Origin of the sequence: Paenibacillus mellifer (assembly GCF_023195895.1) — a bacterium.
GTDB classification, from domain to species: domain Bacteria; phylum Bacillota; class Bacilli; order Paenibacillales; family Paenibacillaceae; genus Fontibacillus; species Fontibacillus mellifer.
The window spans coordinates 57,672-103,405 of the sequence record NZ_JALPRK010000020.1 but is presented as its reverse complement, the minus strand read 5'-3'; the positions used below and the strand labels follow the sequence as shown (position 1 = coordinate 103,405).

Here is a 45,734-nt window from a genome sequence, read left to right as displayed (position 1 = left end):
CGCTGAATATTCAGCGTCTTTTTTATTCCCCATTTTTCCGCTCTAATAGCCCCATTTCAAGGCAGGTTGTCATCGCTAATGCCTTTTCGCCTGCCTGAAACTGAATATGAATGCGTTCATGGCTCACCTTAACGATAACGCCTGCTCCAAAGGCCCTGTGTTGAACCGTTTCCCCTTCGATGAGTTCGGTAGCTGTCCGGATCGCATTCGGATTGATCGGGGGTTCAACGGTAGCTGGATGCGATGTTTCAGACTCTTTTGGCGGATTCTGAATGCTCCTCACAGCCGTCACAAACCGTGACTCTGTCACCTCCGCCCCATCCCGTTTCTTATAAGTGATCAGTTCCAAATGCTTCTTCGCCCGGGTCATCCCCACATAAAATAATCGGGTGGCCTCCTCCATCATTTCCGCGTTCTCCTTATCGTCCTTGGACGGAAGGACCCCTTCCACTAGGTCGATCATATACACTCTTTCGAATTCCAAGCCCTTCGAGCTGTGCATTGTGGAGAAGGTGACGACATTCTGCCCCCTCTTCGACCTTGAGGTTCTCAACGCCGACTCCAAGTACTTTAACCTGCTTGCAAACTCCTCCATTGTAGTTAACCCCGCCGCAATTTCCTCCAGCGTGTTCAGGATGCCGATCAGGTATTCCTTGCGGAACCCAAGCCGCTCGCACATCTTCTCAAGGGCCTTCTCATAACCCAGCCGATCTCGAATGACATGAATGGCATGCAGGGGCGGCATTCCTTTCATTTGCTGAAACGTTTCCTTGCACATCGTTAGCTGCTTCACTTGATAATCCTGCACCGGTACCCGGTTCAGTAGATTATCAAATACCGACTCGTCATTATGAATCTCGAGCAAGGCTGCCATTTGCTGCTTGCTAATGTATCCATTGAATTTCAGATGAATCTTCTCCAGAATATCGGGACGCTTATCCGTGAACGTCATCCGCATGAAATTGAGGATATCCTCAACCACCCAATGGGAGAAAAAGCGGTTATCCGCATCCTTCATATAAAAAGGAATGCCTGCACGATCAAATGCATTCATTAAAGCGATGGATGAAGAATGATTTCGATAGAAGACGGCTACCTCGGTAAGATTCTCGAGCTGTTGAATCTCCTGAACTAGATATTTGGCCTGGTTGCCGTAATCGTCCAAACTTCGAATCTCAATCGGCTTGTAGGGAGGATTCTGGGTAAACATATTTTTCAAGTAGCGATCTTGGTTTCGCTGAATAAACGTGTTGGCGATCTCCACGATCTCTTTGGATGAACGGTAATTCTGCTCCATAAACAAGATCATCGCATCCGGGTAGACCTGCTTGAAGTTCAGCAAATAGGCAGGATCGGCCCCACGCCAGCTGTAGAGACTTTGATCATCGTCGGCGACGACGCATAGGTTATGATGCCGCTGCACCAGCTTCTCGATAATGGCATGCTGAACCCTGGACGTGTCCTGGCTCTCATCCGTTAGGACGTAATCATAACGCTCCTGATATTTGCGAAGCAAGCTCTCATCCCCCGCCAGGATCTGCTCGCAAACCACCAGCATGTCGTCATAATCCAGAAGCAGCGATCGGGTTCCGGATTGCTTGAAGAGCTCGTAATCCCGCAAAATCCGTTCAGCCTGGGGCACCTCCACCTTTACCGTGGACCACTGCTCGGAGGGGATCATTTTATTTTTGATAAAGCTGATGTAAGTGGTGAGCTCATCTAACTGGTCATCCGTGATGTTCTCTCCGGTAATCGCTTTAAAGAGATTCCGCAAAATGATCTTCTTATGCAAAGGTTGTTGTTCTGAATCTATGGTTTCTAGCTCGGCAGAGTTAGCTTCCCCTTCAATGATTTGAAATGGAGTCTGGATCACGCGGAAATGCTCCCGCACCACCTCGTAAGCCAAGCTATGGATCGTGGAGAAATCGACAGGCGTTAGCTGCGGATAGAGAGTTTTAAAGCGTTCCCTCATATCGTGGGCTGAAGCACGGCTAAAGGTCACGGCCTTGATTCTTCTCGGGGGTATCCCCTTCTCCTCGATCAAATAGCCGATGCGCTTAATGATCGTTGTCGTCTTCCCCGATCCGGGCGAAGCTAACAAAAGCAAGGGTCCTTCGGTTTGAAGGACCGCTTGCTTCTGGATTTCGTTTAATTCCATGCTCATGATGACTGACCCTTTTGAACGTTCATAGATAGGTAGCTTTCAAGCTCCTTCGGTCATTATACCTTTCGATCAGGGATGGAACAACCGTTCCGCGCCTGCCTTTGCATGAATATGGAAATCGCTGTTCATATTAAGATCGTCTGTGAAAAATCTCGATACAGCAGAGGAGCAGGAAAGTGAGAAGAGAACGCAAAAAAAGAGGGGCGTTTTGCCCCTCGCTACTATTCCAGTCTAGTTAGTTTCGGTTGAGGTTAAACCCTCCTTTTGCAGGGCAAATAATAGCCAAACGTAAAGAGGTTCTTTCCGTCCTCTTCGATCTTGGCAAACTTCTCGAAGGAATAATACTCCATTGATATCCCGACCATGGAGTAATCCGGCTCATACCCATGAGCTCGCATGACCTTCTCCGTTTTCCCATGCGCACCTTTCTCTAGATGAGGCGTCATTCCTTGGATCCAGCCGACCCCCATCAAACAATCGGGAATATCTCGGTAAGAGAAACCCTCCGGAACCGCAGCCTCCGGCTTAGCAAAGATCCCGGCAATATAAACAAACTCTTGGGTCTGAGGATTGTATTCCCCCATCCACCCAATCGTGTCTCCCTTGGGAGATACGCGATCGGGTAAACCTTGGAGCAAATCGTTGGTTCCGTCATTCAAGATTCGATTCCATAACTCAGGTACCGGGTTGGTCTTGCCAACGACGACCTCTTGACCAATAAATCGGACGGCTTTAAACTGTTGAACCTCAAGATCCACCTTGACTCCCAAAGGCATAACCTCACCTCCATACGTCTACTTTACATCCAACCGATATCAAGTACAATTATGGCTTACAACAAAGCAGGCAAAAAACAAGATCCACCATAACCTTACGATTGGTGGATCTTGTGTATTAGTTACTCTTTAGGATCTGCCGCCGTAGCTCTTATACTGAGCGTATACTTGATTTGCGTATTGATCCGCCAAGATCGGACGGCCATAGGAATCCGTGGCTCCCGGATACCAGTAATCGCCACCGTTATAGTGCAACAAGCCGTTATAGATGTTGCCGAATCGATTCATCTTCTCGTTCAAAATCAGTGCGCCCATGTATACTTGATCCTGTTCACTGCTATGGTTATAGGCATGACCAAACTTGGCGCTAAATTGAGACAAATACGCATTCCGCGTGTTGGGTTCAACCTGCATCAATCCGTCGCCGGCCGAAGGGCTGCCCGGTAGACCTGCGCCAAAGCTGCTTTCCTTCTTGATCACGGCGCTCAGCAATAAGGCAAAATCCCCGCCTTTACCATAAGCATTGTCCGCGTTCATGACATAGGTCCAGATGTGACTCGGAACTTCCCCAGGCTTTGTTACTGGTGATGGGTTTGGATTGGGATTGGGATTGGGGTTTGGGTTGGGGTTTGGATTCGTTCCGCCACCGCTGCTTAATCCCCATAAAGCCGGAACAACAGCAGGTTCCCAACCTACGAGGGAAGTATGTGCCTGAATGCAAGTATAAGTGCTTCCGTTATAAGTTACGGTATCGTTTACTGCGTATGAAGTATTTGGAGCCCATGCTCCTCTTGCGGCTGCACTTGCTGGAATAACTGCTAGAAAGGTAGACAGGATTACGGCTAAAACGACCAAAAGAGATGTGGCTTTCATAGAGACTTTTCTGCTAGTCATTTTTATACCTCCTCATATTAATAATCTGCGGCTCATCTAAGAGACGAACCACAAAATTGTAATCGCTCTATATTCCATACCTTTCATATGTTGACGAATTAAAACAATATCTTACAGTTCTGATCATACGAAAATATGAAAATTATTCCAATAGTTCCTAGGCCCTGCTTTTCTTGAAGTTTTATTGAACTTATGGACAGAGGAATCCCGCACACAAAAAAACGAGCCGGTCCAATACCGAAACTCGTTTTATGAAGCTGCGAATCCGCTGATTTAACTGTTTGACGTCTCTTCCATCTGATGCGCAAATGCATCCAGAAGCGCGCGAACTTCATCGGTAGACGCGGTGCTCATCAATTGATTTCTCAATTCACTTGCCCCTCGAAACCCTTTGACATAAACTTTAAAAAAGCGCTGTAGCGCCTTAAATGGCCGCGCCTCCAATTGTCCAGCATACTGATCATGGAGATCCAGGTGCAATCGTAACAGATCCAGATATTCGGCAGTGCTATGTTCTCTTGGCTCTTTTTCAAAAGCAAACGGGTTCTTAAAAATCCCTCGTCCAATCATGATCCCATCCACCCCATACTGCTCAGCCAGCTTCAAGCCCGTCTGACGGTCCGGAATATCGCCATTGATCGTAAGGAGGGTCTGCGGGGCCACCCGATCGCGAAGCGCTTTAATCTCAGGAATCAATTCCCAATGCGCATCGACTTGGCTCATTTCGTCTCGTGTCCGCAAATGGATCGACAGATTCGCAATATCTTGCTGCAAAATATGGGTCAACCAATCCCGCCATTCCTCCACCTCCGTGAAACCAAGTCGCGTCTTGACACTTACGGGGAGCCCCCCTGCCTTGGCGGCTTGGATGATGCCAGCGGCAACCTCTGGGCGGAGAATTAAGCCGCTCCCCTTCCCGTTGGAGGCCACATTCGGAACGGGGCATCCCATATTGATATCGATCCCTTTGAAGCCTTGCTGCGCCATCCCGATACTCATCTTTGCAAAAAATTCAGGCTTATCGCCCCATATATGCGCCACCATCGGTTGTTCATCCTCGGTAAAGAGCAAACGCCCTCGTACGCTATGATTCCCCTCCGGGTGACAATAGCTCTCCGTATTGGCAAACTCCGTAAAGTAGACATCCGGTCTCCCAGCTTTACTTACGACGTGACGAAACACAACATGCGTTACATCTTCCATTGGTGCAAGTATAAAAAAAGGTCGCGGTAAATCACGCCAAAAGTTATTCGTCATATGCAAACTCCTATCTTCTCGTTGTACCTAATACTCTATTATAATAGCTCCCCCTCACGATAGCATCCCCAGTTTCCTCCAATGAAAACATGACGGCATGGCCTCACCATGAACTAGAGCGCGAGTTTAAAGTTTTCTTTAAGTTTCACTTGCAGGCCATGCCCACGTGATAAAATGACAGCAGAAAAAATCAATAACATTTATCGCACAATAGGAGGGGCAAAAAAACGATGAAGAAAAAAGTTGTCGGCGTATTGATGACCTTGCTGCTTTGCTTCATTTCCGCCGATTACTTGGCCAATCACGCAACTTCTGCTACGAAGACTTCAGCCAAATTTACGGACTTGAAGGATCTGGACGAGATAACGAAAGCCAAGTTCGACGCGATGATATCCGCGGGTGTATTCGACGGCGTGTCTGAAGGCACATTCGGCCTTAATGAGGAAATGAACCGAGCGCAATTCGCTAAGGTTGCGGCGTTGATTTTCAACTTGGAGGTGGATACGGACTTAGAGACATCTTCATTCAGTGACGTTAAAGCCGATGATCCTGCATATGGATATGCGGTGCCATACATCGAAGCGGTAAAAGCCGCAGGGATCACGGATGGCTATAGAGAAGGTATCTATGATCCTTCAGGTAAGGTAACCAAGGAGCAGTTGGCTACGTTTCTGATTCGCGGGCTGGGAAAGGAAAAGGAGGCCACGGCAACGCTAGGAGTGGATGATCCCACAGTTTCTAATTGGGCTAAGGAGTATGTTGCCTATGCGATCGAAAAAAATTTGATGCCTACCGAAGACGACGGGACGTTCGGTGGGAAGGACGCTGCAACACGAAATCACCGACCCCACCAACAGAATCCCCAGTCTCATTCGCTCCGATTTTGCCTGGAATCTTAAACAGATCCGCCTCGCTGTAACTCATTCCATTGCCCTTATGAAGAACCACTGAACGGGGATAGGCATCTCCATGATCCACAAGCACTTGCGAGCCAATATCGAACAATACATATTGATCAAAAGAGTGGCTGACATGATTTTTCTGGAAGCGCCCCAGATCGTTGGTTACCTTCATATTTGAGGTATTGACGATAATGGTGAGCTGGGATTGATGATTCAGCTTGTCCTCCGTGGTGTATCTGGTACGCGAGGTATCGAACACCAGGGTATCGCCTGACTCGGCCATTCTTCCGGACCCGGCATCAAAAGATTTCTGATAATAAAAAACCGAGCAACGCCCAGGCATCCCTGAACTTTGCTCAGTTCTTTTACCAACGGAGAGGAATTTCTCACTATAGTTATTCTCTCTATATACCAACAACTTGCTAACAACTATAATCAAAGTAACATCTTGAAGGGAGCTGATCATGAGACAAGGGAGGAACTGACTGATGTTCAACGTATTAAGAAATTATTTAATCAAGCCGGAACTTTATGCCCCAAGTACAGGTAGTTTCTGGGATGATGAGCATATTTCGAAAGGAATGCTTGAGGCACATCTCAACCCTGATTGGGAAGCGGCAACCCGAAAACATGATTTCGTTGAAAAATCAGTCCATTGGATTGCTTCAATTGCTCAACCTGCACAATATCCACAATTACTGGATTTAGGGTGCGGACCGGGAATTTATGCAGAACATTTTCGTAAGGCAGGTTATGCGGTAACTGGGGTTGACTTTTCAAAGCGTTCCATCGAATATGCCAAAGAACAAACGATACTTAACCAAAGCAATATCCAGTACGTTTATCAAAACTATTTGACAATAGATTATATAGAACAGTTTGACGTAGCCACTCTGATTTATTGTGATTATGCACCGTTATCCATTACGGATAGACAGATCCTATTGAGAAAAGTTTATCAAGCATTAAAGCCCAACGGGAAATTCATTTTCGATGTGTCTACAAATCTTATAAGAAAGGCAGAAGGTCGCTCATGGTATTACAGCGAAGCGGGGGGATTTTGGAACGAAAAGCCCCATCTTTGCTTGGATTCGGTTTATCAATATGATGATGAAGACCGTACTGAACTAAGACAGTCCATTGTGATCACTGAAGATACGATCAATTGTTATCATATCTGGGATCATTTTTTCACGAAAGAAGCATTGATATCTGAAATCCAGCCTATAGGTTTCAATTCATTTGAAATATATGGCGATATTGCTGGAACAGAATTTTCAGAAGCAGGAGAAACGATTTGTGGTGTTTTTATCAAGTGATAACAGCCGAAACTTCGTCCATACGATCCGCGAAGGATCTAAGCTTATCAGCTATTTTCTTACGCTTTCCTTTATCCTGCAAAGCTTCTAACGTAACATTAAAGCCACCGCCTAAAGCCTCTAAATCTGTGCCGTTGTCATCATTCCAATAGCGGCCTGTTTGGCCGTAAAGCTCGATGATGGTATTAATAAATGTCATGTTAGGATTTAAGGCAAGCGCCTTTTCTAGAAAGCCCTCGCAGCCGCCGCTGTTGGTGGCGAGGCAACAAACATAAACGGTGTGCATCCCCCAGTTATCGAGTTTCTCCAGTGTGATATGCTCAAAAAAGCCAGATTCAATACGATCTGCCCATGCACGGAACGCTTTTACCCCAAAACAGTAATTCTCGCTATCATAAGTAAGAAGTTGAGGCAGCGATAAGATCCGCTCCCGATAGATTTTAGCCAAGGTTTTGCGATCCTGTTGTTCACCGACAAATAACCAACCATGGCAATGGCTATCCTGCTCTGTATATCCCTTTGGCAATAAATCTTCAACTGAAATGGAATCCGGTTCTGTTCCGAAACCGCCCATATAGAGCAGGGTTTTTCCGTAATCAGCATCCCCTACAAGCACACCCCAGCCAAGACGGTGATACGGGTTGTTTCCATAATCATTGAAAATGACGGGTATGCCCTTGTCAATATACGCCATCAGCATTTGCACATACATATCACGATTGGACAGGATTTGCTTCAGTGGAACAAAAGTGCTTGCGTAGCCGCATTTTTCAAAGATTTCTTCAACATAGCTATGGTTCCCAGGCTCGCTCAGGCGATAATCACTGCGCCGTCTCCTCGAAAATGATTCTTGGAAAAAATCTGCGTAAAGTTCTCTCCGGTTAGCCCCGCAAAAAACCAATAATCGAAATCCTTCTCGCCCAGACATTCCATCACATACTCCGCACAGCCGTTGAACCAATAATTCTGACCGTATTCGGGATGAACGATCTGCCTTACATGAGGCAGTGTGTTGTTGCTCTGCTTCACATTCATTTTTAACGCCCTCTTCGTGATATTGGTTTTCGCTGAGGTTTTCAGTTGTGAAATTCGGATCGAGCGGAACCGCTTTTTCCCTAGCCCGTTGGTTCCAATCACAATCGTCTGCGGCGTTTGCAAGTGTAAGTTCATATCCATATAAGGGAAGTGCATGCCGCAAAAGCGGACCTCGCCGTTTAGAATAACCGCAAAGTGTTTCCCCCCACGATCCACGTCAGCTTGTTATATTGATTATGAGGAAAGTACCCGATTTGCGGATAAGAGAATGCATTCTCTAGTACAGGCTGCTGAAAGGAAAGTGCATGTTTTTTTTAAAGCGTTATCGACATAGTTGTCGGCATTCATGGTGTAAGTGCAACCTCCATGGGAAAACCAGAGGCAACCCTCGGTTGTTCCCCAAAGGTACTCTTCACTCTCTTCCTCTGCCCAAAATTCCATGTCAATCCGAAACGGGAGTCTTACGGCCACATTGGTATCCAGCTTCCTTTCGGAAATCCATGCGATAAATTCAGCCTCGCCATTCTCCAAAACTTTAAAATGGGGGCCGTAGATCGGCGAAAATCACCTTATATTCTCGTAGAATCGGATTAGCCTTTTCGATTTCTTCATATGAGATCCACATTGTCATTTCAAAATCAGGATAATCCACAAAATTGGGTTTGCGCTGTCGTACAGGGATATAAATATGGATCCGTTCTCGATGATTTTCAGGGGATAATACAGCTTCGATTAATGCTTCATGGCGCAAGCTACCATTGTGAAGATAATCCACTTCAAAGTTGGGGTTATCGTCAAAGCTTTGCAGCATCCGGTATTGTAAGGAACCTAAATCTTCGTCTGCATACGCGGATGAAGTCGCAAACAAGCCGCCCGGAAACTCTTTGCACTCAAACGGGAGATCCTCTGCCGAATCGCTTAATTGAACCAAGGCAGAGATGTGATCAGGCAGTTTCTGCATCATAACGAGTTCCTCATCGCGTTGGTACTCAAACATCGTACGACTTCCCGGTTTTCCAAAAGGGATTTGATTGGCGGAAAGCCAGTCCCAAAAGCTCTCGGTCTCTGACTTACCGTTGTCTGATCTTACAGATGTAACCACTTCCATTGATGGCAACGTTACAATATCCGTATCCAGCGGTCTTGCCATCTTATCCGTAATGTTGTTCAGTGTTTCCATGGATAGGTCCGGTTTGGGTGAGGATACGAGCTCTGTCTCCGCCATTTCATAGAGCAGGGGTAAGGCGGAAATCTGTGTAATTCCGTGTGCAATCATTGCGTTCAAGAAGTCATGGATATAGGCCTTTAATTGGGAAAGTGTGCTGATTTCAACATCAATTTCCTCCATGCGCTTAACAAAGCTTTGCACTATAGTCTCCATGTCCTAATTTTGATAAATCCGCAAAATGTCCTTAATGGAAATTTGCATTTTCCGCAGCACCAAAATTTGCTGCAACCGGTTGATCGCTTCGCTGTCATAAAAGCGGTATTTCTCAAAGGGCGGACGCTCGCTTTTTAACAAACCCACCTGCTCGTAATATCTGAGCGTTCTTGAGGATCTCCCTAATTTTGTAGGGATACGGGCACTCTACAGGAATTGGCTTAGGGTGCCTTGCTTGTCCTTATCCCAATAAATAGAAAGGCCCACCGTGATACGCATTGTTAAGAGGCGTGGTGGGATGGATGTGATGACGTAGCAGAAAATGAATGACACGCTGACGAGCCCGATGAAGATCTTCTTTTGCATCTTCACGTGCTCTAACAAGATCCCGTAAAGCTTCTGTTTCTCGTGTCGGCACATGGATAGAGGTTAACTCTCAGCACGATGCAGTTGAGCCAGCCGCTCGGCATCCCGGCGGTCTGTCTTAATGGAGTCCCCTGCACGGACGGGAATTCTTGAAGGATCAATGACTTCGCAATTCACTCCCATTCGGGTGATCCAATGATACAAGTCATACCCTGTTGGACCAGCCTCATAACAAACTTCGAGAACAACATCCTACTTGGAAAATAACCCTGTATGTACCCACTCGCAGTCGCATCAACTTTTCCTTACCCTGTAGGGGCCTGATGTCACCTATCGGCACTTCCTTTACTTATTCGAATACTCTTTAGTCGCTGTGTCCAGCATTGCGCTCCAACTTGCAAAGTCTGTCTCCCTAACTACATGACGATTTAAGAGTTCATCATTGATCTTATTGATGTCTTCATGTGTCTCGGCTTGGAAATTGCCCTTTTCTAAAAACGCTTCAAAGCTATTATGGTTTGAATGTTGTCGCATAAACGACTCATGAAACAAACTGCTTAATGAAATATGACTTGGATCTTCCTCCATCGTTCTTTGACCTTGTAAATCCTTCAGCAGTTCGTCCATTGACATTGGTTTTTGCTTTCTCAGAATACCCACCCCTAAATTAAGTTTATTACTGAATCTATGAATCTATTCTTGTCGGTATAGCTTTGCCACCGATTCGACATGCACCGTATGCGGGAACATATCCACCGGCGTGACCTCAACGGTCCGGTACCCGCCGTCCTCCAGGATACGCAGATCACGAGCCAGAGTCGCGGGATTACACGATACGTACACCACGCGCTCAGGTTTCATCTCGAGGATGGTGTCCAACAGGCGTGGGTCACAGCCTTTGCGCGGCGGGTCGACGACGATGACGTCGGCTTCGATGCCCTGCTCTTTCCAGGCCGGGATGACGTCTTCGGAGGCGCCCACCTCAAAGGTAACATGGCTCATCCCATTCAGTTCGGCGTTGACGCGGGCGTCCTCAATTGCCTCTTTGACGATCTCCACGCCGTACACCCGCTTGGCATGCTGCGCCAGGAACAGGGAGATGGTGCCGATGCCGCAGTAGGCGTCGATAACCGTCTCTTGGCCGGTCAACCCGGCGTATTCCACGGTTTTGCCGTAGAGGACTTCCGTCTGGAGCGGGTTCACTTGGTAAAAAGAACGCGCCGAGATCGCAAACTTCACGTCCCCGATATAATCAAAGATCACTTCGCGCCCCCATAGAACGCGGGTCACGTCGCCGAAAATGACGTTCGTCTGCCGTGTATTGACGTTCTGGCAAATGCTGACGACGGACGGCATCTCTTCGCGGATCGCAGCGACCCACTCGTCCTCATGGGGGATCCGGTCGCCGTTCGTAACCAGCACCAGCATCATTTCGCCGGTGCGGAAGCCGACCTTCACCACGACATGACGGAGCAAGCCTTTCCCCGTCTCTTCATCGTAGGCGGTGATGCCGAGGCGTCGGCCGATCGCTTTGACTCGGCTGACGACGTCATCGTTGCTCTCGTGCTGGATGAGGCACGTCTCCATGTCGACGATGCGATGGCTGCCGCGTGCGTAGAAGCCGCCGACAAGCGCGCCATCAGTGACGCCGACGGGCACCTGCGCCTTGTTGCGGTAGCGCCAAGGCTCGGCCATGCCGAGCGTCGGCCGCACGACGACGGCGTGGTCGCCGTCCGCGCGCTCCTCGCCGCTGCCGCCCGCAGGCGCGCCCGCTTCCGGCGCGCCCCCCGCCACGCGCAGCTTGCCGATCCGCTCCAGCGCGTCGACGACGTGCTGCCGCTTCCACGCGAGCTGCGCGTCGTAACTCATGTGCTGCAGCTGGCAGCCGCCGCACTTGTCGTAGATCGGACAGGGCGGAGCCACCCTGTCCGCACTTACCTCAACCACATCCAGCAGTTTGGCGTAGCCATACTGCTTCTTCGTCTTCAGCACCTTGACCCGGGCTTTTTCGCCCGGCAAGGCGCCTGCCACAAACAGCGTGTAGCCCTCGGCCCGGCCGACGCCTTCCCCATCGTGGTTCATCCCGATGATGTCGATCACGACTTCATCGTTCTTCGCGACAGGAAGGCCGGCGATTAAGGCCTCAGCCACAGCTGTACGCCCCCGCGATTTCCCGCCAGCTTCTCCTCGCCCACCACGACCGCTTAAATCGCCGCTAGCCACCTTTGGTCCATTTCCAGGGGCCCCATTCATTCGTCCGCCGCTAGGGCGACCACGGTTACTTCGTTGTTTCTTCATCACGTTCTCCTTCTATGATCAAGTGAACCAGTCACTTCAATAACTTTATCTATCCAATCCGGCTCCACCTATATCCTTTAATCCTCAGCATTATGAGAAGCGCATCCGTTCGTCCTCCCTGAAGCTGATGGAGCTGATCTATAAAATAACTAACTGTATATCCTCCATCTAATTTACCCCGTTTGGCCCGATTTCGCAAAAATAACTGGAAATCCTACACTTCATTCGACGCATTCAGCCTATTCTCGCCTCAACCCCCGAAATGAACTGTACGATTTCCATCTAATTCTCGCAGAGCCTCGGCGACTCATCAAATAACTGTAGAATTTCCACTTCATTCATTTCGAACCCCATGCGATACTCCACACCTCATCCAACAAGTTCCCCCTGAACCTTCAACGTACACCGCCGACCCTCTCCATCGTCCGCACATGCCCCACCAAGCCAAATCCCCCGCCAACCCCGGCGGGGGATCATCTCAACCTACATCTTTAATCTATTACCTCAATCACCCTAAGCAAAAATCTGCAAATGCTGCGGCAAAATCTCGAACACGCCCGGCAATTCGCCGCCCAGCTCGCCGTCGAGATTCAGCAGCACGCGGCCGGGCGAGGTCACTTCCATGCGCCGCGTCTTGAAGTGGACAACATGCGAGTCGCCCAAGTGGTCGCCGCGCAGCGCCATCGTGACCAAGCGGATGAATTCCGCCAGGTTGCACTTCTTGACGGCAATTACGTCCAGCAGCCCGTCGTCGATGCGTGCGCCCGGCGCCAGCTTCTCGAAGCCGCCAACCGAGTTACTGTTGGCGATCAGGAACAGCATGAATTCGCCTTCCATCACCTCGTAGCCTTCTGCATCAATGATCAGCGTGGTTGGCGACAAGCTGGCCATCTTCTCGATGCCCTTCATGTAATAGGCCAACTGCCCGATCATCGTCTTAAGCCGGCTGGGTACCTCGTACGTCAGCTCCGTGAGCGAGCCGCCGCCGGCGATATTGATGAAATGCCGGCCGTTCACCCGGCCGATATCAATCGGTCTCGTTTGATTCTCGATGACCAGGTCGCAATAATCCTCCCAACGCCGGGAAATTCCCATCGCGCGGGCGAAATCGTTAGTCGTGCCCAGCGGGAACACCCCCAGCGGCGGCAAGTCGCTCTTCCCGGCCATGCCGTTGACGACCTCATTCAGCGTCCCGTCACCGCCGGCCGCGATAATGATGTCGTATCCGCGTTCCACCGCCAAGGCGGCTTCACGTGTCGCATCACCTTCCCCGGTCGTCGCATGGCAGGACGTTTCGATACCGCCCTGATCCAGACGCTCCAGCACGTCCGGCAGAAGGCGCCGCATCTCTTCTCTTCCCGAGGTGGGATTATAAATCAACCTAGCTCTTTTCATTCTACAAACGCCACCCGATCTCATAATGTCAACATGTCAATGATCCCATTATATTCAATATTTGCTGTGACATCCAGCGAGCCGCCAAAGGATGGGGCAGCAAGGCTTCTCCTGAATAGCGATGCGGCAGTCCTTCCAGCCGCGACGGGATCGTGACCTTCGTAAAATATCCAGCGCTTAAGAAGAGCGGCGCGATAATTACGTCCAGCCCCCGCTGCTCCGACCAATACTGCACCTTCGAACGGACGCTGTCCGGATTCAGCAGCGCGTAATCGGCCCCGCCAGCCAGTCCGGCGAGTTCCCCGCACTGTGCCGCCAGCGAAGCGATACCGCGCTCCCAACGTTGCAAGAAGCCGGGATGCCTGCTGCCATGCCCAACGAGTAGCAGCACTTCACGCTCCGGCTGCACCGACAACCCCTTCACCTTGTCCCATACCATCTTAGCGATGAGCGGACCGTCATCGATAGGATCGCCAAATAACACCCGAGCGGAAACCCGAAAACGTTCCAGGTCGGTTTCCTTCTCCGGCGTATCCTTCACGCCCAGCGCATAGGCGATCTCATCGATATGCGTGCTCCCCGAGGACACGAACAAGGGAATGACGATCATGTCCGTCACTCCCTGGGATTCCAGCCGATCGATGCCATCCTGGATGAGGCGGCCTTCCACGGTTTCGAGGAAAGCGCAAGCCAAAGGAAGTCCGGCAGGCAAATCACTCGCCGCTTCCGCTACTGCCGCTTCCACGAGGGCCACCCAATGCTCGTCCGGGGAACCATGGCTAATTACCAATACGCCCGGATTCCGCAAGACTTCTGCTTGGACAACCTTCCGCCCCTCCTCCTGCACCATCGACTGTGCTTGTATTTCCTCTGTCATAGGTTTAACGCCCTAAACGATCCAACGCCATTTTGTAGCCGTCGTTACCGTAGTTCAAGCAGCGCTTCACCCGCGAAATCGTCGCCGTGCTGGCGCCGGTTTCAGCTTCGATCTGGTTGTATGTGTTGCCTTTGCCCAACATACGGGCCACTTCCAGACGTTGCGACAAAGACTGAATTTCATTTACGGTACATAAGTCGTCAAAAAAAACGTAACATTCCTCGATGTCTTTTAACGTTAAGATGGCTTCGAATAATTGGTCAATTGTTTTGTCGTTTAACTTCTTCAGCTGCACTGAATTATCATCCCCTACTGTTACTGTAACCACAACCCCATTGTACCCGAGTGGCGCACTCCTTTTCAAGCATTAACGGTTTCACGCATCACAGAAAGAACGCCCAAAATCCGCGAACGCCCACCAGAACCGGGACATTCGTCCATACGCTAGACCCGGCGGGCACATACAGTATAGTATCCAAACGCCTAGCTAGGGAAAATAACGCCGACTCCAACGAGCGGGTCCCATGCGGCGTATCCCGATCCAAACCTAGGTCTTGTCTCGGAAGGGCGGACAAGAGGGAAACGGGCCTTCTGATCTGCCTGCCCGACAAAATATCCGAAAAGGAAAGTGATACCATGCCCCAGAACTATGATTCACGCCAAGGTCCGGTGCCCCCGTTCTATCCGTACACCCATTACTACCCGGGGGTGAATCCGTATGAAATTAAAGCGGAGGCTTCCTCGCTGGTCCCTTACTCCCCGCCGTCCCCTGCACCAACCCAGGCGCCGGTCAAGGCCACGCCGAAATCCGGTGGCGGATTATCGCTGCCGAGCTTAGGCGACCTGAAAGGCATCGTCGACCGGATGGGCGGAATCGACGGCATCTTGGCTACGATGGGCCAGGTGCAGAAGGTGATGCAAACCGTGCAGCAATTCGCCCCGATGGCGAAGCTGTTCACCGCGTTTCTGCCCGGCGGCAAAGGCAAATCCGCCGGCGGCCGTGCCGGCCAGAAGGACGATTACCGCCCCCGCCGCAGCAAATCAACTCGCAAGAAAAGCGGGAGCCGTACCGGAACCAACCGCAGCGGAAAACGCTCGTCGACCGGCAAATCCGGCAAATCGGGCAAGCGCCGCCGTTAACTCGGCGGCGTCTTTGCTCTTCGTTGCACACAGGCGAGGCGACTTACTTACTTAAACCAGCCCCGTTTACTGAACCAGAGAATCATCCAGCCACTGAGTCCAGCCATCAGCCCAAGGACGGCAAAGTACCCGTATTTCCACTTCAGTTCCGGCATATCAACGAAATTCATCCCGTAAATCCCGGCAATCAGCGTCAGCGGCATAAAGACGGTGGTGATGACGGTCAACGTCTTCATAATGCCGTTCATCCGATTGGAATTCAGCGAAATATAGGAGTCGCGCAAATCCGCGGTCATTTCCCGGTCGGCATCGATCATCTCCGACAGCTTGAGCAAATGGTCGTAGATGTCTGAATAATAGGCGCGCGGCTCCTTGTCGCCTTGGACATGCTGCGAGTTCAGGATGCGGTACATCAGATCGCGCATCGGCACGATCGTCCGCCGCAGCTTAAGCAGCCGGCTCCGCAGATCGAACACCTGATTCATCAACTGCTCAACCGATTCGCGGCTGCCCTTACTCTCCAACTCATCGAGTTCATCCTCAATCCCATAAACGCAAGGAAAATAATGATCCACCAGACTGTCGATCACCATGTAGGCCGCCGAATACGGCCCGTGTACCCAGACCTTGCGGTCATGGGCCCGTTTCAGCATACTGTTCCACGCTTCATCCATTTCGTCCAGCCGCTGCTGGTGGAACGAAACCAGACAGTCGTCCCCGATAAACAGATCCACTTCTACGGTATTCAGCGTATTTTCATCGATCGCATGCAGCACCAGAAATTGAAAATCATCATAATAGTCCATTTTGGGCCGTTGCAGCACATGCAGGCAATCTTCAATCGCCAGCGGGTGGAAGTGGAAGAAGCTCGCCAGCACTTCTGCTTCCTCCGACGTTGGGGCGTCCAAATCGACCCAGGTCCATACGAACTGCCCGTCTTTGATCCGTTCCAGCGGAAGGTCCGTCAAGACCTGATGGTCCCGCGTCATCCCCATGACCCTGATCATAATACGCCGCCTCCTCAAAAAAAGCCAATCCTCAGCAGATTGGCTTTCGTCGATATCCCCTAGGATAGGGGTTCAATTTCTTTAAATAAAGGTTCAAAAAGTCGGCTTTTCAGCACCGAGAAGGTTGGATGAAGCTAGGGCCTGAGTAGCGGAGCGTAGACAGATCTACGTGAGCAACGGAAGGCCCGGCTGAATTCAAGATTCGATGCCGAATAAACTTCTTGCTTTTACTTCGTGATCAAAAGACGACTTTTTGAACTTCCTCTAGAAGAGGAGTTTGTAGATGGCTCCGGCCATGATAAACACGATCGGAATCGTAATGACCCAGGCAATGACGATACGTCCGGCCATCGACCAACGAACGGCGGAGAACCGCTTCGCCGAACCTACGCCGAGGATTGCCGAAGTAATGGCATGCGTCGTACTGACCGGAAGATGGATCAGCGTCGCCCCGAAAATAACCGAAGCGGCGGAGATATCTGCGGCGAAGCCGTTGATCGGCTCGATTTTGAAAATTTTCGTCCCCATCGTTTTGATGATCTTCCAGCCGCCGATCGAGGTTCCCAGCGCCATCGCCGTTGCTGCGGCGAGCTTAACCCATAGCGGCACTTCCATATGATCCTGGAAGTCAGCCGTCACCAGGGCAAACGTGATAATCCCCATGGCTTTCTGCGCATCATTCGTGCCGTGCGTGAAGCTTTGCAGCGCCGCGGTCACGACCTGCAACGACCGAAAGCCTTTATTTACAGTATGCGGGCTTCGTCTGGCGAAGATCCACTTTAATACCAACATAACGATATAACCAATTACGAAAGCGATCAGCGGAGAGAATACCAGCCCTTCCACGATCGTCGTGAACCCGCTCCAGTTGAGCTTGTCCGGCCCTGCACCCACGTACACGGCCCCAGCCAAAGAGCCGATCAGTGCATGGGAAGATGACGATGGTATCCCGAACCACCACGTAATGAGGTTCCAAATGATTGCCGCCAGCAGCGTAGCGATCAACACTTCCAGGCCGTTATCCAGCTTCGCCGGATCGGCCACGCTGCCCCCGATCGTCTTGGCGACGCCGGTAAACATAATCGCGCCCAGAAAGTTCATTACAGCCGCCATCAAGATCGCCGTCCGCGGCTTCAGCGCGCGCGTCGATACCGAGGTTGCGATCGCATTAGCGGTATCATGAAACCCGTTAATGAAGTCGAACGCCAACGCCAGTATGATCACGATGAGAATAATCAATAAACTCGTATCCATAGCTCTTTTGCACAGATGATTCTCTCTATGTAAATCCGCGCAATTCCAACCTCCCGAATATCAAATATAGAGTGAAGTTCTTAAGAATTACGCATGATGATGGATTCCAGCATGTTGGCTACCTTTTCGCAGGCATCCGTCGTTGTTTCGAGTCGTTCGTAAATCTCTTTCTTCTTGATCAACACGATCGGATCGGTCACCTTCATGAACAGTTCCTTGATGCAAATGCGAAGCAGCTCGTCGCCTTGATTCTCCAGGTCGTTCAGACGGATCGTGTACTCGCGGATCGCAAGCAACTTCTTCTGGGATAGCAAATGGATTGCCTTTTGGATTTCGTAAGCCGAATTGCGCAGGATTTCTGCGAAACGGGCGATATATTCGTCCGGCTCGGTCAAATGATACATGAAGAATCGGGAAGTCGAAGCTTCCAAACCATCAATCACATCGTCCAACGCCGTGATCAGATGCATGATGTCATCCCGTTCAATGGGGGTAATGAACGTTTTGTTCAATTCCACGATAATCGTATGCGTGTATTCGTCGCATTTGGATTCGTATTCCTTCATCTTCTTGGCGAACGCTTCAACGTCCTTGAATTCCGCCACTTGCTGGGCGAAATAGTCCGCCGAATGCACGATCGTATCCGCCATATCCTCTAACGTCTGGAAAAAGATATCTTTCTTCTTCACTCGCATCAGTATCCCCTTTTCTCTCCATAAGGTATTTCTTGCGGCTGGTTTTACACAACCTTGAATATCTTATCACAACTGCTTCACAGATAGGAAATAATGTCGCAAACATTTCACGAACATAAGCTTATATTTCCCCTTATTCTCCCAGAGTTATCCTTCCATCGCCCTAAAAATACAAGATCTGCCTTCCGCGGCTTTACTCTGCCTTAACATGACTGGCGAAATCTGGAGTATTGGGGACGACGTGGATAAAGGTCTTGCCCGGCACCATCGGCAGCTCCACATTATCTTGGATGAACCGAATGATGTCCCCGTCCTTGCGGATCCATTCAGCCCGAGTCACTTTGCCCTGCTGGAACACCACCGCTTCACCGCCAAGCGACAAACCGACCTCCAGCCGGCCAACGTCATCTAATACTTGATGGTCCGCCCCAATCACAATCACGTTCGCAGCGGTTATTTGTTCCCCGCTCTCCAGATCGGTATGCGGCTCACCGTTGATGGAGCGCTTGTAGAGTCCAGTCGCAGCATCGTATACGTAACTTACCCGGTAATTGTCTAGTTGAAATTTAATCTCCACATTGTTGGCCGATTCCAGGGAATTGGGTTGTTCGTTTTCCTTATAAAAAGAGTACCCCGGCACGGCCGTCTCCTCCGTCGCATACCCTCGTTTGGCGGCACCTTCCAGGAGTTTCTCCACGTTGGAGTACAAATTATGCGGCGCTTTCCGGGACTTGTCCCGCCAGAAGAAAGACCCGGCATTCGTGATCTCGTCCAGATCCTCCTTATGCTGTCTTTGCAGAATCGCGTAAGCGTCGTTGCTTGCCCCGGCATGCACCAGCACCCCATGATAGCTCTCGCCTAAATCGATCATATAGGGGCGAATACTGCGGATCGGACCGATCTTGGCATTGTCCGCCTGACTGTGAAAGATCGAGACCAATCGCGTGACCCCGCCTTCGGCCAGCACCTCGTAAACAACGTCCGCATCGATCAACCCCGATTGCGGGCGGGCCGCCGGGGCATTGTTGATCATGATGGCAAGCGGTCTGCGGGTGATCGGCTCCTCCAGCGGCAGCCCGGTCAGCGGGGCGGTATAAGCGGGAGTCTCCGGTTCAGGCGGAGCCGTCTCCTCCGGAACCGCCGTTTGCGGCGGAGCGATGCCGTCCGCAGGAGGAGCAGCCTCCCCATTCTTTCCGCAGGCAGAGAGCAAAACGACGAGCAGCGATACAAGCAGCAGCCAACTTAACTTCGATGAATTCAAAGGCATATCCTCCGTCATAATTCCTGAGTTTTCTACATTATACGTTGAACCGCGGACCTGGGGGAAGCCAGAACATCACTTAGGTAAAATTATGGTTAAAATTTAAAATAATTAATTGAATGTTTTAAATTTTGTCCCTAATATGAATACTAAGGGACAGGAGAATATTTCCACGAAAAAGAACGAACACTGTCACCGCGTTAGCGGAAAGGAGATGTAGAGATGATCGTAAAATGGTTAAGGGAGAGTACGATTGCATCCGTGCTGCTCTTGCTGGTAAGACTTTACGTAGGTTATGAATGGCTGACCTCGGGGTGGGGTAAGGTGACCGGCGGTTTTGATGCCGCTGGATTTCTGACGGGGGCCTTGGCGAAGAGCGGCGGCGAACACCCGGCCGTGTCGAGCTGGTGGGCTTCGTTCCTTGAACACTTTGCCGTACCGAATGTCGGCTTGTTTAATATCCTGGTACCTTATGGAGAGGTACTTGTCGGACTTGGCCTCATCCTTGGCACCTTTACTTGGCTGGCTGCCTTCTTCGGCATGGTCATGAATTTCGCCTTTTTGTTCTCGGGGACGGTGAGCTCGAACCCGCTGCTGCTGCTCCTTCAAATCTTTATCGTCGTGGCCGGTTCGAATGCCGGGCGGATCGGTTTGGACTATTTCATCCAGCCTTACTTCCGTAAGAACTTCGGACGACGGCGTTAACCTCGTTCCAGCCAGAAAAAAGCGCAGACCCCAACCTTGGGATCTGCGCTTTATTTATTTAGACCGGCTTTATCATGTACCGGAAAGAAGCTTCCGCCCATCAAGAGCCGCCGAACTTCCAGCAGTTCAAGCTAAGGCTGCCGTACTGATAATCCTGAAACAACTTCACCGCCCGGCGCTCGTCATCCGCAGCGCCCATAGCGTACAGCAGCGGCGCGAAATGCTCTCGCCCGTAAGAAGGAATCGCCATTCTCACATGTGGAGCCTTGTGATCATAATCAAACAGCTGCCGCAAATCCCAACTCTGCAGCTGCTGACCCACCCAATCGTCAAATTCAACCGCCCATGCCTCCGGTTTCCCCGCTTCCCAGTCGAGCAGGCGAAGGTTATGAACCAATCCGCCGCTGCCGATCACAAGGATATTCTGATGCCGCAGCTCGGACAACATCTTACCGATGGCATACTGTTCTTCTGGTTCGCGTTTGGCGTCTACGGATAGAGCCACTACCGGGATCTCGGCGGATGGAAATAACAGTTGCAAGACCACCCAAGCCCCATGATCGAGACCTCTCCCCACCGAAGGCTTATATGGCAGATTATGCGCTCGGAAGATCGCCTCGATTTCCCCGCTCAACTCGGTACTGCCCGGAGCCGGATATTCGATTGCGTACATTTCATCCGGAAACCCGTAGAAGTCGTGCATTGTCGTATGTGCCGTGTCGGTCGAGACCCATTGTACCGGATCATCCCAGTGGGCGGAGAAGATCACAACGGCTTTGGGTAGTTCCAGCGTTTCTTGGCCCAATTGGCGAAGAAATTCCGTATATGCGTTTTGCTCAATGGCCAAAGTAGGCGATCCGTGTGCAATAAACAATGCAGGCTGAGACATCAGCTCCCAAACCTCCCTACGCCAAAAAATGGTTACATCTTCATTGTATCCATCCTAGAAGGATTTTACCAGTTTTTGTGTATCGGGTTGCAGCGGTCTCCTTCTCCTCTGGTCATTAGATCATCCAGTGTTGCCATTCGGTTTGCTTGGCTTCCAAACCTCCGAGCCAATCCTTCGTCTTCCGGATGACCAGGTTCTGGTGTTCGCCAGACGAGAACGTGTGATTCCCCTGGAAAATAATCTCTTTATCGCAACGCCCCTCCGGCCGCATCCAGAATACCTTCTGATACAAGAAAGCGTAATCCGCCGGGATCGTATCGTCCGAGGTTCCATGCACGACAAATACGTCGCCGGTAAATTTAACGGCTTCCTGGAGCGGTTGAAATTCTCCCAGCGAATCGAAGAACTTCGGCGTCAGACCAAATCCCAGGTAATCCGCGGCCCCGTGCTTCACCGCCCGATCGTATAACTCGCGCCCGGTAATCTTGACGATATCGCTAAACGGATAACCTACGGCCGACCATAAGACAAGGTTCTTCACACGCCGATCACGGTTCGCAGTCAAGAGCGCAACCATCCCGCCTAGGCTGTGCCCAATCAGCGTCACCCTCGTCGGATCGATATCGAGAGCCCCGAGACCATAGTCCAGCACCGACCGGGTCTGGGCGATCATCGATTCGACGCCGTGCTCCCCGTAGTTCCCGCTGCTCTCGCCGCAGCCAAGGTAATCGAAACGGAGCACGAGGAAACCGTCCGCTGCCAATTCCCTTGCGGTCTTGACGAATAGACGGTCGACGCCGATGCGGCTGCCCACGAATCCGTGGCAGATGACGACCAGGGGAGCGCGATTGCAGCGCCCCCCTTGTTTGTTCTCGGCCGGGTAATGTATGCTGGCCGCAAGCTGTTCTTCTCCATGATTGATGATAATCTGTCTTTCCATATCCCCGTCTCCTCCCCGTACTCCGGTCACGATATAATATCAGTTAAATCCGATAAGTTTAATATGATTTAAACTTATCTTATCATCACCGGTGCCAGAGTGTCAATTCGGATCGCGTAGGGGGGCGCCTTCAACTTTCTATTCGTAGGATTGTCGGAACAACGCATGCGTCGTGACTCGACCTTCCCACTCCTTCATAAACTGGTGGTTGCCCATATGACCTTCGTCGCAGGCCTCGTCATCTCCGCACAATATGCTGCCGTCCTCAGAGGTATCATTCGTCACGACTTCTTCCAGGCTGCCCCGGGAGTTGCTGTTCAGCAAATACCTCCGGGTCAGCTCCGATTCATATTTTCCCACTGGCTCTGCCTCCCGCAACGTTAGTGTACAGGCCGCTAATCGACTTAAATGCAGCCTATTTGCCGGCGCCTGCCGTTTTACTTATGCTGTAGTTTTTGGAGGAAGAGACGCTTTTTATTCCTTGTTCAAGGAATGTTCATAATCCATTAGTTCCGTTCTACTGGCGCATCAGCCCTGCCATGGTCCCTTGCGAATCAGACAAACTATGCAGTATACTACGGAAGAAACTGGGAGGGAGAGATACTACCATGTATATCCACGAAATGATCGGCGAAACCAAACGGCTGCGACAACAAATGACGCCGGAGAACGAAGCGTATTTCGGGGAGATGGTCTTGTACTTCCGTTCCGGCGCAAGCTCGCTTACTGAAGCCAAAGGGGAAGAGATCCTGCTGGACCTGGCCCGGCAAATCGTCAAGAACCAAGCCAAGGGCGTCTCGGCGACAGAACTTTTCGGAGCCGATCCGAAGACTTATTGCGCGGAGCTAGAAGAGGACGTGCAGAGACGGAAGCCCCGGACCCTGAAGGACAAAGTCAAATATTATACAATGATCCCCTGGGTAGCTTTGACCTGGGTCTTCTTTATTTATATGATCACCGGCTTTTTCAGCAAATGGTTTGGTGGAGAATTGGAATATACCCAGATCAGCAGCTCCTCGCTGCTGATTATCGCCGGCCTGTCGATTGTGCTCATCGAGCTTGTCACCCGCTTCTTGGGTAACAACGCCAAAACTGGAGACGGCAAGGAGGGATCCGGGACGCCGGGAGCTGGGCCTACCTCCGGTCCCGGCGGATTCAACCTCCGTGCATTTGGCACTTATATCGCCGTTGCGGCCGTGCTGATCATCGTTGGCACCCTGCTGAACCGAATTATGCCGGCCTTCACCGTATCGCCTTGGGACAGCCTGATCGTATTTGCCGTCGGCTTAGCCGGGCAAATCTTCTTCTTCGGACGCCGCTCGAAGAGCTAATCCCATCAAAAAACCGCAGAGTCCGCATCCCTTCAAAGGGATGGCGCGACTTCTGCGGTTTTTTCATAAACCTTAAATTTGGACCCGTTTGCTGAGCAGATAAGAGATGGTGTAAATCATCAAACCCGCCAGGACAACCTCGAACAGGAGCGAACCCAGCGACATGATGTTCACCGCCTCCGCTGTTCCCGAACGGATCTCCTCCGAGGTTCCGAAATGAATCGTTCCGTAATTCAGCATGGTTGTATCGTTCTCCCCAAACAGCAGGTTTTCCAGCCAAGAGATCCCGTTCTGGATCAAGAAAAAGGAGATAATGCCGACCCATGTTCCGGCTTTGCCCTGGATGCTCACGCTGGCGCCAATCGTGATGGAGGTAAAGATCGTCAGAATCAGCAACGTATACACCCAGATGATACTAAAGATCATCAAGATCACGTCCTTGGCCCCCGCCAACTCAATGTTCACAAAATCAAGGGGAAACTTAGCCAGTGAGAGATACAGCGACGCATGAACGGCAATTATAACCGTGATCATCAACCCCACAAGCCAACTGAACAGCAGCGAGGACAAGATCGTCCAGATGGGATGCAGCGGGAGCAACCGGCGATGATAAGCCTTAATGTTGTTTGCGAACGTTTTGCATGCCTGAACGATCATGATGATGGCAGCCGTTAAATAAAGCACGAGGGTTAAGACGAAGATGATTTCCCCGTCCCAATGACGAAGGTTACCTGCAATCGATAGGAAGCCTTGTACGATCACCAAGACAGCGGCCAACCCCAACAAGGTATTGGCATTTTGTTTGATATCGTACTTCAATAATTTCATCATTCCGCAAACACCTCTCTGAACATGTCATCGACGCTTTTGCCATATTGGATCCGCAAGTTCTCCACTTCCTCCTGCATGACAATCTCGCCGCCCCGGATAAAAATCACCTCATCGAAAATCCGCTCGATATCTCGCACGAGGTGGGTGGAAATCACCAGGCTGCTCTCCTCATTGTAAAACTCCACGATGGCGTCCAAAATTTTAGCTCTAGCCACCGGGTCCACCCCGCCGATCGGTTCGTCGAGCAAATACAATTTCGCATTTCTCGACAACGTCAACGTCAGTTGAAGCCGCTCGTTCATGCCCTTGGATAGGGCGTTGATCTTTTCCTTCTCATGCAAGTTCATGAAGTCCAGCATCATGCGAGCCTTCTGTTCATCGAAATCCGGGTAGAAATCCCGGTAAAATCCCACGGCGTCCCGTACTTTCATCCAGGATTCCGTTAGAGGACGATCGGGCATAAAGGACACCAGCGATTTGGTCGCTAACCCTACGGGTGTTCCGTCTACCGTGATTTTACCGCCAGAGGGATGGATCAGGCCGGCGGCGATTTTCATCAACGTGCTTTTTCCGCTGCCGTTCGTGCCGAGCAGGCCGACGATCTTCCCTTTACCGATGCTGAAGGACACTCCGTGCAACGCTTTTTTGCTGCCGTACGACTTCGATAGGCCTTGCACTTCCAATAACTGTTCCATTGATGGTTGTCCTCCTCTCTAGTGTGGATCGTCCGATTTCATAGCGTCAGCGACAAGCGCCGCAATATCTTGATTGGTAAAACCCAGTTCCTGCATTCCCCCGATAAAACGGTCAAGCAGCTCGCCGGCCATTTCTTTCTTAATATTCATAATTTTCGATTCCTCACTTGTCACGTATCTTCCAAGTCCCCGTTTCGTTTCCACGACGGCTTCACGCTCCAATTCCTGAAAAGTCCGCTGCACGGTATTCGGGTTGATCTGCAGCTCAGCTGCAAGTTCGCGTACGGATGGGATTTTATCGCCGGCCTTCAATCTGCCGGTCACGATTTCTCTTTTTAAATAGTTCATAATTTGCAGATAGATCGGCAGATTATTGTCGAATTCGATGCTCACATTCCATGGCTCCTTTCCGCCGGATGTCGCTGATGATAGGGATGATCCTGATCAAGCGACATCTCGTTTCTTAAACGTAACAAAGCTGACTGCGAGAAACAAGACTACATATGCGGCGATCACCACGGAGGAGAAAGTCAACGTCATACCCGGCATCGGTGGATTCCCGTTGACATACACCGACAGGTCGGCGTTAGCGAAGATCAGGTATTTCGTGAACTCATATCTCGATAGCAAGACGACAACCAATTCCTCCAAGACTACAAGGAACATACCGATGCCGATCGTCGCTCCCGATGAACGCGTTAAGATGCTGGCAAGGAAAGCGATTGTAACATAGACGAGCGTATAAATGACTTGATATAAGGCTCCGCTTAGGACATCGTTCCAGCCGGTCTCCAGCGAACCGCCGAATCCGAAAACCAGTCCTCCGCCGAGCAGAGCTGCCGCAAGCGTAAAGACGAAGATCGACAGAATGAACAACAGCACGGCTACGTATTTAGAGGCTAAAATTCGGCTGCGGCTTTGCGAGCGGATCAGCAGCAGCTTGATGGTTCCGAGACTGTGCTCCTTCGCCACGATGCCCGCCGTGCAGATGATAACCAGCAAAGTAAGCATTTGACCTAAACCGTTTCTGGATATCACCATCCCGGCAAATTCAAGGAACGACGGCAACTGATCCGAGTAATTGTACATCATATATAGCATACCGGCGATAAACGCGGCGATTAGCACATAGGGGACTAGAAAGCTGCGTTTCTTGGACATTTTCAACCATTCATTTACGACAAGCTTGGTAAAACTACGCAATTTGGTTCCCTCCCGTCCATTTCAAGAACTCGTCTTCCAGCGACGCTTTCACTTCCTCAATTCGATAAATGGCGATCCCTTCGCCGCCGAGCGCGCCTACAACACGCGGGATGTAGTTGTCGCGCACCGAGATCGTCACCTCTTTCCGTTCCGGAGATAATCCCAACAAGCGGATCTCCTCCATTCGGACGAGTCTTACTTTCGCTGCTTCGGCATCGGATACTCGGAAGGTGACGTTCACCCGCTCCTCCGCCTTCTCTTTCTCCGCCGCCTCGCCAAGGGTGCGTTCGGTTACGAACTTTCCTTCCTGTATGACGACTACGCGGTTGCACATCAACTCCATCTCGGCCAGCAAGTGGCTGGACACAAGGACGGCGATGCCCTCTTCGGCAGCGATGCGTTTCAGATAGTCGCGCATTTCCCGGATCCCCGCGGGATCCAGTCCGTTCGTCGGCTCATCGAGAATCAGGATCGAGGGACGATGCAGTAATGCCTGCGCGATGCCAAGACGCTGACGCATGCCCAGCGAATAGGCCTTGACGCGTTTGTTCATCGCCTTCTCCAGGCCGACCAGCCGGGTGACCTCTTGTATCCGCTCCTCTGTAATCCCCTCGCTCATCCGCTGATATTGCTTCAGATTATCGTACCCGGTCATATACGGATAGAACTCCGGATTCTCAATGATTGCGCCAACATGGGCGATCGCTTTGGAAAATTGCTGCCGGACGCTGACGCCTTTCACTTGGACATCGCCCTCCGTCATGCCGATCAGGCCCACGATCATGCGGATCGTTGTTGTTTTCCCGGCGCCATTAGGTCCCAGCAGACCCACAATTTCTCCCCGGCGGATATCAAAAGACAACTTATCAACGATCGGCTTGCTGCCGATTCTTTTCGTAACCTGCTTTACTGATAACACGACCGGTTCCCGTCCCGGCAGGTTACCCGCCGCGTCCAAGCCAGGCACTGTGTTTTCCATGTGCTGAAGCTGCACGTTCATTTCATTCACTCCTTCATTGTATTGGTGTCATAGTTAAATAGTACACTAGTGTGTTGGTATTGTAAAGCCCTGTTTGAAAAAAATATTCTGATCCGCCCGCCCCAACTGCGACTCGACAACCTCCGTCAACGCTAACGGAACGTAGTGACGTTATTTTCGATTTCCCGCGTGATTTCCCAAGCTAACGGAACGAGGTGACCTTATTGGGATTAAAATGGGCATAACCGCCTCTTTTGGAGCTAAATAACGTCTCTGAGTTCCGTTAAATATCGGCGGGGGCTTATTCCTCGCAAATAAGGTCTCTATGTTCCGTTATACACGGAGCTGCACACCAAAAAAGCCCTCCCCGACCGAAGTCGAAGAGGGCTGCCGAGCCACACTATTTTCGCTAATCCTCAAATCAGCAAATTAAACAAATTCAAATCCCGGTTGAGCTCGGTATAGGCAATTCCTTTGGCGGTCATGCGGCCAACCAGCCCTTCGTAATCCGCTTTGTCGCTCAACTCGATGCCCACCAAAGCGGGACCGTTCTCCTTATTATGCTTCTTCGTATACTCGAACCGCGCAATGTCGTCGTTGGGACCGAGCACCTCTTCAAGGAACTCGCGCAACGCTCCGGCACGTTGCGGGAAGTTGATCAAGAAGTAGTGCTTCAACCCTTCGTAAATCAGCGACCGCTCCTTCATCTCCTGCATCCGGTCGATGTCGTTGTTGCCGCCGCTAATCACGCATACGACCGTCTTCCCGCGGATTTGATCGCGGTACATGTCCAGCGCCGATACGGGTAACGCCCCGGCCGGCTCCACGACGATGGCGCTGTCGTTGTACAGCTCCAGGATCGTAGTACAAGCTTTGCCTTCCGGCACCTGAATGATGTCGTCCAGAATTTCGGCGCAAATTTCGTAATTCAAGTCGCCGACCCGCTTAACCGCCGCCCCGTCGACAAATTTGTCGATCGACTCCAGCGTCACCACTCGCTTCTGCTTCAAGGCTTCCGTCATGGACGCCGCACCGGACGGTTCAACGCCGATGACCTTCGTCTCCGGACTAACCGTCTTGAAATACGTTCCGACGCCAGATACCAATCCGCCGCCGCCAATGGTCACGAAGACGTAATCGGCCGGTGCCGTGAGACTTTCCATGATCTCCATGCCGATCGTCCCGTTCCCGGCAACGATTTTCGGGTCGTCGAACGGATGAATGAACGTCATACCGCCTTCCCGGCAAGCTTTCATCGCCTCCGCATAGGCGTCATCGTAGGTGTCGCCGATCAGAACGACGTCCACATGTTCGCCGCCAAATCGTTTGACCTGCTTGACCTTCTGGTTTGGCGTCGTGCTTGGCATATAGATTTTGCCTTGAATCCCTAGCGCGTTGCAGGAAAATGCCACCCCTTGTGCATGGTTACCGGCGCTCGCGCATACAATGCCTTTCTCCAGATCCTCGGGCTGCAGACTGCGAATCATGTTATACGCCCCGCGGATCTTGAAAGACCGGACAACCTGAAGATCCTCTCTTTTTAGATAAACGTTACATTCGTATTTGGCCGATAAGGTTGCATCGAGCTGGAGCGGCGTTCGGATCACCACTTCCTTCAATACGTGATGTGCTTTGACGATATCTTCCATGCCAACCGTTTGTCGTTCCGCCTGATTCATCTATTTCTCCTCGCTTTAACTTGGTTCTCTCATTCTACTAAAGTTACACCTGAAACCGCCTCCGGTTCAAGTTATTTTGTATGGCAATAGCCAAACGCCCCTCCATCGGGGGTGGACTCCCGCGTGGAAGGGCGCTCGGTCAAGGTTTATTTCTTTGGTATTAAACGATCGTCGGTATGGCCTTTGGAGTTTTTCTCTTGAGACAGCTCGCTCAGCTCCCATTCCATCGTGCCGTACACTGGGTCGGAAGGGAATTCCTCGCCCTTTTGCAAATACTCCTCGCGTCCCAGCTCGTCCCGGTACACACCGTCGACTTCCACTTTTTCGCGTGAGACCGGTAGCATTTCCTTCATTTTGTCGCTCATGATGATGCCGCCTCCCGATAGAGAATTGCGGGGAATACGTTCATTGATCCCCAATATCCCTTAACATGCGCGAATCGGAAGCAGTTTATCCTTGTATGGCAACTTATCCAACACCTATACGAGCGCCTTCGCCGCGATATCCGTACGCTGATGCTTGCCTTCGAATGCGATATGGCCCGCCGACTCATATGCTTTGTCCCTGGCATCCGCAATCGTCTTGCCGAGACCCACAACGCCAAGTACGCGCCCGCCGTTCGTGACCAGTTCCCCGTTGGAACCCCTGGCCGTGCCCGCATGGAACACCAACGCACCCGCAGCGCGAGCCTCTTCCAAACCGTGGATCGGCAAGCCTTTCGGATACGAAGCCGGATAACCGCCGGAAGCCAATACGACGCAGACCGCCGCCTCGTCACTCCACTCGATCTCCGCTTGATCCAACGTCCCGTTTACGGCTGCCAGAAAAATGTCGAGCAAATCGCTCTTTAACCGGGGCAGAACGACTTGGGTTTCCGGATCGCCAAAGCGAGCATTAAACTCGATCGTCTTCGGTTTACCGTCCGGTGCGATCATCAGCCCGGCGAAAAGCACACCGCGGAACGGACGTCCTTCGGCGACCATTGCCTTGGCGGTCGGCTTGATGATCCTTTCGATCGCTTCTTCGATGATCGAGTCCGCGATATGCGGCAACGGGGAATAGGTGCCCATGCCGCCGGTGTTCGGGCCTTTATCGCCATCATAAACCTGTTTATGATCTTGCGCTGCGGCCATCGGACGGACCATTTCCCCATCGACAAACGACAGAATCGACATCTCCTGCCCTTCGAGGAACTCCTCGATCACGACCTGACTGCCGGATTCGCCGAATACTTTGTCGACCATGATGCTCTTCAGCGCCGATTCCGCTTCGTCGCGGGTGAAAGCAACCGTGACGCCTTTACCTGCCGCAAGTCCGTCTGCCTTAATGACAATCGGCACCGGCTGGCTTTGCAGATAAGTAAGCGCCTGCTCGTAGTTATCGAACTTCTCGTACGCAGCAGTAGGGATATTGTATTTTTTCAGCAGATCCTTCATAAAGGTCTTGCTGCCTTCGATATGCGCGGCGTTTTTGCGCGGACCAAAGACCGGAATTTGCTTGGCCTCAAATACGTCCACAATGCCGTCCGCAAGCGGATCGTCCGGACCGACCACAACCAACCCAACCTGCTTCTCCACGGCAAAAGCAGCCAATTTGTCGAATTCATTCACCTGAATTGGTACCAGCTCAGACACTTCCCCGATCCCCGCGTTCCCTGGGGCGCAATAAACCGTCCCGGCCTTCGGGCTCTTCGCCAAACTCCAGCAAATCGCGTGCTCGCGCCCTCCGGCGCCTATCACCAAGATATCCATTGTCTCCTCCTTCGTTTCAAGGGCCCCACTTGTATAGTTACTCATTCAACCCTATCCGTACGAACGAACTGGAATTTCTACCGTTAATTTTGTCGCCAATCCGCATTGGATCTAAATTAACTGGAAAAAGTACCGCTAAATTATGCTCATTACCTGGTTGGCGGCCTTTTCACTCGAATTAACGGTAGGTTTTACAGCTAAATCGGCAAAACCTAGTGTTACCCCTGAATTAACGGTAGGTATCACCGTTAATTGGTTAGCAGCAGCATGTTCCTCCACTTGCGAAAAACAGCAGGCCGCCGCAGCGGTCTGCCGTCTGACTCCGGCTTAGTGTTTGAAATGGCGCACGCCGGTGAAGACCATCGCAATCCCGTATTCGTTTGCGACTTTAATCGACTCCTCATCCTTCACGGAGCCGCCCGGCTGGATGATCGCGGTAACCCCGGCTTTAGCGGCCGCTTCAACTGTATCTCCCATCGGGAAGAAGGCATCCGAGGCTAGAACACTGCCTTTCACCTTGTCGCCCGCTTGCTCGATGGCGATTTTGGCCGCACCCACGCGGTTCATCTGCCCCGCGCCGACTCCAACAGTCATATCGTCCTTCGCCAATACGATCGCGTTAGACTTCACGTGCTTAACTACTTTCCAACCGAACAGCAGCTGCTTCGACTCCTCTTCGGTTGGCTTACGGTCAGTCACGACCGTCAAGTCGGCTTCCTTCAGCGAATGTACATCGTTTTCCTGTACAACCATGCCGCCATCAATCGAAGTGACGACAAACTGGCTGCTGCGGCTTGCGCCTAATTCCAGGCCGCCCAGCTTCAACAGGCGGATATTCTTCTTCTTCGTGAGGATTTCCAGCGCTTCTTCCGTAAAACCCGGCGCCAAAATAATCTCCAAGAAGATTTCCTTCAACAGCATCGCCGTATCCGCATCAATGATGCGATTGGCCGCAACAATACCGCCGAAGATCGAAACCGGATCGGCTTCGTACGCTTTTTGGTAGGCTTCGAGCACACTCGCGCCAACTCCAACGCCGCAAGGATTCATATGCTTGACTGCGACGACCGCCGGCTCCTCGAATTCCTTGACGATTTGCAGTGCCGCGTTAGCATCGTTGATGTTATTGTAGGAGAGCTCTTTCCCGTGTAGTTGTTCTGCGCCTGTCAGGGTGTCAGCTGCTGCCAGAGGTTTACGGTAAAACGCCGCTTTTTGATGCGGGTTTTCGCCGTAGCGCAGGTCTTGAATCTTTTCGTAAGTAATGGTATAACGCTCCGGCAACGGATCGCCGTTCACCTTTGACAAATAGTCGGAAATCAGGGCATCATAAGCAGCCGTGTGTCGGAAAACTTTGGCCGCAAGCCGTTTGCGCGTCTCAAGCGTTGTATCGCCGCCCGCACGCACCTCATCCAGTACCGTCCCATAATCCGCTGCATCGACAACGACGCTGACGAAAGCATGGTTTTTCGCGGCCGAACGAAGCATCGTAGGTCCGCCGATGTCGATATTTTCGATCGCGTCCTCATAGGTGACGTCCGGCTTGGCGATGGTTTCCTGGAACGGATACAGGTTCACAACCACCAGGTCGATATAATCCAATCCCAGCTCCTTCATCTGCGCTTGGTGCTCCTCGCTGTCGCGCACCGCCAGCAGTCCGCTATGAACCGCAGGATGCAACGTTTTGACGCGTCCGTCGAGGATTTCTGGGAATCCCGTTACGTCGGAGATTCCGATGACTGGCACTCCCTCTTTCGCCAGCAGGTTTTTCGTACCCCCTGTCGAAATAATCTCCACACCCAACTGCGACAGCTCGCGGCAAAAATCCACGATGCCCGTTTTATCCGACACGCTCACGAGCGCTCTTTTTATACTCACAATCGGCTCCTCCTTTATTTTGGCGAATCATGCCCCCGATATTTCTCGGGAAATATCGAAACCCCTGCACGTCATGCTCCCATTACCCATTTTCCCGAAAATCCTGCAATCAAGCCCTTTTCAGCGGTTTCTATTCCGACAGAATGGTGACTTTTCGGCCTTCCACACGCACCCGGTTTTTAGCGAACCACGACACGACCTGCGGATACAAGCGTTGCTCCGCGGCATGAATCTTGGTTTCTAGTGACTCCAATGAATCGTTTGGCGCGATCTCCACCGCCGCTTGCGCAATCACCGCCCCGGTATCCATTCCGCCATCGACCAAATGCACCGTAACCCCCGTTACTTTCACGCCGTATTCCCAAGCCTGACCAATCGCATCTTTGCCTGGAAAAGCCGGCAGCAATGACGGATGAATATTAATCATCCTGCCTGCATAAGGCTCCACCAACACGGAGGTAAGCAGCCGCATGTAACCGGCCAGCACCACCAAATCGATGCCGCGCTTCTCCAGCTCGGCGGCAATGTCCGCTTCATAATCCTCGCGGCGTACGTACGACTTCGGATCAAACAGATAACATTCGACACCAGCCTGACGAGCCCGTTCGACGACGAAGGCCTGCGGCTTGTCGCAAACGAGCAGTACGATCTCTGCATCCAGCTCCCCCGATCGCGAAGCGTCCAGCAAATTCTGAAAATTGCTGCCCTGCCCCGAGGCAAATACCGCGATCCGATACTTGGCGGCGCCCATTAGACGTCCGCCCCCGCAAAGGTCACTACCCGTTGTCCTTCGGTCACTTTACCGATGACATATGGCGTTTCGCCTGCTTGCTGCAGCGCTGAGACCGCCTGCTCCACCTGATCCTCAGCCACGACAATCACTAACCCAATTCCCATGTTGAACGTTGTGAACATATCTCGAGGACTGACGTTCCCTCGCTTCTGCAGCAAGTCGAATATCGGCAAAATCGGCCAGGACCCGTACGTAATCTCCACGTTTACCCCTTCCGGCAATACGCGAGGGATGTTTTCGATAAATCCGCCACCTGTAATGTGGGCCATGCCCTTCACGTCCACCTGCTCCAGCAGGGATAACACCGGCTTCACATACAGCTTGGTTGGCGTGAGCAGGACGTCACCCAGAACCTCCCCGTCTAACTCGGGCAGCTTATCGGTCAACGCGTAACCCGCTTCTTCCAGCAACAGCTTCCGGACAAGCGAAAACCCGTTGCTATGCACGCCGCTGGACGCGAGTCCGATCACCGTGTCGCCGGGAGCGATACGGTTGCCATTCACGATTTTGCTCTTATCGACAACGCCGACCGTAAAGCCGGCAATGTCGTATTCGCCTTCGCTGTACATCCCCGGCATCTCCGCGGTCTCTCCGCCGATCAGCGCGCAGCCCGATTGACTGCAGCCTTCGGCGATACCGGCGACGATCGCCTCGATTTTCTCCGGTACTACCTTGTCGCACGCCAGATAATCGAGGAAGAAGAGCGGTTCTGCGCCTTGCACGACGATATCGTTCACGCACATCGCCACCGCGTCGATGCCGATCGTATCATGCTGATCCATGGCAAAGGCGATTTTCAACTTCGTCCCTACGCCATCCGTTCCCGACACGAGCACCGGCTCCGCGTATTTGTCCTTGTTCAATCCGAACAAAGCTCCAAATCCGCCTAGATCGGTCATCACTTCCGGGCGGAACGTCCGTTTGACGTGTTTTTTCATCCGCTCAACCGCTTCATTCCCGGCCGCGATATCGACGCCGGCTTTCTTGTATGCTTCAGACACGAGAGAGACCCACTCCTTTGGATTAGAGGTAGTTCCAAACATAAACAAACAATTCATGAGGTGAAATAAGTCGAACCGGCATTGGATCGCCGGCAACCGTCAGCAAGTGCAGCCAAACTTCTCTTCCCCGTCGAAATCCGTCCGGGTCGGATAATCGTTGTCAAAGCAGGCCATACAGAGGCCGCCTTTATAATCCTTGGCGTTCTCCCCGCCCACCGCCTGGATCAGCCCTTCTGGGCTCAAAAACTCCAGCGAATCCGCGTTGATCTCCCGGCAAATCTCTTCCACCGTTTTGTAGGAGGCAATCAGCTCGCCGCGGTCCGGCGTATCAATGCCGTAGAAGCAAGGGTTCTTGAACGGCGGCGAGGTAATGCGAACATGCACCTCTGTCGCACCGGCTTCGCGCAGCAGATTGACGATCCGCCGCGAGGTCGTGCCTCGAACGATCGAGTCGTCGATCATCACCACGCGTTTGCCCTCCACGACGCGGCGCACCGCGCTCAGTTTCATCTTCACGCCCTGCTCACGCAACTCTTGGCTCGGTTGGATGAACGTACGTCCGGTGTATTTATTTTTGATCAGACCCAGCTCGTAAGGGATGCCGGTCTGCTCTGCATAGCCGATGGCCGCGGAGATGCTGGAGTCCGGAACGCCGGTGACCACATCCGCGTCAACAAATGACTCCTGCGCCATCACCTGCCCCATCCGCTTGCGGCTGGCATGCAGGTTCGAGCCGTTCATGTCGCTGTCCGGACGCGCGAAGTAAATGTACTCCATCGCGCAAAGCGCTTTGCGCTGCGGTTCAGCGTAACGCTCCTCGCGGAGGCCGTCCCGGTCCAATACCAGCATTTCGCCAGGCTGGATTTCGCGGAGCGTCTCCGCGCCAACGACCTCAAACGCGCATGTCTCGGACGAGAACAGGTACGCGTCGCCAAGCCGCCCCATGACCAGCGGCCGCAAACCGTTGGGATCGCTGGCGGCGATCAGCTTGTCGTTCGTCAACAGCAGGAAGGCGAAGCCCCCGACCAGTTGCCCGAGCGCATCCTTCGCCGCCTCGACGAAATCCTTTGGAGAGCGGGCGATCAGATGCGCGATGACCTCCGTATCGCTAGTTGTCTGAAAGATCGAGCCGCTTTGCTCTAACTCGTGGCGAATTTTCGGCGCATTCACGATGTTGCCGTTGGTCGCCACCGCCAAATCACCGTCGCGGTATTTAAAAATCAGCGGCTGCGCATTCGTCAGCTTGCTGTCCCCGCTTGTCGAATAGCGGACATGGCCGATCGAACGATCGCCGCGCAGCGAGGACAACTTGTCGCGGTCGAACACTTCCTTAACGAGTCCCATGCCGCGGTGATAATGAAAGTCCGCGCCGTCGGTCGTGCAGAGTCCCGCACTTTCTTCCCCCCGGTGCTGCAACGCGTGCAATCCGTAATAGGACAGGGAAGCCGCTTCAGCATGGCCGAATACGCCAAACACGCCGCATTCCTCGCGTAACGTGTCGAACGGATCCGCGTGCCCCGACCCTTCGTTGTAGTAGTCTCCGGTCCAAAGTCTCTGCGCTGGTCTTATTGCATCAGACATGGAATGACATCCTCCCAGACGCGTTTCAACTGCTCCACCGGCTTGTTCAGAACCCCCGTTCCGTTTACGGCAACGTTCAGTTCCAAACCTTCCACGACCCCGATCCGCGCCGCAGGGACGCCTCGTTCCGCGAGCCGCTTCTCCAGCGCCTCCGCCTTCTCCGGCGAAGCCGACAGCAGGATCCGGGACTGCGATTCGCTGAACAACGCAAAGTCGGAACGCAGCTCGCTTGCGACATCCACCTTGGCGCCAATGCCGCCGCTGATACACGATTCGGCCAAAGCAACGGCCAGGCCGCCTTCGGACAAGTCATGCGCCGAACGCACCAGCCCGCCTTGGATCGCGGTAAGCACCGCACCAAGCAGTTTTTTCTCCACATCTAAATCTAACTGCGGAGGACGACCTTCCACGACACCATGCACGACGGCTTGCAGCTCGCTGCCGCCCAGCTCCGCTTTCGTTTCTCCCAAGAGGAACACGATGTCCCCCGCCGATTTAAATCCTTGCGTCGTAATATGATCCGTATCATGCACCAAGCCAACCATCCCCACGACTGGCGTCGGGTAAATTGCGCCTTTAGTGTTCTCGTTATACAAGCTGACGTTCCCGCCGATGACCGGTGTATCGAGCACGCGGCAAGCTTCCGCCATCCCGTCAACCGAACGTTCCATTTGCCAGAAAATATCCGGCTTCTCCGGGCTGCCGAAATTTAGGTTATCGGTAATCGCCAGCGGCTCCGCACCGGAGCAGACGATGTTCCGCGCGGCTTCGCTGACCGCGATCCGTCCGCCAACTTCCGGATCCAGATATACGAACCGACCGTTGCAGTCGGTCGTCATGGCCAACGCCTTGCGTGTGCCGTGAACCTTCACCACCGCCGCATCCGAACCCGGACGAACGGCCGTACTCGTGCGTACCATGTAATCGTATTGGTTGTATACCCACGCTTTGCTCGCAACGGAGGGTGATGCCAGCACCTGCTCCAGCGCCGCGCCCAAATCGCGAACCTCTTCGTAACGAGTTGTATCTACTGATGCGTTTTGCTCATAATAAGCCGGCACTTCCGACGGCTTGTTGTAAATCGGGCATTCATCCACGAGCGCCGTAACCGGCATGTCGCCAACCAAATCCCCGTGATGGAACAACTTCAGACGGCCGTCATCCGTCACTTTACCGACCTTTGCACAAATGACGCCCCAACGCTCAAAAATCTCCCGCGCCTGCGCCTCATCCTTCGGCTCAACGACGAACAACATCCGCTCCTGCGACTCTGACAACATCATTTCGTAGGCGGTCATGCCTTCTTCGCGCTGCGGTACCTCGTCGAGATACAGCTCGAGACCGTTCCCGGCTTTGCTGGCCATCTCTGCGCTGGAACAGGTCAAGCCCGCCGCGCCCATGTCTTGGATCCCTAATACGATGCCCGTGTCAATCAATTCGAGGCAGGCTTCCATCACCAACTTCTCCATGAACGGGTCGCCCACTTGCACCGCGGTCCGCTTCGCTTCGGATTCTTCCGTCAGCTCTTCCGAGGCGAACGTAGCGCCATGGATACCATCGCGGCCGGTTGGCGGACCCACGTAAAACACGGGGTTCCCCACGCCTTTAGCGACACCGCGCTGGATTTTGTCATGATCAATCAGCCCTACGCACATTGCGTTCACCAGCGGATTGCCATCGTAACTCTCATCAAACACGACTTCTCCGCCGACCGTCGGAATCCCAATGCAGTTCCCATATCCCGCAATCCCGGACACGACGTGCTCGAACAAATACTTCACCCGGTCGCTTTCCAGCTTGCCGAAACGAAGGGAGTTCAACAGCGCAATCGGTCTGGATCCCATGGAAAAAATATCGCGAATAATCCCGCCCACGCCCGTCGCCGCACCCTGGTACGGCTCCACCGCTGAGGGGTGATTATGACTTTCGATTTTAAAGACAACGGCCTGGTTGTCGCCGATATCGACGATTCCGGCGCCTTCGCCCGGGCCCATCAATACGCGTGGGCCGCTGGTCGGAAACCGCCGAAGCAGCGGCTTGGAGTTCTTGTAAGCGCAGTGTTCGGACCACATGACGCTAAACACACCGATTTCCGTATAATTGGGTTTGCGCCCAAGGAATCCGCAAATCAGTTCGTATTCGCTGTCGGAAACGCCCATCTGTTTGTAAATTTTCTGCTCTGCAATTTGTTCTGCATTAGGTTCCTTAGCGGACACTTGCTGACTCATGCCGATCCCTCCAAGCTTTCAAAATAGATGTAAACATCTTCTTGCCGTCCTCAGAACCAAGCAAGGAGCTTACCGCCCGCTCCGGATGCGGCATCATGCCGACGACATTCCCGCGTTCATTGGAAATGCCGGCGATATCGTCCACCGAGCCGTTCGGATTTTGAACATATCGGAAAATAATCTGATTGTTCCGCTTCAACTGCTCTAGGGTTGCTTCATCGCAATAATAGTTCCCTTCGCCGTGCGCGATCGGAATCGTGATCACATCGCCCGGCGCATACAGCGACGTAAATGGATTGTCGTTATTCTCCACGCGCAGCTCCGTGTCATGACAACGGAATTTCAAAGACTCGTTGCGGCGCAGCGTACCCGGCAGCAATCCGGCTTCCGTCAAGATCTGGAATCCGTTGCAGATGCCCAGCACATATTTGCCTTCCTCCGCGGCTTTGGCCACTTCCGCCATCACCGGCGCAAAGCGGGAAATCGCCCCGCACCGCAAGTAGTCGCCGTAAGAGAAACCGCCGGGGACCAAGATGCAATCGTAAGCGGACAAATCGGTGGCCGTGTGCCACACATAGTCGACCGGTTCGCCCAGCGTCTCTTCCACCGCTTTGTAACAGTCGATATCACAGTTGGAACCGGGGAATACGAGTACCGCGAATTTCATGGTTTAGTCCTCCAATTCGAAGCGGTAGTCTTCAACCACCGTATTGGCCAACAGCTTCTCGCACATCGCTTTGACTCGGGCTTCCGCCTCGAAGCGATCGTTCGTGTCGAGCGTCAGCTCCATATATTTACCGATGCGGACACTGTCCACCTCTCTGAACCCCATGGAATGGAGCGCTCCCTGAACGGCTACCCCCTGTGGGTCAAGTACGCTTTGCTTGATCGTGACATAAACGCTCGCTTTCATCATGTTCCTCGTGTTCCTCCTAAGTTTGGACTTGTGCGGCACGGCCGCTTGATTCTGAATGGATTCTCATAACTGCTTATGGATCTGCTGGGCCTTGGGGCACTGGGCGCATTGGCAAATGGCAAACGGCCTCTTCCGCCAACCCTCGAACTCCTAACGGACCGTAGGGACGTTATTTGCTCATTTCCCGGGTATTTCCCCAGCTAACGGACTCCACAGACGTTATTTGGTCTCATTTGACTCCTAATCAGGCTACATTACCTAAATAAGGTCTCCTCGGTCCGTTACGCCGGTCATCCCCGAATATTCGGTCCAATAATGGCCGTGGGGTCCGTTAGCGCGAGGCGGGCAACCTACGCCTACGCCAACTCCGCTCCGGTCAGTCGTTGGTAGATCTCGCGGTAACGCCGCGTCGTCTCTTCGACGACATGCGTCGGAAGCGGATCGGGCGCGCTGTTCTTATCCCAGTCCGAACCGGCCAGATAAGCCCGTACCGGCTCTTTGTCCATGCTGTCGATCTCGATGTCCAGCGCGTAGTTCTCTTTGGCCCAAAACCGGGAAGCATCCGGCGTAAAGATCTCGTCGATCAAAATCAACTTCCCGTCCACCAGCCCGAATTCCAGCTTGCAGTCGGCGAGGAGAATCCCGCGTTCTTCGCAGTAGTCACGGGCGAAGGCGTACATCTCTAAGCTGCGGTCCCGCAGCTGTTCGGCCAAATCGCGGCCGACTTTATCCGCCATCTCCGCAAACGAGATGTCCTCGTCGTGACCGACGTCGTTTTTAGCCGCCGGGGTGAAGATCGGCTCCGCCAGCTTCGCGTTCTTGCGCAGCCCTTCCGGCAGCTGAATGCCGTTAATCGCGCCGCTTTGCTCATATTGCCGCCAACCGCCGCCGGTAATGTAACCGCGCACCACGCATTCGATGTCGATGCGCTCTGCTTTTCGGGTCACCATGATCCGGTTCCGCAACACCTCGCGATGCTCCGCCGGAATCACATCACCCAGCCGATCTACATCCGTATGGATGACGTGATTTTCCAGCAGATGCCCCGTCTTATCGAACCAATACGCACTCAGCCGATTCAACACATTGCCTTTGTCCGGAACCGCCGGCTCCAGCACGTAGTCAAACGCGGAGATTCGGTCGGTGACTACGATCAAGAAAAATTCACCAAGGTCGTATAGCTCCCGGACCTTGCCTTTGTACAACAACGGGGCTTTCACCAAATCCGCCGCCGTGGAAATTGCCGGTACCGCCATGAAAGCTCTCCTCCCCCATCCAAAACTCAACTCGATTAAATCAATCCAAGCTTCCGGAAAATCGTATCCACATGCTTCAGATGCCAGGACGGATCAAACGCGTCGTCGATCTCTTCCTTGCTCAAGACCGCGGTAATTTCCGGCGTCTCCTCGATAATGTCACGGAACTGGCGTTGCGTTTCCCACGCCTGCATCGCCCGCGGCTGCACCGTATCGTACGCTTGCTCGCGACTGAAGCCTTTGTCGATGAGCTTTGTCAACACGCGACCGGAGAACGGTACGCCGTACGTGCGGCCCATGTTGCGCTTCATATTTTCTGGGAATACCGTCAGGTTCTTCACAATATTGCCGAAGCGATTCAGCATATAGTTGAGCAACATCGTAGCGTCTGGCAGGATCACCCGTTCCACCGAGGAGTGAGAAATGTCGCGTTCATGCCACAGCGTGACGTTCTCGTAAGCCGAAATCATATGGCCGCGGATCACGCGAGACAAGCCGGAGATGTTCTCGCAGCCAATCGGGTTACGTTTGTGCGGCATCGCCGACGAACCTTTTTGCCCTTTGGCGAAGGCTTCTTCTACCTCGCGGAACTCGCTCTTTTGCAGGGCGCGAATTTCTGTAGCGAACTTGTCGAGCGACGTTGCGACCAGAGCCAACGTCGACATGTACTCGGCGTGACGATCGCGCTGCAGCGTTTGCGTCGAAATCGGCGCCGGGCTCGTGCCCAGCTTGCGGCAAACAAACTCTTCCACAAACGGATCAATGTTGGCGTAAGTGCCAACGGCGCCGGAGATTTTGCCGAACTGGACGTTATCCGCTGCGCGGCGGAAACGCTCCAGGTTCCGCTTCATTTCCTCGTGCCATAGCGCCATCTTTAGACCGAAAGTTGTTGGCTCGGCATGTACGCCGTGCGTGCGGCCCATCATCGGGGTGTCTTTATAGGCCAAGGCCTTATCCTTCAAAATCTCGATGAAATTCACGATGTCTCGTTCCAAAATCTCATTTGCCTGCTTCAGTAAATAGCCCAGCGCCGTGTCCACCACGTCCGTGGACGTCAGGCCGTAGTGCACCCATTTCCGCTCGGAACCCAGGCTTTCTGATACGGCACGGGTAAACGCGATGACGTCATGGCGAGTTTCCTGCTCGATTTCATAGATCCGATCGATATCGAACGAAGCCTTCTCGCGCAGCATTGCTGCGTCTTCCTTCGGGATTACACCTAATTCAGCCCAAGCTTCGCAAGCGCATAACTCCACTTCCAACCAGGCTTTGAATTTGTTTTCCTCCGTCCAGATCGCTCTCATTTCCGGTCTACTGTAGCGTTCGATCATTTGCGTTCATTCCTCCAAATGTTGGTTTGCTCTATCCAACGAAGCCCGTCCTCCACGTCGCGGCAGATCAGGTTGATATGCCCCATTTTCCGTTTCGGAGCGGCTCCGTGCTTTCCATACAAGTGTACTTTGGGGATCGCCGGGAATCCAGTTGCCCCATTGTTCTCGCCTTCGCTGTTCCAAGTGCCGGTCACGACCGCCTTGCGGACATCCTCCAAATGCTCGCCCAACACGTTGACCATCACGACTGGCGTCAACAGTTCCACCGGACCCAGCGGCAAATTGCAGATCGCCCGCACATGCTGCTCGAATTGCGAGGTCGTACAGGCCTCCATCGTGTAATGGCCCGAATTGTGCGGTCGCGGCGCCAGTTCGTTCACGAACAACTCGCCATTCGCGGTCAGGAACATTTCCACCGCCAGAAGCCCTACCGCTTCCAAACCTTCGGCGATCCGGGCCGCCAACCGTTCGGCTTCACGCTGCACCTGCTCCTCGACACGGGCCGGTACGATCGATACATGCAAAATATTATCCACATGGATATTCTCCGCTACCGGGAACGTCTTGATCTCCCCGCGCGGGCTGCGCGCCGCGATGACCGACAGCTCCTTGACGAACGGGACGAATTGCTCCAACACGAGCTCCGTCCCGGCCCCGCTCAACTCGGCGTAAGCCGCCGTAATCTCGTCTTCGCTGCGGATCACCCATTGGCCTTTGCCGTCATAGCCGCCTGTGGCCGTCTTCAACACGGCCGGAAGGCCCAGCCGGGCCACGGCCGTACGCAGTTCCTCCTCGCTGCCGATCTCCGCGTACGGCGCTACCTTGACGCCCGCCGCTTCGATGGCTCGCTTCTCGCGAAGCCGATGCTGCGTGGTGTACAGCAGCCGGCTGCCTTGAGGCACGTACGACGCTTCCTCCAACAGCGCGGCGACGCCCGCGTCCACGTTTTCGAACTCGTACGTGATCACGTCCGCGCGCTGCGCTAACTCTCGCGCCGCGGCCTGGTCGTCGTAGCGGGCCACGATCTGCCCCGCTACCTGTCCGCAGGGCGCATCCGGCGTTGGATCCATGGCGACAAACCGGTAGCCAAGATGGCTCCCGGCCAGCGCCAGCATCCGGCCCAGCTGCCCGCCGCCCAGCACCCCGATCGTTGCGCCGGGCTCGATCACCGGAGCACCATGACCGCTGCTCCCGCTCCCGTTGCCCATCGGTCTGCCGCTCATTCGGTCGCTCCCAGCTCCGAGCCGCTCTCCAGCACCTCGGCTTGAATGCGGTCGCGGCGCTCCTGCACCCGGCGCATCACCTCAGGGTCGAACGCGCCCAGCATTTGCGCGGCCAGCAGCCCGGCGTTAATCGCTCCGGCCTTACCGATCGCCACTGTTGCCACCGGAATGCCGCCCGGCATTTGCACGATCGACAGCAGCGAGTCGAGGCCGTTCAGCGCGGCCGACTTCACCGGCACACCGATGACCGGCAGCGTTGTCTTGGCCGCCACCATGCCCGGCAGGTGAGCTGCCCCGCCTGCTCCTGCAATGATGACCTTTAGCCCGCGGTTTGCTGCTTGCTCCGCGAATTCAAACATCAAATCCGGGGTGCGATGCGCGGATACGACATTTTTTTCGTAAGGAATCTGCAGTTCATCCAGAACGGCACAGGCATGGGACATCGTTTCCCAATCCGATTTGCTGCCCATGATTACTGCGACTTGTGCTGTCATGCTTCAACCCACTTTCTTTAGAAGTAGTTCAACAACTCAGCTTGCGATTTATAGATTACCGAATACGGAAAAGGGCCCCCGAACTTTCTGGAAAATGACGAAGATTTCCCGAAATTCGCGGACCCTGAGGAATACGATACCTGCGTACGGGCAGCGACAATCGCGCCGACGGCAACGCAAAGCCCGGTGCATCCAAGCCCAGGCTCATAAAAAGAAGGCCTTCCGTGCGGAGTAGCCCTACCTTCATCACGTATTCGCTCGTAGTCCGAAAATTTACGGTTCTCGGGTAGAAACTTCCGGGCCCTATCCCCGGCATTATACGAGATTATGATGTTCGGCGGCGAACCGCCTTCTCCCTCCTAGTTTACCAATGGCAGACACGACGTGTCAACTCAAATCCGAACATTAAATGACTGTAAAATCCGAATGTTCGTTTTTGAACAATACCCCTTAATCAAGCAACCTTCCCTAACGACAAAAAAAACCTAGCCCGGTAACCCGACTAGGTGATCTCCCCCATGTTCATGCTCCTAACTGCTCTTGCAGTTCGATAAACAGCACGTGCAGGAACTTTTTGATGTTCACTTTCCCCTTCCCATTAACCGGCTCCCGACCTTCTTCGATCTCCTTCATCTTCAGCCTTACATCCTCAAAGTCAAAATAGAGCGGGGCATAATACTCAAACCGAGGATTTCCGTAATCGGTCAGTCCCAGCGAGGCCAGGTTCGTCAGCCCCGCCGTCAACGCGCGCCGCAGCCGTTGCTCGATCGCCTTGACCTCTTTGGCGATATCTTCGGGCCTCGTCTTGTACGTGGCCGCGGTCTGGCGATACAGCTCCTTCAAGGGTGGCAAGTTGCCGCCGACTTCGTCACCCTGTCCGAGCAAAAGCTCCATCATCGCGATGATATCCCGGCTGCCGCTCTCGCCAATTAAACCTAGATTCATCAGGATCGGCTGAATCGCTTCCCGGACCGGCCGTTTTCCCGGACCGGCCAACGGTGTGTTGCGCAAGCCCTCCAGTTTCTTTAGGCTGGATTTTATCTCATCTAGATAATGGCTCATCGCGTAACGCTCATTGACCTTCCGCAGCACCGTCTCCACTTCGAACCGATTGATCGGCTTGCGGATGAAGAATTCAATTCCACTTCGGTACGCCCGTCCGACCATATCCTGGTTCTCGATCTGGGAGATCATCACAAACCGCGAGCTGCAGCCTTGAGCGCGCAAGGAATCGATCGCTTCGATTCCGTCCTGGTCAGGCAACAGCAGATCCATCAGCACGATGTCCGGCGACTCGCTCAAAATTTGCCGGACGCCCTCCGCTCCGCCGCCGGCCGTCCCCGTTACCTCGCCCAGCCCACAGTCCTCGATAATGTGTTGCAGCATCTTTCGCGCACTGGCATCATCGTCCACGATACAAAAAGAGAGAGGCATCGGTACACCCTCCTCAACGTTTGGTATGTAGCGTTTACGTCGGACTCGTCGGCTTTCGCAGCATCCGAGTCGGTATGCGAATTTGGACCCTCGCCCCGCCTAGCCCCGGCGCCGTATCAAGCGAGATCTCTCCGTCAAACCGGGCCACGATGTCTCGCACGTGAGATAAACCAATCCCCGTCGCTGCGACGCCCTCCTCATCGAACTTAGTCGTAAAACCCGGTTCAAATACCAGCTCCCGCTCGTCCTGCGCAAAGCCGCTCCCGCTGTCACTCACCATCAACAAGGTCCATCCCGCTTGCTCGCGAACCTCGAGGTGAATCTGACCCCGATCCTGGATGGCTTCCACCGCATTCGCCGTCAGGTTACCCAACAGCGTAAGCAAGGGAATGTAGTTGGCGGTGGCGTAGTCCAGGGTGATTTTCTGCGTGAAAACAATTCTTTTCCCCAACATTTCGGCATACTGCTGACTGCTATGAACGGTATATTGGACCAAACCCGACAATGGCATATCCCCCGGAACTTCGCGGTCCGTAAGTTTGATCAACCCGGCTAAAATACGCTGCGAATCCTTCTTC

45 protein-coding genes and 1 riboswitch (1 of these 46 only partly in view) are annotated in these 45,734 nt (G+C 52.9%); of the genes, 5 read left to right on the top strand and 40 right to left on the bottom strand.

Annotated elements, in window-relative coordinates:
* Positions 1–22: 22 nt before the first annotated feature.
* The 4 genes from M0651_RS18590 to M0651_RS18575 form a co-directional block, all read right to left on the bottom strand.
* Positions 23–2,164 (bottom strand): ATP-dependent helicase, encoded by a 2,142-nt coding sequence (locus tag M0651_RS18590; protein ID WP_248553220.1) that lies wholly within the window; start codon positions 2,162–2,164, stop codon positions 23–25.
* A gap of 251 nt (positions 2,165–2,415) precedes the next feature.
* Positions 2,416–2,940, bottom strand: a complete 525-nt coding sequence (locus tag M0651_RS18585) for a GyrI-like domain-containing protein (protein WP_248553219.1) — start codon at positions 2,938–2,940, stop codon at positions 2,416–2,418.
* 129 nt (positions 2,941–3,069) lie between these two features.
* A complete protein-coding gene (locus M0651_RS24370; RefSeq protein ID WP_504928352.1) occupies positions 3,070–3,813 on the bottom strand; it encodes a carbohydrate-binding protein in 744 nt (247 codons plus the stop codon).
* Between the two features lie 294 nt (positions 3,814–4,107).
* Positions 4,108–5,091, bottom strand: coding sequence for a tRNA dihydrouridine synthase (locus M0651_RS18575; protein ID WP_248553217.1), 984 nt, complete (start codon positions 5,089–5,091; stop codon positions 4,108–4,110).
* Positions 5,092–5,321: 230 nt separating this feature from the next.
* Here M0651_RS18575 and M0651_RS18570 point away from each other — a divergent pair, with 230 nt between their 5' ends.
* Both M0651_RS18570 and M0651_RS18565 read left to right on the top strand, forming a co-directional pair.
* A complete protein-coding gene (locus M0651_RS18570) occupies positions 5,322–5,990 on the top strand; it encodes an S-layer homology domain-containing protein (protein ID WP_248553216.1) in 669 nt (222 codons plus the stop codon).
* Positions 5,991–6,481: 491 nt separating this feature from the next.
* The gene (locus M0651_RS18565) at positions 6,482–7,312 is read left to right on the top strand and encodes a class I SAM-dependent methyltransferase (protein ID WP_248553215.1); all 831 of its coding nucleotides are present in this window, start codon (positions 6,482–6,484) and stop codon (positions 7,310–7,312) included.
* Here M0651_RS18565 and M0651_RS18560 read toward each other — a convergent pair.
* The 8 genes from M0651_RS18560 to M0651_RS18520 all read right to left on the bottom strand — a co-directional run bounded on the left by M0651_RS18560 (position 7,305) and on the right by M0651_RS18520 (position 14,959).
* The gene (locus tag M0651_RS18560) at positions 7,305–8,510 is read right to left on the bottom strand and encodes a hypothetical protein (RefSeq protein WP_248553214.1); all 1,206 of its coding nucleotides are present in this window, start codon (positions 8,508–8,510) and stop codon (positions 7,305–7,307) included. The two genes, M0651_RS18565 and M0651_RS18560, sit on opposite strands and share 8 nt — an antisense overlap.
* A 372-nt stretch (positions 8,511–8,882) precedes the next feature.
* Positions 8,883–9,716, bottom strand: coding sequence for a hypothetical protein (locus M0651_RS18555; protein ID WP_248553213.1), 834 nt, complete (start codon positions 9,714–9,716; stop codon positions 8,883–8,885).
* 15 nt (positions 9,717–9,731) lie between these two features.
* Entirely contained in the window at positions 9,732–9,926 is a 195-nt protein-coding gene (locus tag M0651_RS18550; protein ID WP_308195544.1) for a MerR family transcriptional regulator, read from the bottom strand.
* A gap of 513 nt (positions 9,927–10,439) precedes the next feature.
* On the bottom strand, positions 10,440–10,727 hold the full coding sequence (locus M0651_RS18540; RefSeq protein WP_248553211.1) for a hypothetical protein: 288 nt from the start codon (positions 10,725–10,727) through the stop codon (positions 10,440–10,442).
* A gap of 60 nt (positions 10,728–10,787) precedes the next feature.
* Complete coding sequence (gene rlmD, locus M0651_RS18535; protein WP_372491012.1) at positions 10,788–12,347, bottom strand: 23S rRNA (uracil(1939)-C(5))-methyltransferase RlmD; 1,560 nt, start codon at positions 12,345–12,347, stop codon at positions 10,788–10,790.
* A 558-nt stretch (positions 12,348–12,905) separates the two neighbouring features.
* The gene (locus M0651_RS18530; protein ID WP_248553209.1) at positions 12,906–13,787 is read right to left on the bottom strand and encodes a diacylglycerol kinase; all 882 of its coding nucleotides are present in this window, start codon (positions 13,785–13,787) and stop codon (positions 12,906–12,908) included.
* Between the two features lie 28 nt (positions 13,788–13,815).
* On the bottom strand, positions 13,816–14,637 hold the full coding sequence (locus M0651_RS18525; protein WP_248553227.1) for a sirohydrochlorin chelatase: 822 nt from the start codon (positions 14,635–14,637) through the stop codon (positions 13,816–13,818).
* Positions 14,638–14,668: 31 nt separating this feature from the next.
* The gene (locus M0651_RS18520) at positions 14,669–14,959 is read right to left on the bottom strand and encodes a YerC/YecD family TrpR-related protein (RefSeq protein ID WP_059047100.1); all 291 of its coding nucleotides are present in this window, start codon (positions 14,957–14,959) and stop codon (positions 14,669–14,671) included.
* 341 nt (positions 14,960–15,300) lie between these two features.
* Here M0651_RS18520 and M0651_RS18515 point away from each other — a divergent pair, with 341 nt between their 5' ends.
* Complete coding sequence (locus tag M0651_RS18515) at positions 15,301–15,804, top strand: hypothetical protein (protein ID WP_248553208.1); 504 nt, start codon at positions 15,301–15,303, stop codon at positions 15,802–15,804.
* A 47-nt stretch (positions 15,805–15,851) separates the two neighbouring features.
* On the opposite strand, the gene corA is transcribed toward M0651_RS18515, so the two are convergent.
* From corA to M0651_RS18495, 4 genes are all read right to left on the bottom strand, one after another.
* Positions 15,852–16,811, bottom strand: coding sequence for a magnesium/cobalt transporter CorA (gene corA, locus M0651_RS18510; protein ID WP_248553207.1), 960 nt, complete (start codon positions 16,809–16,811; stop codon positions 15,852–15,854).
* Positions 16,812–17,075: 264 nt separating this feature from the next.
* Positions 17,076–18,065: an inorganic phosphate transporter gene (locus M0651_RS18505; protein WP_248553206.1), complete on the bottom strand. Its 990-nt coding sequence runs from the start codon at positions 18,063–18,065 to the stop codon at positions 17,076–17,078.
* 80 nt (positions 18,066–18,145) lie between these two features.
* Positions 18,146–18,760, bottom strand: a complete 615-nt coding sequence (locus M0651_RS18500; protein WP_248553205.1) for a DUF47 domain-containing protein — start codon at positions 18,758–18,760, stop codon at positions 18,146–18,148.
* Positions 18,761–18,953: 193 nt separating this feature from the next.
* The gene (locus M0651_RS18495) at positions 18,954–20,027 is read right to left on the bottom strand and encodes a DUF3048 domain-containing protein (RefSeq protein WP_248553204.1); all 1,074 of its coding nucleotides are present in this window, start codon (positions 20,025–20,027) and stop codon (positions 18,954–18,956) included.
* A gap of 216 nt (positions 20,028–20,243) precedes the next feature.
* Between M0651_RS18495 and M0651_RS18490 the strand changes: the two genes are divergently transcribed.
* Positions 20,244–20,726: a DoxX family membrane protein gene (locus tag M0651_RS18490; protein ID WP_248553203.1), complete on the top strand. Its 483-nt coding sequence runs from the start codon at positions 20,244–20,246 to the stop codon at positions 20,724–20,726.
* A gap of 100 nt (positions 20,727–20,826) precedes the next feature.
* On the opposite strand, the gene M0651_RS18485 is transcribed toward M0651_RS18490, so the two are convergent.
* The 3 genes from M0651_RS18485 to M0651_RS18475 all read right to left on the bottom strand — a co-directional run bounded on the left by M0651_RS18485 (position 20,827) and on the right by M0651_RS18475 (position 22,915).
* Complete coding sequence (locus tag M0651_RS18485; RefSeq protein WP_248553202.1) at positions 20,827–21,615, bottom strand: DODA-type extradiol aromatic ring-opening family dioxygenase; 789 nt, start codon at positions 21,613–21,615, stop codon at positions 20,827–20,829.
* 115 nt (positions 21,616–21,730) lie between these two features.
* Positions 21,731–22,555 carry an alpha/beta hydrolase gene (locus M0651_RS18480; RefSeq protein WP_248553201.1) on the bottom strand — a complete coding sequence of 275 codons (825 nt, stop codon included), beginning with the start codon at positions 22,553–22,555 and terminating at the stop codon, positions 21,731–21,733.
* Positions 22,556–22,693: 138 nt separating this feature from the next.
* Entirely contained in the window at positions 22,694–22,915 is a 222-nt protein-coding gene (locus tag M0651_RS18475; protein ID WP_248553200.1) for a hypothetical protein, read from the bottom strand.
* 248 nt (positions 22,916–23,163) lie between these two features.
* Here M0651_RS18475 and M0651_RS18470 point away from each other — a divergent pair, with 248 nt between their 5' ends.
* On the top strand, positions 23,164–23,886 hold the full coding sequence (locus M0651_RS18470; protein WP_248553199.1) for a DUF1129 family protein: 723 nt from the start codon (positions 23,164–23,166) through the stop codon (positions 23,884–23,886).
* Between the two features lie 72 nt (positions 23,887–23,958).
* On the opposite strand, the gene M0651_RS18465 is transcribed toward M0651_RS18470, so the two are convergent.
* The 21 genes from M0651_RS18465 to M0651_RS18365 form a co-directional block, all read right to left on the bottom strand.
* Positions 23,959–24,717 carry a hypothetical protein gene (locus M0651_RS18465; RefSeq protein WP_248553198.1) on the bottom strand — a complete coding sequence of 253 codons (759 nt, stop codon included), beginning with the start codon at positions 24,715–24,717 and terminating at the stop codon, positions 23,959–23,961.
* Positions 24,714–25,412, bottom strand: a complete 699-nt coding sequence (locus M0651_RS18460; RefSeq protein WP_248553197.1) for an ABC transporter ATP-binding protein — start codon at positions 25,410–25,412, stop codon at positions 24,714–24,716. Before M0651_RS18460 ends, M0651_RS18465 begins: the two co-directional genes overlap by 4 nt.
* A gap of 18 nt (positions 25,413–25,430) precedes the next feature.
* Complete coding sequence (locus M0651_RS18455; RefSeq protein ID WP_248553196.1) at positions 25,431–25,805, bottom strand: GntR family transcriptional regulator; 375 nt, start codon at positions 25,803–25,805, stop codon at positions 25,431–25,433.
* A gap of 51 nt (positions 25,806–25,856) precedes the next feature.
* A complete protein-coding gene (locus M0651_RS18450) occupies positions 25,857–26,615 on the bottom strand; it encodes an ABC transporter permease (RefSeq protein WP_248553195.1) in 759 nt (252 codons plus the stop codon).
* Entirely contained in the window at positions 26,608–27,594 is a 987-nt protein-coding gene (locus M0651_RS18445; RefSeq protein WP_248553226.1) for an ABC transporter ATP-binding protein, read from the bottom strand. Before M0651_RS18445 ends, M0651_RS18450 begins: the two co-directional genes overlap by 8 nt.
* A 416-nt stretch (positions 27,595–28,010) precedes the next feature.
* Positions 28,011–29,273, bottom strand: a complete 1,263-nt coding sequence (gene ilvA / locus M0651_RS18440; protein ID WP_248553194.1) for a threonine ammonia-lyase IlvA — start codon at positions 29,271–29,273, stop codon at positions 28,011–28,013.
* 146 nt (positions 29,274–29,419) lie between these two features.
* Entirely contained in the window at positions 29,420–29,638 is a 219-nt protein-coding gene (locus tag M0651_RS18435) for a hypothetical protein (RefSeq protein WP_248553193.1), read from the bottom strand.
* Between the two features lie 114 nt (positions 29,639–29,752).
* Positions 29,753–31,024, bottom strand: coding sequence for a phosphoribosylamine--glycine ligase (gene purD / locus M0651_RS18430; protein WP_248553192.1), 1,272 nt, complete (start codon positions 31,022–31,024; stop codon positions 29,753–29,755).
* A gap of 327 nt (positions 31,025–31,351) precedes the next feature.
* Entirely contained in the window at positions 31,352–32,899 is a 1,548-nt protein-coding gene (gene purH, locus M0651_RS18425) for a bifunctional phosphoribosylaminoimidazolecarboxamide formyltransferase/IMP cyclohydrolase (protein ID WP_248553191.1), read from the bottom strand.
* A gap of 130 nt (positions 32,900–33,029) precedes the next feature.
* Positions 33,030–33,650: a phosphoribosylglycinamide formyltransferase gene (gene purN / locus M0651_RS18420; RefSeq protein ID WP_248553190.1), complete on the bottom strand. Its 621-nt coding sequence runs from the start codon at positions 33,648–33,650 to the stop codon at positions 33,030–33,032.
* Positions 33,650–34,693, bottom strand: a complete 1,044-nt coding sequence (gene purM / locus M0651_RS18415; protein WP_248553189.1) for a phosphoribosylformylglycinamidine cyclo-ligase — start codon at positions 34,691–34,693, stop codon at positions 33,650–33,652. Before purM ends, purN begins: the two co-directional genes overlap by 1 nt.
* 99 nt (positions 34,694–34,792) lie before the next feature.
* On the bottom strand, positions 34,793–36,274 hold the full coding sequence (gene purF / locus M0651_RS18410; protein ID WP_248553188.1) for an amidophosphoribosyltransferase: 1,482 nt from the start codon (positions 36,272–36,274) through the stop codon (positions 34,793–34,795).
* Complete coding sequence (purL, locus tag M0651_RS18405; protein WP_248553187.1) at positions 36,259–38,502, bottom strand: phosphoribosylformylglycinamidine synthase subunit PurL; 2,244 nt, start codon at positions 38,500–38,502, stop codon at positions 36,259–36,261. The genes purF and purL overlap by 16 nt, the downstream gene beginning before the upstream one ends.
* Complete coding sequence (gene purQ, locus M0651_RS18400) at positions 38,480–39,169, bottom strand: phosphoribosylformylglycinamidine synthase subunit PurQ (protein WP_248553186.1); 690 nt, start codon at positions 39,167–39,169, stop codon at positions 38,480–38,482. Before purQ ends, purL begins: the two co-directional genes overlap by 23 nt.
* Before the next feature lie 3 nt (positions 39,170–39,172).
* Complete coding sequence (purS, locus tag M0651_RS18395) at positions 39,173–39,418, bottom strand: phosphoribosylformylglycinamidine synthase subunit PurS (RefSeq protein WP_068787290.1); 246 nt, start codon at positions 39,416–39,418, stop codon at positions 39,173–39,175.
* A gap of 356 nt (positions 39,419–39,774) precedes the next feature.
* Entirely contained in the window at positions 39,775–40,674 is a 900-nt protein-coding gene (locus tag M0651_RS18390) for a phosphoribosylaminoimidazolesuccinocarboxamide synthase (RefSeq protein ID WP_248553185.1), read from the bottom strand.
* Positions 40,675–40,709: 35 nt separating this feature from the next.
* Positions 40,710–42,005, bottom strand: a complete 1,296-nt coding sequence (gene purB / locus M0651_RS18385) for an adenylosuccinate lyase (RefSeq protein WP_248553184.1) — start codon at positions 42,003–42,005, stop codon at positions 40,710–40,712.
* Positions 42,002–43,228: a 5-(carboxyamino)imidazole ribonucleotide synthase gene (purK, locus tag M0651_RS18380; protein WP_372491007.1), complete on the bottom strand. Its 1,227-nt coding sequence runs from the start codon at positions 43,226–43,228 to the stop codon at positions 42,002–42,004. Before purK ends, purB begins: the two co-directional genes overlap by 4 nt.
* Complete coding sequence (gene purE / locus M0651_RS18375; RefSeq protein ID WP_248553183.1) at positions 43,225–43,722, bottom strand: 5-(carboxyamino)imidazole ribonucleotide mutase; 498 nt, start codon at positions 43,720–43,722, stop codon at positions 43,225–43,227. Before purE ends, purK begins: the two co-directional genes overlap by 4 nt.
* Before the next feature lie 241 nt (positions 43,723–43,963).
* Positions 43,964–44,065: riboswitch (purine riboswitch) on the bottom strand.
* 179 nt (positions 44,066–44,244) lie between these two features.
* A complete protein-coding gene (locus M0651_RS18370) occupies positions 44,245–45,156 on the bottom strand; it encodes a response regulator (protein WP_248553182.1) in 912 nt (303 codons plus the stop codon).
* Positions 45,157–45,190: 34 nt separating this feature from the next.
* Positions 45,191–45,734, bottom strand: the 3' portion of a protein-coding gene (locus M0651_RS18365) for an ATP-binding protein (RefSeq protein ID WP_248553181.1). 707 nt of this gene lie beyond the right edge of the window; 544 of the gene's 1,251 nt are visible here — the last part of the coding sequence; its start codon lies beyond the right edge, outside the window — the gene reads right to left on this strand; its stop codon occupies positions 45,191–45,193.

What these genes read in the sequence shown, in the direction of transcription:
- M0651_RS18590 (WP_248553220.1), bottom strand. Translation starts at nt 2,164, where the DNA reads ATGAGCATGGAATTAAACGAAATCCAGAAGCAAGCGGTCCTTCAAACC.
- M0651_RS18445 (WP_248553226.1), bottom strand. Translation starts at nt 27,594, where the DNA reads ATGGAAAACACAGTGCCTGGCTTGGACGCGGCGGGTAACCTGCCGGGA.
- M0651_RS18485 (WP_248553202.1), bottom strand. Translation starts at nt 21,615, where the DNA reads ATGTCTCAGCCTGCATTGTTTATTGCACACGGATCGCCTACTTTGGCC.
- M0651_RS18500 (WP_248553205.1), bottom strand. Translation starts at nt 18,760, where the DNA reads ATGCGAGTGAAGAAGAAAGATATCTTTTTCCAGACGTTAGAGGATATG.
- M0651_RS18585 (WP_248553219.1), bottom strand. Translation starts at nt 2,940, where the DNA reads ATGCCTTTGGGAGTCAAGGTGGATCTTGAGGTTCAACAGTTTAAAGCC.
- ilvA (WP_248553194.1), bottom strand. Translation starts at nt 29,273, where the DNA reads ATGAATCAGGCGGAACGACAAACGGTTGGCATGGAAGATATCGTCAAA.
- M0651_RS18525 (WP_248553227.1), bottom strand. Translation starts at nt 14,637, where the DNA reads ATGGTGCAGGAGGAGGGGCGGAAGGTTGTCCAAGCAGAAGTCTTGCGG.
- M0651_RS18435 (WP_248553193.1), bottom strand. Translation starts at nt 29,638, where the DNA reads ATGAGCGACAAAATGAAGGAAATGCTACCGGTCTCACGCGAAAAAGTG.
- M0651_RS18490 (WP_248553203.1), top strand. Translation starts at nt 20,244, where the DNA reads ATGATCGTAAAATGGTTAAGGGAGAGTACGATTGCATCCGTGCTGCTC.
- M0651_RS18495 (WP_248553204.1), bottom strand. Translation starts at nt 20,027, where the DNA reads ATGCCTTTGAATTCATCGAAGTTAAGTTGGCTGCTGCTTGTATCGCTG.
- M0651_RS18540 (WP_248553211.1), bottom strand. Translation starts at nt 10,727, where the DNA reads ATGTCAATGGACGAACTGCTGAAGGATTTACAAGGTCAAAGAACGATG.
- M0651_RS18465 (WP_248553198.1), bottom strand. Translation starts at nt 24,717, where the DNA reads ATGATGAAATTATTGAAGTACGATATCAAACAAAATGCCAATACCTTG.
- M0651_RS18530 (WP_248553209.1), bottom strand. Translation starts at nt 13,787, where the DNA reads ATGAAAAGAGCTAGGTTGATTTATAATCCCACCTCGGGAAGAGAAGAG.
- M0651_RS18480 (WP_248553201.1), bottom strand. Translation starts at nt 22,555, where the DNA reads ATGGAAAGACAGATTATCATCAATCATGGAGAAGAACAGCTTGCGGCC.
- purK (WP_372491007.1), bottom strand. Translation starts at nt 43,228, where the DNA reads ATGAGCGGCAGACCGATGGGCAACGGGAGCGGGAGCAGCGGTCATGGT.
- M0651_RS18470 (WP_248553199.1), top strand. Translation starts at nt 23,164, where the DNA reads ATGTATATCCACGAAATGATCGGCGAAACCAAACGGCTGCGACAACAA.
- M0651_RS18390 (WP_248553185.1), bottom strand. Translation starts at nt 40,674, where the DNA reads ATGGCGGTACCGGCAATTTCCACGGCGGCGGATTTGGTGAAAGCCCCG.
- M0651_RS18505 (WP_248553206.1), bottom strand. Translation starts at nt 18,065, where the DNA reads ATGGATACGAGTTTATTGATTATTCTCATCGTGATCATACTGGCGTTG.
- M0651_RS18460 (WP_248553197.1), bottom strand. Translation starts at nt 25,412, where the DNA reads ATGGAACAGTTATTGGAAGTGCAAGGCCTATCGAAGTCGTACGGCAGC.
- purD (WP_248553192.1), bottom strand. Translation starts at nt 31,024, where the DNA reads ATGGATATCTTGGTGATAGGCGCCGGAGGGCGCGAGCACGCGATTTGC.
- purN (WP_248553190.1), bottom strand. Translation starts at nt 33,650, where the DNA reads ATGGGCGCCGCCAAGTATCGGATCGCGGTATTTGCCTCGGGGCAGGGC.
- purQ (WP_248553186.1), bottom strand. Translation starts at nt 39,169, where the DNA reads ATGAAATTCGCGGTACTCGTATTCCCCGGTTCCAACTGTGATATCGAC.
- M0651_RS18565 (WP_248553215.1), top strand. Translation starts at nt 6,482, where the DNA reads ATGTTCAACGTATTAAGAAATTATTTAATCAAGCCGGAACTTTATGCC.
- M0651_RS18370 (WP_248553182.1), bottom strand. Translation starts at nt 45,156, where the DNA reads ATGCCTCTCTCTTTTTGTATCGTGGACGATGATGCCAGTGCGCGAAAG.
- M0651_RS18515 (WP_248553208.1), top strand. Translation starts at nt 15,301, where the DNA reads ATGCCCCAGAACTATGATTCACGCCAAGGTCCGGTGCCCCCGTTCTAT.
- M0651_RS24370 (WP_504928352.1), bottom strand. Translation starts at nt 3,813, where the DNA reads ATGAAAGCCACATCTCTTTTGGTCGTTTTAGCCGTAATCCTGTCTACC.
- purS (WP_068787290.1), bottom strand. Translation starts at nt 39,418, where the DNA reads ATGATGAAAGCGAGCGTTTATGTCACGATCAAGCAAAGCGTACTTGAC.
- rlmD (WP_372491012.1), bottom strand. Translation starts at nt 12,347, where the DNA reads ATGAATGGGGCCCCTGGAAATGGACCAAAGGTGGCTAGCGGCGATTTA.
- corA (WP_248553207.1), bottom strand. Translation starts at nt 16,811, where the DNA reads ATGATCAGGGTCATGGGGATGACGCGGGACCATCAGGTCTTGACGGAC.
- M0651_RS18570 (WP_248553216.1), top strand. Translation starts at nt 5,322, where the DNA reads ATGAAGAAAAAAGTTGTCGGCGTATTGATGACCTTGCTGCTTTGCTTC.
- purF (WP_248553188.1), bottom strand. Translation starts at nt 36,274, where the DNA reads ATGTCTGATGCAATAAGACCAGCGCAGAGACTTTGGACCGGAGACTAC.
- M0651_RS18575 (WP_248553217.1), bottom strand. Translation starts at nt 5,091, where the DNA reads ATGACGAATAACTTTTGGCGTGATTTACCGCGACCTTTTTTTATACTT.
- purL (WP_248553187.1), bottom strand. Translation starts at nt 38,502, where the DNA reads ATGAGTCAGCAAGTGTCCGCTAAGGAACCTAATGCAGAACAAATTGCA.
- purE (WP_248553183.1), bottom strand. Translation starts at nt 43,722, where the DNA reads ATGACAGCACAAGTCGCAGTAATCATGGGCAGCAAATCGGATTGGGAA.
- purB (WP_248553184.1), bottom strand. Translation starts at nt 42,005, where the DNA reads ATGATCGAACGCTACAGTAGACCGGAAATGAGAGCGATCTGGACGGAG.